This is a genomic window from Kribbella sp. NPDC054772, from assembly GCF_053611945.1.
The window spans coordinates 115,855-172,161 of record NZ_JBSHBJ010000013.1 but is presented as its reverse complement, the minus strand read 5'-3'; the positions used below and the strand labels follow the sequence as shown (position 1 = coordinate 172,161).

54 protein-coding genes (1 of these 54 only partly in view) are annotated in these 56,307 nt (G+C 69.0%); 29 read left to right on the top strand and 25 right to left on the bottom strand.

What is annotated here, in order from left to right:
* Positions 1-50, bottom strand: the start of a protein-coding gene (locus ACWGID_RS21870; RefSeq protein WP_452199220.1) for a TIGR03084 family metal-binding protein. Its footprint begins 739 nt before the window's first position; 50 of the gene's 789 nt are visible here — the first part of the coding sequence; the start codon lies at positions 48-50; its stop codon lies off the left edge, out of view.
* A gap of 78 nt (positions 51-128) precedes the next feature.
* A complete protein-coding gene (locus ACWGID_RS21865; RefSeq protein ID WP_452199218.1) occupies positions 129-1,232 on the bottom strand; it encodes an FAD-dependent monooxygenase in 1,104 nt (367 codons plus the stop codon).
* 123 nt (positions 1,233-1,355) lie between these two features.
* On the opposite strand from ACWGID_RS21865, the gene ACWGID_RS21860 reads away from it, so the two are divergent.
* Positions 1,356-2,099: a GntR family transcriptional regulator gene (locus tag ACWGID_RS21860; protein ID WP_452199216.1), complete on the top strand. Its 744-nt coding sequence runs from the start codon at positions 1,356-1,358 to the stop codon at positions 2,097-2,099.
* 5 nt (positions 2,100-2,104) lie between these two features.
* Here ACWGID_RS21860 and ACWGID_RS21855 read toward each other — a convergent pair whose 3' ends face one another.
* Positions 2,105-3,301: a YncE family protein gene (locus ACWGID_RS21855; protein WP_452199214.1), complete on the bottom strand. Its 1,197-nt coding sequence runs from the start codon at positions 3,299-3,301 to the stop codon at positions 2,105-2,107.
* Positions 3,298-4,110: a polysaccharide deacetylase family protein gene (locus ACWGID_RS21850; protein ID WP_452199212.1), complete on the bottom strand. Its 813-nt coding sequence runs from the start codon at positions 4,108-4,110 to the stop codon at positions 3,298-3,300. Before ACWGID_RS21850 ends, ACWGID_RS21855 begins: the two co-directional genes overlap by 4 nt.
* Before the next feature lie 103 nt (positions 4,111-4,213).
* On the opposite strand from ACWGID_RS21850, the gene ACWGID_RS21845 reads away from it, so the two are divergent.
* From ACWGID_RS21845 to ACWGID_RS21805, 9 genes are all read left to right on the top strand, one after another.
* The gene (locus tag ACWGID_RS21845) at positions 4,214-4,849 is read left to right on the top strand and encodes a hypothetical protein (protein ID WP_452199210.1); all 636 of its coding nucleotides are present in this window, start codon (positions 4,214-4,216) and stop codon (positions 4,847-4,849) included.
* A 44-nt stretch (positions 4,850-4,893) separates the two neighbouring features.
* The gene (locus tag ACWGID_RS21840; protein WP_452199208.1) at positions 4,894-5,784 is read left to right on the top strand and encodes an acetamidase/formamidase family protein; all 891 of its coding nucleotides are present in this window, start codon (positions 4,894-4,896) and stop codon (positions 5,782-5,784) included.
* A gap of 65 nt (positions 5,785-5,849) precedes the next feature.
* Complete coding sequence (locus ACWGID_RS21835) at positions 5,850-8,552, top strand: hypothetical protein (protein ID WP_452199207.1); 2,703 nt, start codon at positions 5,850-5,852, stop codon at positions 8,550-8,552.
* Entirely contained in the window at positions 8,549-9,436 is an 888-nt protein-coding gene (locus ACWGID_RS21830; RefSeq protein ID WP_452199205.1) for an N-acetylglucosamine kinase, read from the top strand. Before ACWGID_RS21835 ends, ACWGID_RS21830 begins: the two co-directional genes overlap by 4 nt.
* Positions 9,433-10,101 (top strand): N-acetylmannosamine-6-phosphate 2-epimerase, encoded by a 669-nt coding sequence (locus ACWGID_RS21825; protein WP_452199203.1) that lies wholly within the window; start codon positions 9,433-9,435, stop codon positions 10,099-10,101. The genes ACWGID_RS21830 and ACWGID_RS21825 overlap by 4 nt, the downstream gene beginning before the upstream one ends.
* 122 nt (positions 10,102-10,223) lie before the next feature.
* Positions 10,224-11,591 (top strand): N-acetylglucosamine/diacetylchitobiose ABC transporter substrate-binding protein, encoded by a 1,368-nt coding sequence (gene ngcE, locus ACWGID_RS21820; protein WP_452199201.1) that lies wholly within the window; start codon positions 10,224-10,226, stop codon positions 11,589-11,591.
* Positions 11,591-12,481, top strand: coding sequence for a carbohydrate ABC transporter permease (locus ACWGID_RS21815; RefSeq protein WP_452199199.1), 891 nt, complete (start codon positions 11,591-11,593; stop codon positions 12,479-12,481). Before ngcE ends, ACWGID_RS21815 begins: the two co-directional genes overlap by 1 nt.
* A 10-nt stretch (positions 12,482-12,491) precedes the next feature.
* The gene (locus ACWGID_RS21810) at positions 12,492-13,382 is read left to right on the top strand and encodes a carbohydrate ABC transporter permease (protein ID WP_452199197.1); all 891 of its coding nucleotides are present in this window, start codon (positions 12,492-12,494) and stop codon (positions 13,380-13,382) included.
* On the top strand, positions 13,379-14,623 hold the full coding sequence (locus ACWGID_RS21805) for a hypothetical protein (RefSeq protein ID WP_452199195.1): 1,245 nt from the start codon (positions 13,379-13,381) through the stop codon (positions 14,621-14,623). Before ACWGID_RS21810 ends, ACWGID_RS21805 begins: the two co-directional genes overlap by 4 nt.
* Positions 14,624-14,682: 59 nt before the next feature.
* Here the strand turns inward: ACWGID_RS21805 and ACWGID_RS21800 are convergent, their stop codons facing one another.
* The 3 genes from ACWGID_RS21800 to ACWGID_RS21790 form a co-directional block, all read right to left on the bottom strand.
* Complete coding sequence (locus ACWGID_RS21800) at positions 14,683-16,077, bottom strand: ricin-type beta-trefoil lectin domain protein (RefSeq protein WP_452199193.1); 1,395 nt, start codon at positions 16,075-16,077, stop codon at positions 14,683-14,685.
* 87 nt (positions 16,078-16,164) lie between these two features.
* A complete protein-coding gene (locus ACWGID_RS21795) occupies positions 16,165-18,228 on the bottom strand; it encodes a YhgE/Pip family protein (protein ID WP_452199191.1) in 2,064 nt (687 codons plus the stop codon).
* Positions 18,225-18,944: a hypothetical protein gene (locus ACWGID_RS21790; protein WP_452199190.1), complete on the bottom strand. Its 720-nt coding sequence runs from the start codon at positions 18,942-18,944 to the stop codon at positions 18,225-18,227. The genes ACWGID_RS21795 and ACWGID_RS21790 overlap by 4 nt, the downstream gene beginning before the upstream one ends.
* Positions 18,945-19,000: 56 nt before the next feature.
* On the opposite strand from ACWGID_RS21790, the gene ACWGID_RS21785 reads away from it, so the two are divergent.
* Complete coding sequence (locus ACWGID_RS21785; protein ID WP_452199188.1) at positions 19,001-19,612, top strand: TetR/AcrR family transcriptional regulator; 612 nt, start codon at positions 19,001-19,003, stop codon at positions 19,610-19,612.
* Between the two features lie 6 nt (positions 19,613-19,618).
* Here ACWGID_RS21785 and ACWGID_RS21780 read toward each other — a convergent pair whose 3' ends face one another.
* Both ACWGID_RS21780 and ACWGID_RS21775 read right to left on the bottom strand, forming a co-directional pair.
* Positions 19,619-21,166 carry a molybdopterin-dependent oxidoreductase gene (locus ACWGID_RS21780; protein ID WP_452199186.1) on the bottom strand — a complete coding sequence of 516 codons (1,548 nt, stop codon included), beginning with the start codon at positions 21,164-21,166 and terminating at the stop codon, positions 19,619-19,621.
* Positions 21,167-21,286: 120 nt separating this feature from the next.
* Positions 21,287-21,838, bottom strand: a complete 552-nt coding sequence (locus ACWGID_RS21775; RefSeq protein ID WP_387768092.1) for a MarR family winged helix-turn-helix transcriptional regulator — start codon at positions 21,836-21,838, stop codon at positions 21,287-21,289.
* Positions 21,839-22,035: 197 nt separating this feature from the next.
* Between ACWGID_RS21775 and ACWGID_RS21770 the strand changes: the two genes are divergently transcribed.
* The 6 genes from ACWGID_RS21770 (at position 22,036) to ACWGID_RS21745 (ending at position 27,708) form a co-directional block, all read left to right on the top strand.
* Positions 22,036-23,052 (top strand): ABC transporter ATP-binding protein, encoded by a 1,017-nt coding sequence (locus ACWGID_RS21770; protein ID WP_452199184.1) that lies wholly within the window; start codon positions 22,036-22,038, stop codon positions 23,050-23,052.
* Positions 23,049-23,855: an ABC transporter permease gene (locus ACWGID_RS21765; RefSeq protein ID WP_452199182.1), complete on the top strand. Its 807-nt coding sequence runs from the start codon at positions 23,049-23,051 to the stop codon at positions 23,853-23,855. The genes ACWGID_RS21770 and ACWGID_RS21765 overlap by 4 nt, the downstream gene beginning before the upstream one ends.
* Complete coding sequence (locus ACWGID_RS21760; RefSeq protein WP_452199180.1) at positions 23,848-24,657, top strand: ABC transporter permease; 810 nt, start codon at positions 23,848-23,850, stop codon at positions 24,655-24,657. The genes ACWGID_RS21765 and ACWGID_RS21760 overlap by 8 nt, the downstream gene beginning before the upstream one ends.
* Positions 24,658-24,751: 94 nt before the next feature.
* On the top strand, positions 24,752-25,552 hold the full coding sequence (locus ACWGID_RS21755; protein ID WP_452199178.1) for a hypothetical protein: 801 nt from the start codon (positions 24,752-24,754) through the stop codon (positions 25,550-25,552).
* Positions 25,553-25,563: 11 nt separating this feature from the next.
* Complete coding sequence (locus ACWGID_RS21750) at positions 25,564-26,940, top strand: hypothetical protein (RefSeq protein ID WP_452199177.1); 1,377 nt, start codon at positions 25,564-25,566, stop codon at positions 26,938-26,940.
* Positions 26,941-26,997: 57 nt separating this feature from the next.
* Positions 26,998-27,708 carry a metallophosphoesterase family protein gene (locus ACWGID_RS21745; protein WP_452199175.1) on the top strand — a complete coding sequence of 237 codons (711 nt, stop codon included), beginning with the start codon at positions 26,998-27,000 and terminating at the stop codon, positions 27,706-27,708.
* A 132-nt stretch (positions 27,709-27,840) separates the two neighbouring features.
* On the opposite strand, the gene ACWGID_RS21740 is transcribed toward ACWGID_RS21745, so the two are convergent.
* Entirely contained in the window at positions 27,841-28,485 is a 645-nt protein-coding gene (locus ACWGID_RS21740) for a GNAT family N-acetyltransferase (RefSeq protein WP_452199173.1), read from the bottom strand.
* Between the two features lie 62 nt (positions 28,486-28,547).
* On the opposite strand from ACWGID_RS21740, the gene ACWGID_RS21735 reads away from it, so the two are divergent.
* On the top strand, positions 28,548-29,474 hold the full coding sequence (locus tag ACWGID_RS21735) for a hydroxymethylglutaryl-CoA lyase (protein ID WP_452199171.1): 927 nt from the start codon (positions 28,548-28,550) through the stop codon (positions 29,472-29,474).
* A gap of 32 nt (positions 29,475-29,506) precedes the next feature.
* On the top strand, positions 29,507-30,346 hold the full coding sequence (locus ACWGID_RS21730) for a helix-turn-helix transcriptional regulator (protein WP_452199170.1): 840 nt from the start codon (positions 29,507-29,509) through the stop codon (positions 30,344-30,346).
* Positions 30,347-30,354: 8 nt separating this feature from the next.
* Here ACWGID_RS21730 and ACWGID_RS21725 read toward each other — a convergent pair whose 3' ends face one another.
* Positions 30,355-31,050: an EcsC family protein gene (locus tag ACWGID_RS21725; RefSeq protein ID WP_452199168.1), complete on the bottom strand. Its 696-nt coding sequence runs from the start codon at positions 31,048-31,050 to the stop codon at positions 30,355-30,357.
* A gap of 223 nt (positions 31,051-31,273) precedes the next feature.
* Here ACWGID_RS21725 and aat point away from each other — a divergent pair, with 223 nt between their 5' ends.
* Positions 31,274-31,939, top strand: coding sequence for a leucyl/phenylalanyl-tRNA--protein transferase (aat, locus tag ACWGID_RS21720; RefSeq protein WP_452199166.1), 666 nt, complete (start codon positions 31,274-31,276; stop codon positions 31,937-31,939).
* Here aat and ACWGID_RS21715 read toward each other — a convergent pair.
* Positions 31,932-32,618, bottom strand: coding sequence for a TetR/AcrR family transcriptional regulator (locus ACWGID_RS21715; RefSeq protein WP_452199164.1), 687 nt, complete (start codon positions 32,616-32,618; stop codon positions 31,932-31,934). The two genes, aat and ACWGID_RS21715, sit on opposite strands and share 8 nt — an antisense overlap.
* Before the next feature lie 129 nt (positions 32,619-32,747).
* Between ACWGID_RS21715 and ACWGID_RS21710 the strand changes: the two genes are divergently transcribed.
* Positions 32,748-33,215, top strand: coding sequence for a nitroreductase family deazaflavin-dependent oxidoreductase (locus ACWGID_RS21710; protein WP_452199162.1), 468 nt, complete (start codon positions 32,748-32,750; stop codon positions 33,213-33,215).
* Here the strand turns inward: ACWGID_RS21710 and ACWGID_RS21705 are convergent.
* On the bottom strand, positions 33,212-34,999 hold the full coding sequence (locus ACWGID_RS21705) for an ABC transporter ATP-binding protein (protein ID WP_452199161.1): 1,788 nt from the start codon (positions 34,997-34,999) through the stop codon (positions 33,212-33,214). The two genes, ACWGID_RS21710 and ACWGID_RS21705, sit on opposite strands and share 4 nt — an antisense overlap.
* Positions 34,986-36,788: an ABC transporter ATP-binding protein gene (locus tag ACWGID_RS21700; RefSeq protein ID WP_452199159.1), complete on the bottom strand. Its 1,803-nt coding sequence runs from the start codon at positions 36,786-36,788 to the stop codon at positions 34,986-34,988. The genes ACWGID_RS21705 and ACWGID_RS21700 overlap by 14 nt, the downstream gene beginning before the upstream one ends.
* Before the next feature lie 64 nt (positions 36,789-36,852).
* Between ACWGID_RS21700 and ACWGID_RS21695 the strand changes: the two genes are divergently transcribed.
* Positions 36,853-37,926, top strand: a complete 1,074-nt coding sequence (locus tag ACWGID_RS21695; RefSeq protein ID WP_452199157.1) for an adenosine deaminase — start codon at positions 36,853-36,855, stop codon at positions 37,924-37,926.
* 113 nt (positions 37,927-38,039) lie between these two features.
* Here the strand turns inward: ACWGID_RS21695 and ACWGID_RS21690 are convergent, their stop codons facing one another.
* The 5 genes from ACWGID_RS21690 to ACWGID_RS21670 all read right to left on the bottom strand — a co-directional run bounded on the left by ACWGID_RS21690 (position 38,040) and on the right by ACWGID_RS21670 (position 42,906).
* Positions 38,040-38,807: an ABC transporter permease gene (locus tag ACWGID_RS21690; protein ID WP_452199155.1), complete on the bottom strand. Its 768-nt coding sequence runs from the start codon at positions 38,805-38,807 to the stop codon at positions 38,040-38,042.
* Positions 38,804-39,784 (bottom strand): ATP-binding cassette domain-containing protein, encoded by a 981-nt coding sequence (locus ACWGID_RS21685; RefSeq protein ID WP_452199153.1) that lies wholly within the window; start codon positions 39,782-39,784, stop codon positions 38,804-38,806. The genes ACWGID_RS21690 and ACWGID_RS21685 overlap by 4 nt, the downstream gene beginning before the upstream one ends.
* Before the next feature lie 160 nt (positions 39,785-39,944).
* Positions 39,945-40,643, bottom strand: a complete 699-nt coding sequence (locus ACWGID_RS21680; protein WP_452199151.1) for a PadR family transcriptional regulator — start codon at positions 40,641-40,643, stop codon at positions 39,945-39,947.
* Positions 40,644-40,770: 127 nt separating this feature from the next.
* On the bottom strand, positions 40,771-41,841 hold the full coding sequence (locus ACWGID_RS21675) for an acyltransferase family protein (RefSeq protein WP_452199149.1): 1,071 nt from the start codon (positions 41,839-41,841) through the stop codon (positions 40,771-40,773).
* Positions 41,842-41,952: 111 nt separating this feature from the next.
* Positions 41,953-42,906: a helix-turn-helix domain-containing protein gene (locus ACWGID_RS21670; protein WP_452199147.1), complete on the bottom strand. Its 954-nt coding sequence runs from the start codon at positions 42,904-42,906 to the stop codon at positions 41,953-41,955.
* Positions 42,907-42,988: 82 nt separating this feature from the next.
* Here ACWGID_RS21670 and ACWGID_RS21665 point away from each other — a divergent pair, with 82 nt between their 5' ends.
* Positions 42,989-43,258 carry a hypothetical protein gene (locus ACWGID_RS21665; protein WP_452199145.1) on the top strand — a complete coding sequence of 90 codons (270 nt, stop codon included), beginning with the start codon at positions 42,989-42,991 and terminating at the stop codon, positions 43,256-43,258.
* On the opposite strand, the gene ACWGID_RS21660 is transcribed toward ACWGID_RS21665, so the two are convergent.
* Complete coding sequence (locus ACWGID_RS21660) at positions 43,246-44,424, bottom strand: DUF418 domain-containing protein (protein ID WP_452199143.1); 1,179 nt, start codon at positions 44,422-44,424, stop codon at positions 43,246-43,248. The genes ACWGID_RS21665 and ACWGID_RS21660 overlap by 13 nt on opposite strands.
* 85 nt (positions 44,425-44,509) lie before the next feature.
* Between ACWGID_RS21660 and ACWGID_RS21655 the strand changes: the two genes are divergently transcribed.
* Positions 44,510-45,334 (top strand): class I SAM-dependent methyltransferase, encoded by an 825-nt coding sequence (locus ACWGID_RS21655; protein ID WP_452199141.1) that lies wholly within the window; start codon positions 44,510-44,512, stop codon positions 45,332-45,334.
* Here the strand turns inward: ACWGID_RS21655 and ACWGID_RS21650 are convergent.
* Both ACWGID_RS21650 and ACWGID_RS21645 read right to left on the bottom strand, forming a co-directional pair.
* On the bottom strand, positions 45,328-45,468 hold the full coding sequence (locus ACWGID_RS21650) for a hypothetical protein (protein WP_387768016.1): 141 nt from the start codon (positions 45,466-45,468) through the stop codon (positions 45,328-45,330). The two genes, ACWGID_RS21655 and ACWGID_RS21650, sit on opposite strands and share 7 nt — an antisense overlap.
* Before the next feature lie 79 nt (positions 45,469-45,547).
* Positions 45,548-46,081 (bottom strand): CbrC family protein, encoded by a 534-nt coding sequence (locus ACWGID_RS21645; protein ID WP_452199139.1) that lies wholly within the window; start codon positions 46,079-46,081, stop codon positions 45,548-45,550.
* Positions 46,082-46,156: 75 nt separating this feature from the next.
* Here ACWGID_RS21645 and ACWGID_RS21640 point away from each other — a divergent pair, with 75 nt between their 5' ends.
* Entirely contained in the window at positions 46,157-47,014 is an 858-nt protein-coding gene (locus ACWGID_RS21640) for a DNA-formamidopyrimidine glycosylase family protein (RefSeq protein WP_452199137.1), read from the top strand.
* Between the two features lie 41 nt (positions 47,015-47,055).
* A complete protein-coding gene (locus ACWGID_RS21635; RefSeq protein ID WP_452199135.1) occupies positions 47,056-47,502 on the top strand; it encodes a DUF2871 domain-containing protein in 447 nt (148 codons plus the stop codon).
* A 144-nt stretch (positions 47,503-47,646) separates the two neighbouring features.
* Here ACWGID_RS21635 and ACWGID_RS21630 read toward each other — a convergent pair whose 3' ends face one another.
* Positions 47,647-48,624 (bottom strand): trypsin-like serine peptidase, encoded by a 978-nt coding sequence (locus ACWGID_RS21630; RefSeq protein WP_452199133.1) that lies wholly within the window; start codon positions 48,622-48,624, stop codon positions 47,647-47,649.
* A gap of 72 nt (positions 48,625-48,696) precedes the next feature.
* Positions 48,697-49,533, bottom strand: a complete 837-nt coding sequence (locus tag ACWGID_RS21625) for a hypothetical protein (RefSeq protein WP_452199131.1) — start codon at positions 49,531-49,533, stop codon at positions 48,697-48,699.
* A 126-nt stretch (positions 49,534-49,659) separates the two neighbouring features.
* Between ACWGID_RS21625 and ACWGID_RS21620 the strand changes: the two genes are divergently transcribed.
* The 3 genes from ACWGID_RS21620 to ACWGID_RS21610 all read left to right on the top strand — a co-directional run bounded on the left by ACWGID_RS21620 (position 49,660) and on the right by ACWGID_RS21610 (position 54,421).
* Entirely contained in the window at positions 49,660-49,983 is a 324-nt protein-coding gene (locus tag ACWGID_RS21620) for a rhodanese-like domain-containing protein (protein ID WP_452199129.1), read from the top strand.
* Positions 49,984-50,127: 144 nt separating this feature from the next.
* Positions 50,128-53,499 carry a phosphodiester glycosidase family protein gene (locus tag ACWGID_RS21615; protein WP_452199127.1) on the top strand — a complete coding sequence of 1,124 codons (3,372 nt, stop codon included), beginning with the start codon at positions 50,128-50,130 and terminating at the stop codon, positions 53,497-53,499.
* 10 nt (positions 53,500-53,509) lie between these two features.
* Positions 53,510-54,421, top strand: a complete 912-nt coding sequence (locus ACWGID_RS21610) for a S66 peptidase family protein (protein WP_452199125.1) — start codon at positions 53,510-53,512, stop codon at positions 54,419-54,421.
* Here ACWGID_RS21610 and ACWGID_RS21605 read toward each other — a convergent pair.
* A complete protein-coding gene (locus ACWGID_RS21605) occupies positions 54,393-56,180 on the bottom strand; it encodes an alpha/beta fold hydrolase (protein WP_452199123.1) in 1,788 nt (595 codons plus the stop codon). The two genes, ACWGID_RS21610 and ACWGID_RS21605, sit on opposite strands and share 29 nt — an antisense overlap.
* Between the last annotated feature and the right edge of the window lie 127 nt (positions 56,181-56,307).

Below are 56,307 nucleotides of genomic sequence, written 5' to 3'. Positions count from 1 at the left end.
AGCTCGGCACTCTCGGCCCACAGATCGGCCAGTACTTCGTCCAGTTGCACGCTGCACTCCCTCACCAGGGGATCGTGCAGCCGAGCGTCCCACGCCCCGGAAAAAGAATCAACCGTGCTTGTTTTTCCTCACGGCAGCTTCGGAGGGGTCCAGTCGGCCCACTGCGCGGTCGCCTTGCGCCAGGTCGCCGGTGGGACCAGGCGGGCAGCGGCGAGGAGGGCGAAGTGGCGGAGCGCGTTCGTGTCGGAGTTGCGGGCGACACTGGCACGGGCGGCGGCCGTCATCGGGTGCACGCGGGCGCGCCGTTCCTCGTCGTAGCGCTCCAGGTTGTCAGCGTTCGCGGCCAGTACGACGGCATCCTCGAGGGCCTGGCAGGCGCCTTGCCCGAGGTCCGGCGTCATCGCGTGCGCCGCGTCGCCGAGCAGTACGACGTGATCCTTCACGAACGTCGGCACCGGGTCGATGTCCACCATGTCGTTGTGCAGGACCTGGTCCTCGGGTGTCGCGGTCACTAGCTCCGGGATCGGGTGGTGCCAGTGCCCGAGCTGACGCAGTACCTCGGCGCGATTGTCGGCGTACAGCGTGTTGGGCTGTGGCTCGTTCGCGGTGAGGAACCAGTAGACGCGCTCCTCCGGCAACGGGAGTACGCCGAACTGCAGGCCGCGCCCCATCGTCAGCGACTCCTGGACCGGCCACACCGCGCCGGACGGCGTCACGCCGCGAAAGACGGTCCGGTGCTGGAAGACCGCTTCACCCGACCAGAGCGTCCGGCGGGTCACGCTGTTCACGCCGTCCGCGGCGACCACCAGATCGGCGTGCAGTTCCTCACCCGAGCACTTCACGGTCCCGTCCGTCGATACCGCGGTGACCTCGGCGTCGGTGTGCAACGCCGACTCGGGCAGAGCTTTCCGCAGTACGTCGTGCAGGTCCGCGCGGTGGATCGCGAGTACGCCGACGTCCTCGGGATGGTTCCGCCGCACCCAGCGGCCGCGTGGTGTGCGGATGTTGCCGCGGGAGATCGTCGGCACGCTGCGATCGGTGACATCCAGGCCGAGCGCGGCGAGGGCCTTGACCGCGTTCGGCCAGAGTGTGAGGCCGGCGCCGACCTCGGCGATCACCGGCGCGCGCTCCAGGACGCTGACCGACCAGCCGACCTTGCGCAGCCCGACCGCCGCGGCCAGCCCACCGATGCCGGCCCCGATCACCAACGCACTCCGTTGACCACTAGCCATGCGGCGGAGGGTACTTCTTGCCGGACCGCCGAATGATCCGGGGTGCGAATGGTCTAGCCCTCTTCGCTTCCACCGTGCTGGAAAGGCTTCCGAAGTGGTCCAGTCTGGTGCTACCCAGGACGAATGCATGGTTCGCTGCCGGGGAAGGCCGCCGAGATCCGGGCGCGGTTGCTGAGTCTGATCGACACGTTGCCGGAAGGTGCCGCGCTGCCACCGGAGCGCGAGCTGGCGGCGCGCTGGAACGTCGCGCGGATGACGCTGCGGCGGGCCGTCGACGAGTTGGTGATCGAGGAGTTGCTGGTCCGCCGGCACGGCAGCGGCACGTACACGACCCGGCCGAAGGTGGCGCGCTGGCTCGGGATGATCGGGTTCTCCGAGGACATCCGGCGGCGCGGGATGCGGCCGGGCAGCACGATGCTGGAATTCCGCCACCAGAAAGCCGAGCGGGCCGCGGCGCGCCGGCTGCGGATCCCGGTCGGTGACCCGATCATCGCGTTCACCCGGCTGCGGCTGGCCGACGACCACCCGATGCTGGTCGAGCGCACCACGCTGCCGGCGTCGTACGTCCCCGGCCTGCAGGCGGAGGACCTGAATGGCTCGCTCTACGATCTGCTGACCAGCCGCTACGGCATCGACGTCGTCAGCGGTACGTCGCGACTCGAACCGGTCATGCCCGACGCGAAGACCGCGGGCTGGCTCGACATTCCGGTCACGCAGCCGTGTCTCGCGTTGCACGGCATCAGCTTCGACAGCCGCGATCGCGTCTTCGAGTACACGTCAGCTGTCTACCGCGGCGACCGCTACGCCTTCACGACCGAGCTCCGCACCACCACCCCGAGCGCCCGCGCGAACGCCAAGGGCCTGTAGCCGGCTCAGCGGAAGACGCCGGTGTGGCCGAGCGAGTACCGACCGGGCTGCGGGAAGACGGCCAGGCCGTGCGGTCCCTGGCCGACCGGAATCCGCGCCAGCAGCTTGCCGTCGCTCAGCCGGATCGCGTAGACCACTGCGTTGTAGCGACCGGACACCCACAGCACGGCGCCGTCCGGTGAGACCCCACCCATGTCAGGACTGCCGCCGCCGGGGATCTTGAACTTCTTCACCACCTTGCGGGTCGCGAAGTCGAGCAGCGAGATCGAGCTCTCGCCGCGGTTGGTGATGATCAACCGCCGGGAGTCCCGCGTGACATACAGCCCGTGCGCCCCCATCCCGGTCGGGATGAACGCCCGGATCGCGACCGGATTCGCGGACAGCACCCAGACCCCGTTGCTCATCATGTCCGCGACGTAGTAGAACCGCCCGTCCGGCGAGAGCTTCACGTCCTGCGGCATCGGCGCCGGCATCCGGCGCCTGGTCGGCAAGCGCAGTACCCGCAGGAGTTTCTCCGCCGCGGTGTCGACCACCAGCAGTTGCCCGGAGAACTCGCAGGACACCAGGAAGGTCTTCCCGTCCGCCGCGAAGTCCGCGTGGTTCACGCCCGCGCACGGCACCGGCACCGCCTTCCGCAGCGCCATCGTGTGCGGATCGAGGAAGTCGAGTTGCTTCTCGTTGGACGCCATCACGATCGCTCGCCGACCGTCGGGTGTGAAGTAGAGGTTGTACGGGTCGCGGACGGCGACCGGGCGGCCGGGCAGGCCGGTCACCGGGTTGATCGGCGTCAGGCTGTTGCCGAGGTCGTTGTTGACCCACAGGGTCCGCAGGTCCCACGACGGTACGACGTGCTGTGGCTGGCGCCCGGTGCGGAAGGTCCGGATCACCTTGTAGGTCCGCGGATCGATCTCGGTCACGGTGTCGCTGCCGCTGTTCGGGACGTAGATCCGCACCGGGACCCGGCGTACCGACGCGGCGAACTGTCCTGGCCGGTCCGCGGCCCAGACATCGGTGGCCGACAACGGCGGCGGCATCCCGGGCAGCAGCTTCGGCGTTGTCCGCGCGGCCGGTGGCGCGGTCGTGGGAGTCGGCGGGCGGGGAGTTGGGGTGGCAGCCTGCGGCAAGGCCGGGTCGTGTCCGCTGCCGGAGCAGGCGCTCACCGCGACCAGCAGGACAGCGGTCAGTAAGCACCAAGGCTTCATCGAAGGAGTTCGCTCAAGGTGACCGGTTCGAGTCGCTTGGCGGTCAGAGCGGCCAGGATCCGCGGCAGCGCCGCGATGGTCACCGGGTGCCCGAGGTGCAGGCTCACGATCGAGCCCGGGCGGACGCTGCCCGCGACCGCCTTGATGACCGTGGCCGTGGGTGGATCCTGCCAGTCCAGCCCGTCGACGTCGTACGAAATGCAGCTAGCGTAACCCGCCGCCGCGGCCGCCGACCGGATCACTTTAGTGGTCTGCTGGGTTCCCGAGGCGCGGAACCACCGGCCAGGACTCTTGGTCGTGCGGCGCAGGACGGCGGCGCAGTCGCTGATCTCCTGGTCGGCCTGAGCCGCACTGAGCTTGCGCATCGGCTTGTGGTGCATCGTGTGGTTACCGAGATCGTGCCCACCGTGCAGGATGCGGGTCGCCATCTCCGGATGCGCGACCAGCCAGGTTCCGACCGCGAGCACGCTGATCCGGGCGCCGGCCTGCTCGACCAGGTCGAGCAGTCGGGTGCCGAGGGCCGGATCGCCGTTGCCGTGGAAGGTGAGCGCGACCTTCGGGACGGTCCGCGGTCCGTGCACGATCTCGACTGCCTCGGTCACCGTCGGGGACGAGGTCTTTGGGGAAGGAGTCCCCGAGCCGGCGGTGACCGAGGGCCCGGTCGGCTGCGGGGTCGGCTTCTGCGTCGGATCCGGGGTCGAGCCCGGTCGACCGGTCGCGGCAGGCTTCTCGGTCGAACATCCGGCCGCTCCTGCCGTACCCATCGCCAGGACGGCCGACCTCAGCACGGTCCGCCGATCCACAGCCATGGCTTTGACGGTAAGTGGCGCGGGCTGAGTGGATGCTGAGTCGGGATCGTTGATGGGTCACGGTGATTACCTGACGCGTCCTGATGCTCACTACGGTGGGCCGATGGATCTCAAGAGCCCGATCAGCACGGTGGTGCCGTCGCTCGATGGTCCGGTGCTGCAGGTGCTGGCCGATGCGGAGGAAGGGCTTTCGGGGCGACAGATCCACAAGCTCGCCGGCTCGGGGAGCGTCGCCGGGGTGCGGCTCGTCCTGCAACGGCTCGCGGCCACGGGCCTGGTCCACGTGGACGATCTGGGCAATTCGTTGCTCTATCGCCTCAATCGCAAGCACCTCGTGGCGGGCATCGTCGAGCAGCTCGCGAACCTCCGCCGTACCTTGGTGGACTGCCTCGCCGACGAGATCAGCCGCTGGCGGGTCCTGCCCGTGCATGCCAGCCTGTACGGCGCGATCGCCCGCGACGACGGGGATCTGGACAGCGACGTGGACCTGCTGCTGATCCGGCCGGACCAGCACGAGTTCGAGGACGTCGTGTGGGAAACGCAGGTCACCCAGCTGATGCAGATCGTCGTCGACCTCACCGGCAACGCCGCCCACATCTTCGAACTGAGCCAGACCGAACTCGCAGGCCACCTCGCCACCGAGGACCCCATCCTCAACGACTGGCTCACCCCGACGCTCCACCTGACCGGCGTCCCGCTCGCCGAAGCGGCCCACCAGCTCCTCCCGCTGAGCCACTGAAAACAGCTGAACAACAGCTCGGTCGATGGCCTACCGTCGCGAGGATGAGACTCATCGACGCGCCACCCGTCGACCTCGCCTGCTTCGATCTCCCCGACGCGGCGGTCATCGCGCCCGGTGAGGACGTTCTCGTCCGGACGTGGTCGGCCGCGGAGTATCCGTTCCTCACCGGCCCGCTGCGCGTGGACGGCGTACGACCCGGAGACACCCTCGCGTTTCACCTCGATGATCTGGAGCTGGATCGCTTCGGGCGCTATGGGTTCGCCAGTACGACGAAGGCGTGGGAACCGTGGGGCGGCGTACTGCGGGAGTCGGCCGCGTCGGAGTACGCCGGCCACGCGGAAATCGTCGGCACGGAAGCGATCCTCGACGGACGCCACCGCATCGAGGTACGGCCGATGCTCGGCTGGATCGGTCTGGTGCGCCAGTCGCTCATCGCCGACCCGTGGGACCACGGCGGCAACCTCGACACGTCGGAGCTGCGCCCGGGCTCGACGCTCTATCTGTACGACGACCTGGGCCTCGGTCGTTTCGTGATCGGTGACGCGCACGCCGCGATGGGCGACGGCGAGGTGAGCGGCCAAGGCATCGAGATCGGGGCCCGTTGCCGGCTCCGCGTCGAGATCCACCGCGGTACCGAACCGCATCGCCCGCTGGTCGAGACACAGGAGACTCTGGTTCAGCTGTGCAGCCGTTTCACCGAGAAGGACGCCTACACACAGGCGATCTCCGACGCGGTGCATCACGTCGCGTTCTCGCAGCAGGTCAGCTTCGAGGAGGCGAATGCGCTGGTCAGTCTGATCGGGGAGCTGCGGGTGTCGAGCGTCGTCTCGCACTCGCCGACGTTCAAGATGCTCGTCGCCCGCCGGCACCTCGCGCCGATCGCCGACCTTCTCCACGTCGCGAAGCCGGCGCTGCCCCACACGCCTAGGTAGTCCTTTCCAGGAGTGGTCTACTCAGGGTGCTTTACCGGCCGCGATTCGTCGGCAACAGTGAACCGGTGCCTGCTTCGTCTGTCGTGCTGATCGGCCCACCCGGACCGGCGGCCGCTTTCACCACCGCCCTCGACCAGGCCGGGCTCGCTCATCAGCGGTACGACGAGCCGCCCGCGGACCTCACCGACGCGCGCGCGGTGATCGTGCTCGCCGGGCGATATCCGGAGCCGTCCCGGTTCGACAGTTCAAGCCTGGCCGAGTACGTGCGGGCCGGCGGGTCGGCGTACGTCGAGTTCGCGGTGGACGACGGATTCCTCCCGACCGGTGCGGTGCGGGACGCGCACATCGAGCGGATCTTCACGCGCGAGGCGCTGGACGGGATCGAGCCGCTCAGCATCCTCGACGAGCACCTCTCCCGGGCGCAGGAGGTGATCGCGCCCGAGGGATCGATCGAGCTCCTCACCTACGGCTCGGTCGCCGGCACGCACAAGGCCGTCTTCGGACCACCCGAGCACACCTTCCCTGCGCTCCTCGACATCCCGATCGGCGACGGCCGCCTCCTCTACGCGACGACCGCCCTGAGCCACCACATCCAAGGCAACTACAAGCCGGTACGCCGCTGGCGCCGCCTGATCGAGTTGGTCGCGGCCCGGCTCACCGGCACCGAAGCCCGGCCGGAGCTCGAGCTGTTCACCGAGCCGCGGGTGTGGGTCGCCTCGGGAGAGCCGGTCAAGATCGTGGTCCGCTCGACCACGAAACCGGACGCCGTCGAGGGACCGGTCGCCGTCGACGGAGCCGTCGCCGCCGACGGACTGCTCGCCGCGGGCGAGCTGGTCGAGGTCGCGCCCGGGCGGTTCGAGTCGGAGCCGATGGTCTTGCCCGACGGCGAGCACACGTTCGTGGCCGGCGACCAGACGACCACGCTGACCGTGGGATCGCGAGCAGCGCGGTACCGACGGATGGTCGACCGGGGGATCGCCTGGTTCGACCGCGCCGGGATGTTCTACGACGCGCCGGACGGGTCGCGGGGCGTCGCGGAGGGTTTCTCCAACGAGATCGGGTTCGACGGGAAGCTCCCGTTCCGTCCCGTCCCGCGCGGCGACTGCTACACCCAGACCGCGCACGCCTTCCGGATGTACGCCGACCTCGCCGGTTTCCCACGCGGTCGCACGATCGCCACCAATCTGATGCGGCACGTCGTCGACGAGGAACAACTCACCGACCGCAACCCGCTGTACGGCGCCTTCGAACCGCGCGGGTCCCGGACCGATCTGACCGCGACCAACAACCTGTTCGCCGACGACGGCGGCTGGATCGCCCTGTTCGCGCTGATTTGGGGTGAACTCGAGTCCGGCCTGCGCGGCGTCGAGTCGCTGATCCGCACGGCGAACACCGAACTCGGTCTGCAGGTCGACCCCTGGCGGACCCCGTCGACGCTCATGGTGAAGGGCTGGGACGAGTTCGGCCGGAGCCCGATCGAGGACGGACTGGACCTGACCTCGCACTGGCAGAGTTCCGCGCTCTGCGCGTATCTGTACGCGTACGGGATCACCGGCGAATCGTCGTACCTGGAGATCGCCGAGCGCGGGCTCGACCACATGGCGTCGCACCACCCGCGGGCGCGGCTGGAGACCAGTCGCACCTGCGAGGCCGGACGCTTCCTGCTGCCGCTCGCCGGCGGGTACTTCTACACCCGCAAACCGTTGTACCTCGAGACGATGCTGTCGCTGGCCGATTTCCTCAAGAGCCGCCAGGGACCGGACGGCGGGTTCGCCGAGTCGGACGGGAAGTGCCCGCCGAGCAACGAGGCGTACGGCGTCGACGAGGCGTCGATCTTCCAGGCCAACGGCGATCCCGTCACCGACCAGCTGTACGGCACGCCGTTCGCCGCCTGGGCGCTGCCGATCGTCCACCAGATCACCGGCGAGCCGGTCTTCGAGGAGCTCGCGCACGGTGTCCTCGACTACCTGAGCCGGATCCAGATCGACGACCCGGACGACGAGCAGCTCGACGGCACCTGGCAGCGCGCGTTCGACTTCGACGCCTGGGAGTACTTCGGCTCGAACGCCGACATCGGGTGGGGGCCGTACTGCGTGGAGACGGGTTGGTCGGTCGCGCCGACACTGATCGCCGCAATGCAGTACCTGAAACGCACTCCGTTCTTCCCGACGCCGGGTCGCGACCAGCGTGCGGTCGTCGCGAAGGTCCGCGCCGAGTTCGCCTCGATCGCCGCCGCCGAGCCCGCCGAACCCACCTTCCAACGTCGCGAGGACGGCCGGGTCGTGCGCCACCAGGCCGGCGTACCGGCGGTCGTCGGCGAGCTCGAAGCGGCCGGCGAACCCGTCTGGGCGCGCAACGAACCGTCGAACTCGTACGAGATCTACGTCCGCGGCGCCGACAACCACCTGCACCACACGTACCTCGACGACCGTGTCGGTCAGGGCCGCTGGCACCGGCTCGGCGACCTCGAGCTGGCCGACGATCCGGTGGTCGCGTTCAACCCCGGTGCCGACGCGATCGAGGTGTACGTCCTGGGCGCGGACCGCCGGATCCACCATTGCTCGATGATCGACGTCCGCGGCGGTCACACTCCGTGGGAACCTGTGGGTACGCTGCACTTCACCGGGTCACCCGCGGTGATGTACGACGAGAACCTCGGCACCGTCCGCCTGGTCGCGAACGACACCGCCGGCCAGGACCGCCGTACCCGCAAGGTGAACCGGTGGCACCTTCCCTGGCAGGACTATTCACACTGGATCACGGCATGATGCGCATTGCTATCGACGGCGGTCAGTCCGCTCTTCGTCTTCGGGTTCTCCCGTCCGGGCGGACCGGCGAAGGGCCGGGCTACACGCACGGACCGGATGCACTGGACCGGATGCTCGACTCGATCCGGGTCGCGGCGGCGGAGGTCGACGTCAGCGGGCCGGTCGAGGTCGTCGCGCTCGGACTCACCGGGTACCCACAGGCCCCGGGCGCGGCGGAGGCCTTCGCCGCGGACGTCGCCGCGCTGCTGGACGCCGACGAGGTCCGGCTGACCCAGGACATGGTCACGGCGCACGCCGGCGCACTCCCCGACGGGTACGGCGTGGTCGTTGCCGCCGGCACCGGACTCGTGTGTCTCGCGGTCGATCGCGACGGGACGTGGCGCAAGCTCGACGGCCATGGCTACCTCTTCGGCGACGCCGGCAGTGCGTTCGCGATCGGCCGCGCCGGCCTGGTCGCCGTACAGCGCGCTCGGGACGGCCGCGGCCCGGCCACCAAGCTCGCCGACACCGGGCTCGATCCGGTCTCGCTCTACCGCTCGTCCACGCTCGTCGACGACGTGGCCCGCTTCGCTCCCGAAGTACTGCGGTGTGCGGCCGAAGGTGATCCGGTCGCGCACGAACTCGTGGTCCGCGCGGCGGGTGACATCGCGGAGACGATCGGCGCCGCTGTCGATCAGCTCGCCGGTGAGGGAACGGTCCCGGTCGCGTGCGTCGGCGGCCTGTTCGCGGGCGCCGGCGAACAGCTGCTCACTCCGGTCCGTGACGCCCTCCCTGCCCGCGCCGAGCTGACCGCGGCGGCCGGCAACTCGCTCGACGGCGCCGAACGCCTCGCCACCGGACCAGCCGGAACGTACGCCGACCTGATTGTGACTCACCGTCGATGAGAACCGTTGCCCCCGGCACCTTGGTGGTGTCCTGCCAGGCGGGCCCCGAGAGCCCGCTGCACGGACCGGCCGCGATGGCGCTGATGGCACGAGCCGCCGAGGCCGGTGGCGCCGGGGCGATCCGGGCCAACGGGCCGCGGGACATCGCGGCGATCCGGGCGGTGAGCGACCTGCCGATCATCGGGATCCACAAGATCGGTGACCCGGGCGGCGTCTTCATCACCCCGACGTACGACGCGGCGGCCGGGATCGTCGCGGCTGGAGCGGACCTGGTCGCCCTCGACGCGACGCTGCGGCCTCGTCCCGACGGACAGCAGGTGGCCAGCCAGATCGCCCGGATCCACGACGAACTCGGCGTACCGGTGATGGCCGACGTGGACACCCTGGACGCCGGCCTGGCGGCTCGTGACGCGGGTGCCGACCTCGTCGCGACGACTCTGTCCGGGTATACCAATGGCCGTCCACCGACCGGACCTGATGTCGAACTGGTCCGGCAGCTCGCGGCGAAGCTGGACTGCCCGGTCGTCGCCGAGGGCCGGATCCGGACCCGCGAAGACGTCCGCGCCGTCTGCGATGCGGGCGCGTACGCCGTCGTGGTCGGGCACGCGATCACCAATCCGACCGACATCACCGCGCGACTGGTCGGCGCGATCCCGGTCCACTAGAGCAGGAACAGTGGTCTAGTCGATCTTGTCGACCGGGGTCGAATCCCCTTCCGTGCGGGTGTCCGGCGGGCGTATCCATGACGCAGCCCAGAGCCATCACCGGCCCGAGAGGACTCGTCATCATGATCGAGGTCGACCGCCGTACCCTGCTCCGCGCCGCCCTGGCCGGATCCGCCGTCGCCACGCTCGCCTCCTGCGCGAAGCCGGTGGCCGACAAGATGACCGCGGCGTCCGGGAGCTCCGTGGACGGGAGCAAGCCGCTGGAGTTCTTCAACTTCGACGGCGGCTACGGCAAGGAATGGACCACCATGCCGATGGACCTGTACCGCAAGGAGTTCCCGAACGCGGACGTGAAGCTGACCAGCGGGCAGCAGCTCCAGCAACAGCTGCAGCCGCGGTTCATCCAGGGCAACCCGCCGGACCTGATCGAGAACGTCGGCCTGGACGGCGCCACACTGGCGGCGCAGAAGCAGGTGATGGACATCGGCGCGCTGCTCGACATGGAGTCCTACGACCAGCCGGGTGTGAAGGTGAAGGACACCCTGCTCCCCGGCGTCGCCGAGGCCGGCCGGTACGACGGCGTGAAGTACGAGATGCCGTACGTCTTCGGCGTCGGCGGGATCTGGTACAGCAAGCCTCTGATGGACCAGCACGGCTGGGAGTACCCGAAGCACTGGGACGAGATGCTCGCGCTCTGTGCCGAGATCAAGAAGACGACCGACATCGCGCCGTGGACGTACCAGGGCAAGTTCCCGGGGTACCTGACCAACCCGATGCTGATGACGGCGTACAAGGCGGCCGGTCCGGACCTGAAGAAGAAGGTCGACAACCTGGAGCCGGACGCGTGGCGTGACCCGGCGCTGATCGCGGCCGCCGAGGGGTACCAGGAGCTCGCCGCGAAGGGCTACCTGCTGGAGGGCTCGCAAGCGCTCTCACACACCCAGTCGCAGACCTACTGGGCGCAGGGCAAGGCGGTGTTCATCCCGTGCGGCGGCTGGCTGGAGAACGAGCTCGGTGACATCGCGCCGAAGGACCTCGGGATGACGATGGTCCCGGTGCCGGGGATGTCGAAGGACGACAAGGCGCCGTACGAGACCGTCACCGGTGGGCCTGGCGGCGCGCTGATCGTGCCGGCCAAGGCGAAGAACCCGCAGGGCGGCCTGGAGCTGCTCCGGATCATCGTGTCGAAGAAGTGCATGCAGAACTTCACCAAGGTGACCAAGTCGCTGACCGTGGTGAAGGGCGCCACCGACGGCGTCGAGCTGTCGTCGGCGAACAAGTCGATGCAGGCCGTGATCGAGGCCGCCGGGACCAACATGTTCGCGGACTGGTCGTGGCGGCTTTGGTACAAGAAGCTGCTCGACAACTCGGACAAGGCGATGGCCGCGCTGATGAACCGCGAGCTCACCCCGGACGGGTGGAGCAAGCAGATGCAGAAGTACGCCGACGCCACGGCGAAGGACCCGTCGATCAAGAAGTTCCACGTCTGATGCACCACGGCAAGTACCGGTTCATCGTCGGCCTGCTGGCGGTTCCGCTCGCCGTCTACGCGGTGTTCGTGGTGTCGCCGTACCTGCAGGCCTTCCCGATCGCGTTCACGAACTGGGAAGGGCTGTCCGCGAGCTATCACTACATCGGGTTCGGGAACTTCGCCACGCTGTTCCACGACTCGGTGTTCTGGGTGGCGCTGCGGCACAACCTGTTCCTGCTGGTGTCACTGCCGGTCATCATCGTGACGTTGTCGCTGTTCTTCTCGGCCGCGCTGAACTACCAGGGCGGCGTACCGGGGTCGCGGATCTACAAGGTCGTGTACTTCTTTCCCGGCGTACTGTCGATCGCGATCGTCGGGGTGCTGTGGCAGTTCGTGTTCGAGCCGCGCAACGGGCTGCTGAACGGGTTCCTGCGCGCGATCGGCCTCGACGGGCTGGCGCGGTTGTGGCTCGGCGACGGCAAGACGGCGCTCGGCTCGATCATGGCCGTCGTCGTGTGGGGCGGCGTCGGGTTCTACGTCGTACTGTTCACCGCGGCGATGGCGGCGATCCCACGGGAGCTGTACGAGGCGGCGCTGCTCGACGGCGCCGGCGCTCTGCAGTCGTTCTGGCGGGTGACGCTCCCGCTGATCTGGAACACGGTGCAGACCGCGCTGGCGTTCCTGGTGATCGGGGCGCTGGACATGTTCGCGCTGGTGAAGATCCTCTCGGTCGGCCCCGGTGGACCCGACGACGCGACGCAGGTGATCTCGCTGTACATGTACACGAACGCGTTCACCTACGGGAAATTCGGGTACGCCTCCGCGATCGGCGTCACGCTGTTCGCGATCAACATGATCCTGACCCTGCTGACGTTCCGGCTGACCCGCCGCGAGCGGGTCGAGTACTGAGGGAGATCCGATGGCTACGTTGACCTCTCAGCCCACGTCCGCCGTACGGTCCGCAGAGCCGGCCCGGACGGCGGTCGGCCCGCGGGTGCTCGGTGGGGTGTCGCAGGGGTTCCTGCTGGTGTGGGGCGCGATGGTGGTGTTCCCGCTGCTCTGGGCGGTGCTCAGCTCGTTCAAGTCCGACCAGGACATCTTCACCAGTCCGTGGAGCCTCCCGTCGCACTGGCGTTGGGACAACTTCTCCCGTGCGTGGAACGAGTCACACATCGGCTCGTACTTCTTCAACAGCGTGATCGTCGTCTGCGGCGGCGTCGTCCTGACGTTGCTGCTGTCGTCCGCGGTCGCCTACGTGCTCGCCCGCTTCGAGTTCCCCGGCAGCCGGGCGCTGTACTACGTGTTCGTCGCGGGCATGGTGTTTCCGGGCTTCCTGGCGCTGGTGCCGCTGTTCTTCGTGGTCCAGAACCTCGGGCTGATGAACAGCTACCTAGGACTGATCCTGGTGTACGCCGCGCACGGGATGTCGTTCTCGGTGTTCTTCCTGACGGCTTTCTTCAGGACCCAGTCGAAGGAACTCGCCGAGGCGGCGCTTGTCGACGGGTGTTCTCATTGGGGTGTGCTCTTTCGCATCATGCTGCCGCTGGCCCGTCCCGGACTGGTGAGCATCGGCATCTTCCAGTTCCTCGGGATGTGGAACGAGTACCTGCTGCCGTTGGTCCTCAACACCGACGAGAAGCGCTACCTGGTAACCCAGGGTCTGGCCAACATTGCGGTCACCCAGGGGTACCACAGCGACTTCTCGGGCTTGTTTGCGGGACTGACCATATCCATAATTCCGGTGTTGGCCGTTTATCTCGGCTTCCATCGTCAGATCAGTGCCGGAATGACCGCGGGAGCCCTCAAGTGACCGACCTCCTCTTGGCTGCGACATCCCTGGACGTCACCCCACCGCCCGGCCATCGGCTCGACGGGTACGCCGCACGCACGGGCGTCGCCACCGGGACCGCGGACCCCTTGCACGCGACGCTGATCTGGCTGTCCGGCAAGGACGATCCCGGCGTGCTGTGGCTCACGCTCGACGCGATCGCTGCCGGTGCAGCGCTGTCCGCGGAGTTGGCCGCGGCCGCCGCCGAAGCGGCCGGCATTCCGTCGTCGCACGTCGTCGTGTCCGCCTCGCACACGCACTCGGGCCCGTCGGGATGGACGGGCGAGATCCATCCCGTCATCCCCGCCGACCGCGAACGTTCGCTGGTCGACGCGCTGGTCGGTGCCGTGCGCTCGGTGCACCTGGAGCGGCAGCCGGTGACGGCGACCTGGCACTCGATCGAGGTCGTCGGCGTCGGCACCAACCGGCACCGCAAGAACGGGCCGCACGACAACACCGCGGGCATCCTCGCGCTGCGCTCGTTGTCCGGCTCCCTCGAGGCGGTCCTCCTCGACTTCGCCTGTCACCCGACGACGTACGGCCCGGAGAACATGCGGTACTCCGCCGATTGGCCCGGCGCCGCTCGCGCCGCGCTCGCGCCTGCGGTGGTCGGGTTTCTCCAAGGGGCTGCCGGTGACGTGAGCCCACGGTTCACTCGCCAGGGGCGCGGCGCCGCCGAGGTCACCCGTCTCGGCAGTCTGCTCGCGGCGCGTGTCCGCGAGGCGCTCGCCGAGCCCGGTCTGGAGCTACCGCAGTCGGCGCCAGCGATTCGTCGTACCACTCTCACGTTGCCGGTGCGGGACATCCCGCCGATCGACGAGTCCGAGAGGCTCGTGTCGGCGGGCGAGAGCCGGGTCAACGCCGGCGTCGACGATCCGTCCGATCGCATCTCCCAGACCCGGTTGGAGGGGGCCCGAGGCCAGGCGCTGATGGCCGCCGCGTGCTTGCCGCCGACGCTCGACCTGTCGGTCAGTGCCGTCACGATGGGTGACGTCTGCTGGATCAACCTGCCCGTGGAACTCTTCGCCATCCACGGCGCCTGCCTCCAGTCCGACAGCACCCACCCGATCACCCGGGTCATTGGTTACACCGACGGTTACTACGGCTACGTGGTAGACCCCGCAGCCGCCGAGGCCGGCACCTACGAAGCCCTCATCACCTTCTTCGACCAACCCACCACCAACAAACTAGTCACCGAAACCACAACCTTCGTCAACAGTTGACGGGGAGGCTGGGAAAGAAAGTGTCGTACAGCGACGCTTTCTTTCCCAGCCTCACGCGATCAGGAGCGGGACCACCTTTGATTGTCGGTGGCGGTGCAGGGGGTGGTGGTTACTGCGGCGCCGTTGGTGGGGGCGGTGGCGGTGAGGCATTGGGTGGGGTTGTTGGTGGGGGTGACGGTCTGGTCCGGGTTGAGGGTCCAGGACTGGTTGGGTGCGCCGGTGCAGTTCTCGATGGTGACCGACGTACCGGCGGTCACGCACTTGTTGGCGTAGACCGTGAGCTCCTTGGCGGCCGTGTAGTTCCACGACTGGTTGCCGCCGTTGTTGCAGTCCCACAGGTCGAGCGCGGTGCCGGGAGCAGTCGAGAACCCAGGTACGTCGACACACCGACCGCCGGCGGCGCTACGCAGCGGTTCGCCCGGCGGGGCGGGCGACAGGGTGTTCGTCGGCTCGGTCTTGAGCAGGCCCCAGCCCCACTGCACTTGCGCGAGCCCGCTTGCGCTGTTGACCTGGAGATCCGCCGGGCCGACCTGCGTGGTCATCGAGTACGAGTCGCCGTTGCGCAGCCCGGGCCAGTAGACGATGCCCATCTTGTTCTCGCGGGCGACCTGCGTCAGTGCACCGAGGTACGCCGTGTACACGTTCCCCTCGTGGTTGCCGTAGTTCAGCCCGATCGTCATCGGCGAGCCGGCCTCGTCGATGATCGTCCGCGCGCCGTACGAACCGATCCGCGGCCGCAGGTTCGCCAGCCACGCGGCCTCGGTGGTGTCCGACGCCCAGAACCCGTAGAAGTGCAGCGAGAGCAGCGTTCCGGCCAGCTCCGGCGCCGCCCCGACCCCGGTGACGTTGTCGTTGTACCCGGTCCCGGAGATGACGATCCGACTCCGCGGTACGTCGCTGTGCCGGGCGATCCACGACGACGTCAGCGAGACCCACTCGGGCAACGAGTACCCGAACGGCTCGTTCATCGGCTCGAAGTACACGTGCGGGTTCTTCCCGTAGGCCGCGACGACGGTGTCCCACATCGCCGCGTACGCCGCCGGGTCGTCGACGCGCCCGTCCTTCGCGTTCTCGGCCTCCCAGTAGCTGAGGATGACCTTGAACCCGCGCCCGACCGCGGCGTCGATCGCCCCGCGATAGGAACCCCACCAGTCGGTGCCCACGCTCGACGGGTTGATCGGCAGCCGGACTGTGTTCGCGCGCAACTCCTGGCGGAACTCGCCGACGATCCCATCGGCCTTGCGGTACGTCGTCGCGTAGTCGTCCGCCGTACTGAGTCCGGACGGGACGACCGCGTCGTGGGCGTAGTTGTCGCGCGGATCGGCCCAGTTGACGCCGCGGAAGTCGTTGGTCTGTCCCGGCGGGGCGGCTGAGCTGGCGGGTGCGGTGAGCGCGGTGACGACGGCGGCGGCGGCCAGTGCGGCGGCGGCGATCCGACGGGCTGAGGGCTTCATCTGGCTGATGTTTGCGTAAACATATCCCCTCGTCAATGCCTCGGGACCGCCCGGATGTGGACGGCGCCGAGCCATTGACAGGAGTGCCTAGAGCGCCAGTTCGGGCTGGAGCTTCTTGGCGGGCCAGACGCGTTGTTTGCGCGCGGCCAGGGTCGACGCGGCGAGGGCGACGGCGAACCATGCGGCGAGGGCGAGCAGGTCCCGGCCGAGGGACGTGCCCGGTCCGCCGTACATGAGGTGCCGTACGCCGTCGATCGCGTAGCTCATCGGGAGCGCGTGGTGGAAGAAGTACAGGGGCTGGGGGATGGTCTGCCACGGGAACGTGCCGCCGGCGCTGACGAGCTGGATCACCATCAGGACCAGGCCGAGGAACTTGCCTACGGCACCGAACCAGGCGGACAGGGCGTGCAGGATCGCGACGAAGGTGAACGACGTCAGGATCAGGAACCCGACGGTCAGCCACGGGTGCGCCGCGTGGATGCCCAGGCCGAGAGCGACGGCGACGAAGACCAGCGTCGCCTGGATCGCGCCGAACAGGGCCGGCGGGAGCCAACCGCCGAGCGCGACCCGGAACGGCGACTGCAGTGCCGCGAGCGCACGGGGCGACAGTGGACGAACGAGCAGGAACAGGACATACGCACCGATCCAGCACGCCAGGCAGAGGAAGAACGGAGCCAGACCGGCGCCGTAGCTGTCGGCGGTGGCCTGTGAGACGTTCTGCAGGGTCACGGGTGCACCCAACGTCTCAGCGACCGCCTTGCGCTGGTCAGCGGACGGGTTGGGGATCTGCTTCACGCCGGCTGCCAGACCGGTGTTCAACTGAGTCGCACCGGTCTTGAGCTGACCCACTCCGGTGGCGAGGCTGTTCACACCGGTCAGCAGCTGCCCTTGACCGGTCACCGCCTGCTTCTCACCGGCCGCGAGCTTTGTCGCACCGGTCTGCAGCGTGCCAAGACCGGTCTTCAGCTTCACGGCACCTGTGTTGAGTTGGTGTGCCCCAGTGGCCGCCGTGCTGATGCCGTTCGTCAGTGCGGGTGTCGCCTTGGCCAGCGCGGAGGCGCCGTTCGACACCTTCCGTGCTCCGACGGCGAGCTGGTTGAGCTGCTTGGAGGTGGACTGGATCTTGGTGTTCGCGCGGACGACGGGAGCGCGCAGCTTGGACGTCTCGAGCAGGACCTGCCGGATCTGGTGCTGGCTGAACCCCTGCGCCTTCAACCGCGCCGCCAGCTGGGAGTCGAACGTGGTCAGGTCCTTCACCAGCCCGCTCGACGCGTTGGCGACCTGCTTCCCGACCCCGGCGATCTTCTCGTTGCCGTCGGCAACCTGACCGGCGCCGGTGGCCAGCTGCTTCGACTGCTTGGGCAACGTCGCGGTCTTGTCCTTCAGCGTCCCCAGGCCGCTGTCGAGCTTCGCGGCACCTGTGGCGAGCGAGGAAGCGCCCTGTGAAGCCTGCGTTGCGCCAGTGGCCAGTTGTGACGCACCGGTCGACAGCTGCTTCTGTGCGGAGTTCAGCTGGGTGGCGCCCGTCTGCAGCTTCGTGACACCGGTCGCCGCTGACGTCAGCCCGGTCTGCAGCTGAGCAGCACCAGTGGCCGCGGAGCTGACCTGCTTGTGGATCGTGTTGTACCCGGCAAGCAGCTGCGAGGCAGCCGTCTCACTGACCTGCGACGCGACAGTCTTGGTCACCTGCGCCACGACCTGGTTCGCGATCGTGTGCGCGATGTAGTTGTTCGCGTCGTTCGTCAGCAGCTCCAGCTGCGCCTGCCGCGGCGTGAAGTCCGCACTCGACGCCAGGTCAGACGAGAACGACTTCGGCAGTACGAGCGCGAACTCGTACTTCCCGTCCGACACCCCGGCGGTCGCGTCCGCACGGTCCACCTGGTGCCAGTCGAAGCTCTTCGACTTCACCAGTTCGGAGGCGACCTGCGGTCCGACGTTCAGCTTCTCGCCGGTCGCGAGCGTCGTCCCCGCGTCCTCGACGACGACCGCGGTCGGGATCTTGTTCAGCCGGCCGTACGGGTCATGGTTCGCGTAGAGGTACAGGCCGCCGTACAACACCGGGACCAGCAGTAGAGCGACCACGGCCAGTTTGGGCAGCCGCCCGGCCGTCAGGCGTCGCAACTCACTCAGGGCCATCCGCAGCGCGGTCACGCCTCTGTCTCCTCTAACTCTTCTGCTTGTTCTTGTTCTTCGTCGATCGGGGTCACCGGCTCCACGGGAGCCACCGGAGCGACCTGGATCGGGTCGGGTTGTTCGGTCTCGCCCATCCGGGCGGCCTTGATGTCGAGCAGCCGCGCCGATGCGTCAGCGCAGGTGATGATCACGCCGTACCCGTCGGCCGCCAGCCCGCGCCCCAGCTCGTACCAATCGCGCGGATCACCGCCGTGGCGGTCCGGCATGGTCAGAATCACCACCTGTACGTCGGGACGCGCCACGGTCAGCTCGGTCAGCAGTCTGGTCCGTACGGCGACCGGTAGGTGCTCGAACCGCTTGTCGGCATGCTCAGCGGCGTCATGGTCGTTCAGCCACTCCAGCACGGCCTTGCGGCCCGCCTTGCGTCCGGCGATCGCCAGCTCCTCGCCGACCACCGTCTGAACGGGGAGCGCGTCGTCCGGCTCGGTGATGCCGGGCGCGTCGACCACGGCGATCCGCCGCCGCAGCTGAGCCGGATCCGCCGTGCCGTCGAGCCGGACCGTCCCGGTGTCGGGCTTGAGTCGGCCGGACAGCCCCAGCGCCGCCGCGACGTGCCCAGCGCCTGGGTAGCCGGTCAGCAGCACAACCTGATGGTCGGCGACCGACACGGACGTGGCGTGCAGCATCGGCGCGTGCGGGCCCCGCACGCTGATCCCGCTGGCCTCGAGCTCCATCCTGCAACCCCGTTCAATACGGTTGTGTATTCAATACAGAACTGTATCCTACTCCTATGCAACCGCCCAAGCGCCGCCGCTCCAACACTCGGGCCCGTCTTCTCGAGGGTGCGCTCACCGTGTTCGCCGAGCGCGGGTTCCACGGCGCGTCGGTCGAGGACATCTGCGAGCGCGCCGGGTTCACCCGCGGCGCGTTCTACTCGAACTTCGCCTCCAAGGACGAGCTGGTCCTGGCGCTGTTCCAGGCCACGACCGACCGCCTGCTCGAGCAGATCGAGGCGCTACTCCCCGACCTCGCGAACCAGCCGGGAACGCTGCTGGACGCCGTACTCGGACTGCTCGACGAGACCGCTCCGGACCGCCGCCAATGGCATCTGATCTCGGCTGAGTTCACGCTGCACGCGCTGCGGGACCCGGTCGCCGCGGAGGCGCTGAACAATCAGCGCGCGATGTTCCGCGAGAGCCTGACGCGGCTAGTCGAGCAGATCGCCGAGACCGGCGGACTGACGCTTACCGTGCCGGCCGAGCAGTTCGTCCGGCTGGTGATCGCCGTCCACGAAGGCGCCCGGTCGCAGAGCCTGCTCGAGCCGGAGCAGGTCCCGGCCGGCTCGCTCGAGCACACCTTCCTACCGCTCGTGCTGGAGGCCGTCAGCCGACCGTCACGCTGACGGCGGTCAGCCGACCTTCACGCTGACCGTGTGCAGGCCGGTCGCGCCGTTCGGGGCGGGTGGCGCCGAGGACTCGACCTGTGGATTGCCTTGCGCGTCGAACGCCCGTACCTGCAGGACGTGCTGGCCGCGGGACGCGTTCCAGGTCCAGTGCCACTGCCGCCAGGTGTCGATCGACGGGTCCGTCGCGAGCGTTGCTTGTTGCCAAGGGCCCCCATCGACGCGGACCTCGACCTTCGACACCCCAACATGCTGGTCCCAGGCCACACCGGCCACCGTCACCGCTCCCGGACCGACCTTCTTCCCCAAGGGTGTGTCGATCCGCGACGACAACTTGATCGGTCCGAGCGCCGACCACCCGCGCGGCGTCCAGTACCCCTCGAAGCGGTCGAACCGGGACACCTCGATGTCCACCAGCCACTTCGTCGCCGACACATAGCCGTACAGCCCGGGTACGACGACCCGCACCGGGAACCCGTGCTCGACCGGCAACGGCTGCCCGTTCATCGCGAACGCGAGCATGGCCTGCCGATCGTCGAGCAGCGTCGGCAGCGGCGTACCGGCGGTGAAGCCGTCCTTCGACGTCGACTTGATCGCGTCCGCGTCCGCGGCCGGACCAGCCTCTTGCAGAAGGTCCTTCAGCACGACACCGGACCAGAGCGCGTTCCCGATCAGGTCACCGCCGACCTCGTTGCTCACGCAGGTGAGCGTCACCCACTTGTGCACGACCTGGCGTTTCAGCAGGTCGTCGAAGGTCAGGTTGATCTCGCGATCGACCATCCCGTGGATCCGCAGCTTCCAGTCCGCGGGCACGATCTGCGGCACCGAGAGCGCCGTGTCGATCCGGTAGAAGTCCTCGTTCGCGGTCGCCCACGGTACGGCGCCGTCGGCCTGGACCCCGGGCGGCGGGGCGAGGGTCGGCGGCTGCGGAAGTTTGAGCTGCTTGCGGGCGTCGGCCACCGCGGCCCGGTTCCCGCCGACGACCTTGCCGAGGGCACCGATCGCCGCCGAGCCGAGCGCGACGCCGGCGGAGAGTTGCAGGAACCCGCGCCGGCTGACCGCGTCGTCGGGGGCCTTGAGCAGCGGTTCGAGCCGTCGGCTGAACAGCCGCAGTACGACCAGCGCGGTGACCCCGGCGAACAGCGACGGAAGCGCACCGGTCTGTCCGGCGTCCGCGCGGGTGACGGCCGCGGCGACCGCGACACCGGTCAACGCCACGGTGATCAGGGCGCCGGCCCAATAACGCCGTACGGCGAGAATGCCGCCGACCGCAGCGAGGGCGACGACGACGATCAGGATGCCGGCCCGGAGTGCCGTCTTGTCGTGGGTGCCGAACCAGGAGATCGCGAGATCCTTCAGCCACGGCGGCACCCGGTCGATGAAGGCGGACCCGATCGCGACCACCGGGGTCTGCGGCGTACCGAGGAGGCCGGCAACCACGCTGCCGACCGCCAAGCCGGCGAGTGCCGCGAGGACGCCGCCGACGGCTCCGCGCCACCGGGTTCCGCGCCCGCGGGTTCCGCCGGGAGCCTTGGGGTCAGCCTGTTGCTTCACTTCTCAACAATTGCGCGACGGGGCGCCCGACACCAGTCGAGCGCCCCATCCGTTAGTCGCGGGTAATGCAGTTGTGCGGTTGTGAACCCTTGGCTGGATCTGTTGGGTCAGATCCGGTGGTCAGATCCGGTCGGGCGTGATCGGCCCGAGGCCCGGGCGGCCGTTCGGCCAGCGTCGGGCGTTGTCCCGGACCCGGCGGAGCTTGCCGAGGACAACGTCACGGTCGTCCGCCAACTGGGACATCCAGAGGCTGTCGATCTCGAGCAGGTGGTCCGGCAGGGCTTCTCGCAGCCGGCGCTTCCCCTCCTCGGTCAGGACGGCGAACGAACCGCGGGCGTCGTCGGGGCAAGGCTCCCGGCGTACCAGGCCGAGGTTCTCGGCGCGGTCGACCAGCCGGGTGATGCCGCCGGTGGTGACGGTCAACTCCCGGGCAAGGGAAGTGAGACGCTGCTTCTCCCCGTGGCTGCGGGCCAGCCGCAACAACAGTTCGAACATTGCCATTTGCAGTCCACTGCGCTTCAGGGAATGGCGCATCAGGTGATCCAGCTCTGCTGCTGCTTCTCGCAGCAGGCCATAGGCCGTCAGCACGTCGCTTTCCCAGGGTTCCGCGGCGCGAGTGGGTTCTGCATCGGCGAGCGCTAGGGGCGAGCAAAGCGAAGGCGCGATGGTCATGGGCGGACTCTATTAGTTGACCAGTTCACTTCGCTACACGGGGTGACCTTTCGGCTACAGATCGACCCAGAACTGCAAGAACCCTGAGCGTAACGGACCCGCTTCAGCATTATTGGTCTAGCGCGGCGGGTTTTTCACCTGCGGCGCGCGGGGAATGGTGGAACGATGTCGGTTCGCGCTCGCTGGGGAGGGTCCGGATGGCAGTGATCGAGGCGGCCGACCTGGTCAAGGAGTTCAGCCGGCCGGCCGTGCAGCCGGGGCGGTTGCCGCGGCTGCGGGCCCTGTTCAGCACCAAGCGGGACGTCACCCAGGCGGTGAACGGGGTGAACTTCGAGGTCGAGCCGGGCGAACTGGTCGGGTACCTCGGCCCGAACGGCGCCGGCAAGTCGACCACGATCAAGATGCTCACCGGGATCCTGACCCCGACCTCCGGGGTCTGCCGGGTGGCCGGTCTGGAGCCGTCCCGGGACCGCGCCCGGAACGCCCGCAACATCGGCGTCGTGTTCGGTCAGCGCACCCAGCTCTGGTACGACCTCCCGCTCCGCGACTCGTTCGAGGTCCTCGGGGATCTCTACAACCTCGACCGGACGACGTACCGCAAGCGCGTCGGCCTGTTCACCGAACTGCTCGACCTGTCGGACTTCCTGGACACGCCGGTCCGCTCGCTGTCGCTCGGGCAGCGGATGCGGGGCGATCTGGTCGCGGCGATGCTGCACGAGCCGTCGATCCTGTTCCTCGACGAGCCGACGGTCGGCCTGGACGTGGTCGCGAAGGCGCGGCTGACCGAGTTCATCGCCGAGACCAACCGGACGTCCGGGACGACGGTCGTGCTGACCACGCACGACATGGACGACGTCGAACGGCTCTGCCAACGGATCATCGTGATCGACTCCGGCACGGTCCTGTACGACGGGGACCTCGCGAAGCTGAAGGCGCGGTTCATGCCGTACCGCTTCCTCGTGCTGACCCTCGCCGAGCGCAGCGTGCGACAGGTCGCGGACCTCCCGTTCGCGACCGAGGTGGAGACCAGCGCGGTCGGTGCGGTGCTGCCGTACCCGGAGCGCAGCGTCGTACTGCGTTACGACCCCCAGGAGATCGCGACGCCGGCGCTGATCGCGCGTGCGTCGCAGGTGTACCAGGTCGACGAGCTGTCGATCGTCGATCCGCGGCTGACGGATGTGATCGCCCAGCTGTACGACGGACTGCTGACGTGACCGCGGCCGAACAGGTGCGCGCGTTCCGTGGGATGACGCGCGCCGGGACGCGGTCCGTGCTCGCCTATCGCGGTGACTTGGTCACCGGCGCGATCACGCTCGTCATCCAGGTCGTGCTCGCGATCGCCGTCTGGCGGACGGTGTACTCCGGCCGCGCGCCGGTGAACGGCGTGGACGCCCGTACGGCGGTCGCGTACGCGGCGATCGCGGCGTGTCTGCAGTCGGTCCTGCTGCCGTGGCAGTTCTCGACGCTGCCGATGCGGATCCGCACCGGGCAGATCGCGACGGACCTGACCCGGCCGCTCGGTCTGATGTGGCAGGTCTTCGGGCAGAACCTCGGCGTACTGCTGGCTCGGTTGCCGCTCGGGCTGATCGGGCTCGCGGCGGCCGGTGTCCTCGGGGCCCTGGTCGCGCCGTCGGGGTGGGCCGCAGCGGTGCTCGCGGCGGTGGCGACGGTCGGCGGCGCGCTGATCGCGATGCTGTGCAACCTGATCGTGTCGATGGTGACGTTCTGGACCTTCGAGGTGAGCGGTCCGCTGATCGTGTACCGGTTCGGCAGTGCGTTCCTGTCGGGGTCGCTGATTCCGCTGTGGTTCATGCCGGAGTGGCTCCGGGCGACGGTCGAGTGGCTGCCGTTCCAGGCGCAGGTCTACACGCCGGTGTCGATCTATCTCGGCCAGACGACTGGCGGCGAGGCCGTCGGGCTGGTCGCGGTGCAGCTGGTGTGGCTGGTGGTGCTGACACTGCTGCTCGAGCTGGTCTGGCGGCGGGCCCGGCACAAGGTGGTGGTCCAGGGTGGCTGAGCAGACCTGGGTCCGGCAGTACGTCGTCCTGCAGCGCGCCGCGTTGCGCGCACAGTTGCAGTACCGCGTGAACTTCTGGACCACGCTGATGGGCGGAGTCGCCTATCAGGGCACCCAGCTGCTGTTCCTCGGCGTACTCCTGGGCAAGTTCGGACTGATCGCTGGGTGGGGTTTCCCGGAGATCGCGTTCGTGTTCGCGATGCGGCTGGCCTCCCACGCCCTGTACGTCGTGCCGTTCGGGTCGCTGCGGATGACGGATCTGCTCGTCCGCGACGGCGAGTTCGATCGTGTCCTGCTGCGACCGGTGAACCCGTTCCTGCAGCTGATCACGCGGGAGTTCCCGCTGATGGCACTCGGCGACGCGCTCCTCGGCGTCGGAGCGCTGGTGATCTTCAGCCTGCACGCCCCGGTCGACTGGAGCGCGCTCAAGATCGTCTACCTGCTGCTCGCGGTGATCGGCGGCGGGCTGGTCGAGACCGGCATCCAGACCTTCTTCTGCGGCCTGTCCTTCGTCGCCACCTCGACCTTCTCGTTGCGGATCTTCGCCGACACCTCGATCACCCAGTTCTCCGGTTACCCGCTGACGATGTTCGGCCGGGGCGTGTTCTACGGCTTCTGCACCGTGTTCCCGATGGCGTTCATCGCGTTCCTCCCCGCGACGGTGCTGCTCGGCAAGACTTCCGACGTACCGCTCCCGCTGGGGCTGGTCGTCGCCTCACCGCTGGCCGGTCCGGTCGTCCTCGCGCTCGGCTACGCCTTCTTCATGCGCATGCTCCCGACGTACACCAGCCCGGGAAGCTGACCCCACAAGGGGCCTGTGGATAACTTCCGCGGCCGGATCGCGATTTTTGCCACCCTTGATCCACGAGGTTGTCACCACCGGATCGGGGAGCCAGATGAGCCAGGACACAGACCACAAATCGCCCTTCGGGCCCGGCTTCATCGGCGCCTGCATCATCATCGGCGCGGTGCTGATCTGCGGACTGCTGATCCTGATCGCGGGGTCGGACTCCTCCGGAAAGGCGACCGCGAGCGCCCAGCAGCCGGCGGCCCCCGCGGCCCCCGCGGCCGCTGCGGCTGAGCCTGCGAACACGCCGACTCAGCCGGCCACTCCGGCCGGAGAGGTCTCGACCCCCGCCACCTCGTCTGGTCAGCCGACCGGTGCGTGCGACGTTCCCGCCGGTGACCAGTCGATTCCCGCGCAGGCGCCGACGGTCGACAGCTGGGAGGTCAGCCGGCGGATCGTCGTACCGCGCGCCGCGGCGTACGGACCGGGGACGACCGATGCCGACGGTTTCCGGCGGTGCTTCGCGCACTCGCCGACCGGCGCGGTGTACGCGGCGTACAGCGCGATCGCGGCCATCGCGGACCAGACCAAGGTCGTGCCGACCGCCAAGAAGCTGATGGTTCCCGGGGCCGCGACCGACAGCTTGATCAAGGAGCTCGGCACGGAGGGGTCCTCGTCCGACTCCTCCTCGATCCAGCCGATCGGCTACCGCGTCGTGGACGCCGGACGGGAACGCGTGACCGTCATGATCGCCTTCCCCGTCGAGTCGGTCTACATGAGCGCCACCTTGACCCTCGTCTGGTACCAGGACGACTGGCGGGTCCAGCCGCCGACGCCCGGCGACGCCGTCGGAGCGCCGTTCGCACAGCACCGTGACCTGGCCGACTTCGTGAAGTGGAGTGGTATCTGATGTGCACACCGATGGACATGAAATGCCACGTCGTGGAGGGCGTCGAGTCGGCCGCGAACGGCTGGATCGCGGAGGCCAACCGGATCACCGCGGACTTCTTCTCGACCGTCCTGAACTCACTGTCGACCTTCTGGGTCGACCCGAAGACTCCGATCAAGCTCGCCAGCACGACCGACGGGCAGACCTGGACGAACAGTCAGACGGTCCAGTTCGTGCACAACAACACCCTTCCGCTCACGCTGACGATCTTCGCGCTCGCGATCATCGCCGCCGGTCTGCGGATGGCCTGGGAGCAACGCGCCAAGCCGCTGCAGGAGCTGTTGAAGGCGATGCTGATCTTCGTCGTCGTCTGCGGCGCCGGCACCGCGATGGTGCAGGTCCTGGTCGAGTGGTCGGACGACTTCTCGGTGCACCTCGTCAAGTCAGCGATCGGCGGTGAGTCCTTCTCGTCGGCGATCTCGAACCTGGTGTCGGGTCCGGACACCAGAGCCGGGAACGCCGGGATCAACTCGATCTTCCTGGTGATCCTGATCGGCCAGCTGGCGACCTGGGCGTCGCTGATCCAGATCGTGCTGATGCTGATCCGGTCGGCCATGCTGGTCCTGCTGGGTGCGACCTTGCCGCTCGCGGCCGCGGCGACCAACACCGAGATCGGCAAGACCTGGTTCAAGAAGTACTGCGCCTGGACGCTCGGCTTCATCGCGTACAAGCCCGCGGCGGCCCTGATCTACGCGGCGGCGATCAAGCTGAAGGACGAGAACATGCTCGGCCAGGACAACGGCCTGACGCAGGCGCTGACCGCGTTGATGATGATGATGCTCGCGATCCTCGCGCTGCCGGCGCTGCTGCGCTTCGCGGTGCCGGTGACCGCGGCCGTCGCCGGCGGCTCGGCCGGGATGGGGAGCTCGCCCGACTTCGGCGGGATGGCGACGGGCGCGCTCAACGTCGGCGGTGGGTTCGGCGGCGGGGGCAGCCGGAGCGGTGCCGCAAGTGGTGGCGGGTCGGTCGGCGGTGGCGGAGGCGGCGCGGCGGGCGCGGCAGGTGGAGGCGGCGGTGCCACGGGTGCGAAACTCGCGGGCAGCGCCGGAGGGGCGGCGCTCGGCCCGGCCGGGATCGCCGCGACCGCGGCTCGCAAGGCCGCCGGAGCGTTCGCGGGGGCCGCGGCACACTCGGCCGGCGAAGCCGGTGGCGGAGGCGGCTCCGGGTCGTCGCGCCCGAGCGGCGCCGGGCCGATGGGTGGGCGGTCGGGCGGCAGCCGATCGGGTGGCGGCGCGGGCGGCGGGCGCTCCATGCCCACCGGACGAGCCGCATCATCCACAGGCTCCGGCGGCAAAACACCAGCCGGAGCCGGCGTCGGCGGGAACTCGGGCCCCAGCGGCAACTGGTAACCACCCTCGAGCAGCAAGTCCGCCGTGTAGTCCGGCCCGACCTGCGGGAATGGGAGCATGGCGGCCATGTCTCTGGACCGGATTGCTCTGATCTCCGATGTGCACGGGAACCTGACGGCGTTGGAGGCGGTGCTGGCGGATATCTCCGGGCGCGGGATCGAGCGGATCTTCAACCTCGGGGACTACGTCGGGAAGGGGCCGCGGGGCCAGGCCGTGGTCGACCGGTGCCGCGACATGTGCGAGGTCAACCTGCTCGGCAACTGGGACGACGCGCTGCCGGACCCCGAGCGGACCAACGACAGCGAGGCATTCCGGTGGTGGAAGAAGGAACTGCGGGAAGAGCAGTGGGGATGGCTGCGCGGGCTGCCGTTTTGTCATGACTTCGTGCTGAGTGGGCGGCAGGTGCGGTTGTTCCACGCGTCCTCGACGAGTGTTCATCGACGCGTCCGGTTCGATCACAGCGAAGCGGAGTACCTGGGCATGTTCGAGAACACGCCGGCGACCGGTGATGGGCCGGTGCCGACGATCGTGGGGTACGGGGACACGCATGACCCGTACTTCGAAGAGGATCTCGGGCGGACGCTGTTCAACACGGGGTCGGTGGGGAACAGCCTCGGGGACCCGACGCCGGTGTACGTCATCCTGGAAGGGGTTCTGGACTCGACCGCGGCGGCGCCGTTCTCGGTGCAGTTCGTCCGGGTGCCGTACGACGCCCACGTCGAGCTGGCGGGCCCGCGAGCTAGGGATGCCGGAGCTCGAAGCGTATGAGTCCGAGATCATCCACGGGCTGTACCGGAGGAACTTCTACAGCGGTACGCCGGACGGGTATCACCGGTAATCCCCAGGGTTTTCCACAGGCTGGGGATTGTAGCTGTTGGCAACGTGTTGTTCACCTGTTCGTCAGGTGCTGAGTAAAGTTTCGGAACCGATCGGCTGGTATCCGGCCGCCAGGAACGCGCGCAGCGACGCCGCGTTGCCCGGCGTGATCTGCGCCCAGATCGACGCATCCGCTGGGATCAGCGCCCGAGCCGCCCGCGCGAGCCGGCGCCCGTGGCCACGTCCCCGGATGTCGTCGGGGAGCTCGATCGCGCACTCCAGACGGTCCGCGAGACCACGCCCGGTGATGACCACCGCGCCGTACTCGTCGCCGTACACCTGGACGTCGTCGCGGTACTCCAAGGCCCGCTCGACCCGCGGATGGTCGTGGTCGTCGAGGGCTGTCAGTCCCTCGATCGCAGTGGTTCGCGAGGCCGGGTCGGTGATCGCCGGCGAGAGGAGCATCGCGTCGGTGGCCCCGGCGCGGCGGCCGGTCCGCTCGGCGAGCGCCTGCAGGAAGGCCGGGCTGGCCGGCGCGCCCAGATCGCCCTCCGGGACCCGCTCGGCGACCCACTCCGCGCTGACATCGGCCGCGATCACGGTGTGCCCGGTGAAGGCGACCACCGCGGAGTCCCGCTCCGACGGCGCCGGTACGACGGTCAACCCGAGATCCGGGGCCGGGAGGACGCCGGCTTCGACGGCACGCAGAATGGCAGCGAGAGTAGTCATCACGAGCATTCTCACGGAGATCCCGTGGCACGCTCGATGACACCCGCCGAGGAGGCAGCAGGATGCGGAAACCGCAGCTGGTGAGGGCCGAGGGACTGCCCGACCGGGTGACGATCTACGAGGTCGGACCGCGGGACGGGTTGCAGAACGAATCGGCGGTCGTCGACGTCGCGGTCAAGGCCGAGTTCATCCGGCGGTTGCTCGACGCGGGGCTGACGACGGTCGAGACGACGAGTTTCGTGCACCCGAAGTGGGTCCCCCAGCTGGCCGACGCCGCCGAGCTGCTCGAGCAGCTGGAGCTCCCGGACGGCGTCCGCGCGCCGGTTCTGGTCCCGAACGAGCGTGGTCTGGACCGCGCGCTCGCGGCCGGGGTCGCCGAGATCGCGATCTTCGCCAGCGCGACCGAGACGTTCGCGGCGAAGAACCTGAACTCCACGCTGGACGACCAGTTCGCGATGTTCACGCCGACCGTGCAGCGGGCGTTGGCCGAGGGACTGGCGGTCCGCGGGTACGTCTCGATGTGTTACGGCGACCCGTGGGAGGGTGACGTACCGATCGATCAGGTGGTCAAGGTCGGGGCGCGGCTGGTCGAGCTCGGGTGCCACGAGTTGTCGCTGGGTGACACGATCGGGGTCGCGACTCCGGGCCAGGTGAGTGCGCTGATCGCCGCGTTCGGCGCGGCCGGGGTCGGCGTCGACAAGCTGGCGGTGCACTTCCACGACACGTACGGCCAGGCGCTCGCCAACACGCTGACCGCGTTGCGGGAGGGCGTCACTACGGTCGACAGCTCGGCCGGCGGCCTCGGCGGATGCCCGTACGCCGAGAGCGCGACCGGCAACCTCGCCACCGAGGACCTCGCCTGGCAGCTCGACGGCCTCGGCGTCGAAACGGGCGTTGCCCTGGAGAAACTCGTCACCACCAGCGTGTGGATGGCCGAACAACTCGGCAAACCGTCCCCCAGCCGTGTCGTCCAGGCACTTGCCGGCTGAAAACTGTCGGTGGGCCTCGTCAGACTGGTTCGGTGAGTGCGCAGCGGGCTGAGCTCGGGGAGTTCCTGAAGGCGCGCCGCGCCCGGGTGGCCCCTGAGGACGTGGGTCTGCCGGGCGGCGGCCGACGGCGTACGCCGGGATTGCGGCGCGAGGAGCTGGCGCAGCTCGCCGGTGTGGGCGTGACCTGGTACACGTGGCTCGAGCAGGGCCGCCCGATCAACGCGAGCGGCCAGGTGCTGGATGCGGTCGCCACGACGCTCCAGCTCACCCCTGTCGAGCGCGAGCACCTCTACCGGCTCGCCGAGGCCACGCCGATGCGCCTACCGCGGACGACGGACTGCGCGAGCGAAGCCGTGTTCGTCGAGATCGTGGACGCGCTGGACCCGTTGCCCGCCGTGATCACGAACACGCGGTACGACATCATCCGGGCGAACGGCGCGTACCACGACCTGTTCCACGACTGGCACCAACTGCCCTGCATCCACAAGAACCTGCTGTGGTGCATCATCACCGAGCCGTCGGCCCGCGCGCAGCTGCTGAACTACGACACCGAGGTCCCGTACCTAATCGGTCGCCTGCGCTCGGCGTACGCCGAACACATCGGCGACCCGGACTGGGAGACCGACCTGGAGCGGCTGGGGTCGATCAGCCCCGAGTTCGCGCAGCTCTGGTCCCGCCACGAGGTCGCCGCCTGTACGCCGCGCGTCCGTCGGATCATGAATCCGGCGGCCGGCGAGCTGCACTTCACCGTCACCGAGCTGGCGGTCCCGGCGCACCCGGAGCTGGTCCTGTTCGTCGAGACGCCGGCGAACGACGACACGCGCGGCAAACTCCCGCTCACTCGCAGGCAGCCGGCCGAACAGTCAGCGTGACCGATCGGTCACGGTTCGATCGGGCGACGGATCCGGCGGACCAGACTCTTGTCGGCGAACTGACCCACCCGGTACGTCGACCAGCCGTCGACCGTCGCGCCCACCGCACCGCCGAGGAACGGGACCCGGCGGGTGACCGTCAGTGCCATCCGCTTGCCGCTGATCCGCGCGATCAGCTCCGCGACGACCTCACCGGAGACCTGGCGGTCGAGCTCGGGGTCGAAGACCGGCGCCGTCGCGATCGCCAGCGGTGACGTGACCAGGCTCGCCTTCCGCAGCCGGTCGGCGACGCCTTCCTCACCGAGGAGGCAGGTGATGACCGCCGTCCGGACCCGTGGGTCGTCGAGGTCGTAGCCGCGCAGGTGCGCGATCGCCGCGACCATCCGCGCTTGCACGACCGCGAGACCGGTCAGGTTGGCCGGCAATGCGACGGGCAGCGTGACGAGACCGCCGATGCTGGTGGCGAACCCCTGCACGCCGGCGAGCCGGATGTGCTGGTCGATCACCGCTTCGATGGCGAGAGCGACGTCGCCCTCGCACCGCTCGAGCTTGGCGTCCGCGATCCGCTCCGCGCCGGGGAACCGCTGGTACCCGTCGATCGCGATCTCGAGGATCTGGCGCAACGCGCCGCCCGCTGCCGTCGGGGCGAACCGCTGGGCGGCGGGCGCAAGACTGCTGGCGACGAACCTGGCTACTCCGGCCACGGTGCTCCTTCCCGCCCGGCCCCACGCGTCAGAACCCGGACGTGCTTCAACTGTACGTGGCTCCCAGACCCTCGCCACTCGGGAAGAACCCTTGGTGTCCCCTAGCGGACCGCCAGGCCATCACAATCGTGCGCGTGCCGCGCCCTGCCGCGTGGGCCCGGCGTGGACGGTGGATTGTGATGGCCTGGCGGTCCGCGCCCTCGGCATGGTTCAGGATGGTCACGTGCCTGTTGAGCCTGCTGCGTCTGTTTGGGAGTTCCCGCCGGTTGGTGTGGCGGGGGCGAGTGACGTGGTGGCGGGTGGGGCCGATCTGGCGCCGGGGACGCTGCTGGCGGCGTACCGGCGGGGGTTGTTCCCGATGCCGGACCACCGGGGCTCGGTGCTGTGGTGGTCGCCGGTCGACCGGGGCGTGATCGACGTCGCCGGTTACGAACCGTCGCGATCGCTGCGCCGGGCCCGGGCGAAGTTCGAGATCCGGGTGAACACGGCCTTCGACCAGGTGATCCGCGCGTGTGCGGACCCGCGCCGGCCCGGCTCGTGGATCGACCGCGACATCATCGCGTCGTACACCGAACTGCACCGGCTCGGCTGGGTGCACTCGGTCGAGGCCTGGGACGGCGACGTGCTGGCCGGTGGCCTGTACGGCGTCGCGATCGGCGGGCTGTTCGCCGGGGAGTCGATGTTCCATCACCGGACCGACGGCTCGAAGGCGGCCGTCGCGGGCACGATCGAGCTGCTGAACGACGAGTACGCCGCCGACCGGGTCTTCGACATCCAGTGGGTCACCGACCACCTCGCGACCCTCGGCGCCGTCTCGATCCCCCGCGAGACCTATGTACGCCGGATCGCGCGCGCCCTCGACGTACCGCTGCCGAAGGCCTTCACCTGAGCCCGACGAACGCGGCCATCTGCCGGGTCGTCGACGCGAAGAACTCGTCCGCCGGGTCCATCGAACCGACCAGCTGACCGAACAGCTCGAAGCTGATCATCCCGAACAGCTGCGTCCACACGATCATCGTCCGGAGCAGGATGGCCGGCGGCACGTCCGGCGCCAGCGCGACCAGTACGTGCGTCTGCTCGGCCAGCACTCCGGACGGCGCCGGCGCGTCGTCGGGCACCACCAGCCGGCCCGAGGCCTGTGCCTTCTGCAGCAGCCCGAGCAGCAGCAACGGCACCCGGATCGCCGGTTCGACGGTCGTCTGCGGCGCCTGGTACCCACTGATCGGCGACCCGTAGATCAGCGCGTACTCGTGCCGGTTCGCGCGCGCCCAGTCCCGGACCGCGGCGCAAATCGTCGTCCACTCCTCGACCGTGTCGCCGCCGGTGGCCGCCGCCTCGGCCGCCGCGCCCATCGCGTCGTACGCGTCGATGATCAGGGCGGTCAGCAGTTCGTCGCGGTTCGCGAAGTACCGGTACAGCGCGGACGACACCATGCCGAGCTCGCGGCAGATCGCGCGCAGCGACAGCGCCTCCGCGCCGACGGTCGTCAGCTGCAGTCGGGCAGCGGCCTTGATCTCCTCGGTCAGCTCGGCCCGGGCGCGTTCACGGGCAGTACGTCCGGCGTTCATGGAGCCAGTGTGCCACAAAACCGAGAGCAGTGCTCTTGACAGTGATCAGCGATCTGATGTTCACTGATCACAACAGAGAGCACCGCTCTCGCAAACCGGCTCTCGCCACAGCAGAAAGAGATCCCCGCCATGACCGAGTACAAGCAGACCTACGACAGCAAGCGCGTGATCACCGCGTCCGAGGGCAGCATGCGGGTGTTCAACAGGATCGTCGCCCGGCTGACGAAGCTCGGTCTGAGCCTGATGGGCAGCCGGGTGCTCTCGGTCCAGGGCCGGAAGTCCGGCGAGTGGCGCAGTACGCCGGTGAACCTGCTGGTGGTCGACGGGCAGCGCTACCTGGTCGCGCCGCGCGGCCACACCCAGTGGGTGAAGAACCTGCGCGCCAGCGGCACCGGCCGGTTGCAGCTCGGCGGCAAGGTCGAGACCTTCCACGCCGAGGAGCTCGCCGACGCCGACAAGCTGCCGGCGCTCCGGATGTACCTGAAGAAGTGGGCTTGGGAGGTCGGCACCTTCTTCGGCGGCGACGTGTCCAAGAACTCCCCCGACGAGGTCCTGCACCACATCGCCCCCGGCGTCCCGGTCTTCAAGATCAGCTAGTGGTACGCCGCGGCTTGAATCCGGTAGAGCTCGGCGTAGTGCCCGTCGCGCGCCATCAACTCCTCGTGCGTCCCGGTCTCGACGACGTGGGCGCCGTCCAGCACGACGATCAGGTCGGCCATCCGCACGGTGGAGAACCGGTGTGACACCAGGATCGTGATCCGCCCGTCCACGCTGTCCTTGGCCGCCGCGGCGTACCGCTCGAACAGTGCGTGCTCGGTCTCGGCGTCCAGCGCGGCGGTCGGCTCGTCGAGCACCAGCAACAACGGGCGGTCCCGCATGAAGCCGCGGGCGAGCGCCAGCTTCTGCCACTGCCCGAAGCTGACCTCCGCACCGTCCGGCCAGGTCGACCCGAGCTGGGTGTCCAACCCGGAGCCGAGCCGCTCCAGAACGTCCTCCGCCCCGGCCCGCCCGACAGCGGTCGTCACCGCCGGTACGTCGTCCAGTCGCGGCAGGTCCCCGAGCCCGACACTATGCCCGGCCCGGAACTCGAACCGGAAGAAGTCCTGGAACGCGCCGGCGATCCGGGACCGCCACGCCTCGGCCGCGATCCGGTCCAACGGCCGATCGTCCAGCAACACCCGCCCACCGGTCGGCTCGTACAGCTTGCAGATCAGCTTCACCAGCGTGGACTTGCCGGCACCGTTCTCCCCGACCACCGCGACCACCTTGCCGGCCGGCAGAGACAGATTGACGTCGTCGAGCGCGGGCCGGTCCGAACCGGCGTACGTGAAGGACACGTGCTCCAGCCGGATGCCGTCGTCGAGCCGCTCGGGCGCCGGCAGATCGGCCGTACTGTCGAACGAGGCCGCATAGTTCTCCAGCCACACCAGCCGCCGCGATCCGTCCAGCCAGATCCCCCGCAGGAACCCGATCTCGCCCACGGTCGCCCCGATGTACGACGACAGTCGCGCACCGGCCGCGAGGATCAGCAACACGTCACCCACCGAACCGTTCAGTACCGAGGCGACGTACAGCACCGCACCGACGTATGCGAGGCCGAACACCGCCCACGCGGCGGCGTGCCAGACCGCGCTGGTCCGTCGGGTCGCGGCGATCGGCCGGTACCACTGCTCCCACTCGCGCCGCCGGCCCGTGACGAGGTCCGGACCGAGCCCGATGACGCGGACTTCCTTGCCCGGAGCTGCGGTGGTCGCCGTCTTGAACAAGTGATCGGCCAGCCGGCTGTGCGCGGCGTACTGCTCCTCGACCTGGCGTTCGACACCTGGCCGCCAACTCGAGCTGACAACGGTCGGCAACGCGAAAACCAGCAGCAGCGCGAGCGCCGGATCAATCGACATCAACAGGGCGACCGTCACCCCGAGGCGCAGGATCCAGCCACAGGTGGAGAACAGCGACATGTACATGTGGTCGAGCACGAACACCTGTTTGCGCAGTACGGACAGGCGATCCAGGTAGTCGCGACGCTCGTGGTGCTCGACCGTGGCGACGGACGCCTGCAGTTGCGCGACGTGCGCCTCGAGCATGATCGTCACCCGGTCCCGGAAGCGGCGCGAGATCCGCGTCGACAGCGTGCGCAGGAACCAGGTCGCCGTCACGGACAACGCCAGACCGGTCGCGGCGAGTACGACGGCGCGCTTGTCGCTGTCGAGGACTCCGTCGGCGAGGACCTTGAGCCACAACGCGAGCAGGGCATCGGGCAAGGCGGCGAGCAGCGTCATCACGAAGGCGGCGACCAGCAGCCCGGGCTCGTGCTGATAGCCCAGCTTGCAGAGCCGCCACATCGCGGGCAGCGCCTTGGGCAGGTCGTCAGAGCGTGTCATAGCTCAGCCCTTCCTCGTCGACCTCGGCCGCGAAGCGCTGCGCCTGCAGGTCGAACATCGTCCGGTACCGCCCGCCGAGCGCCATCAGCTCGTCGTGGCTGCCGAGCTCGACGACCCGGCCGTGCTCCAGGACGCAGATCCGGTCGGCGTGCCGGACCGTCGAGAACCGGTGCGAGATGAGGATCGTGGTGACGTCGCGGGTCGCGGTCAGGATCCGGTCGAAGATCGCCGCCTCGCCGCGTACGTCCAGCTGGGCGGTCGGTTCGTCGAGCAGGACCAGTCCGGCGCCCTGCCGTACGGCGCACAGCGCTCGCGCGAGGGCGACGCGCTGCCATTGACCGCCGGAGAGGTCGGTGCCATCGCCGTACCCGGTGGCCAGGCGGGTGTCCAGGTCGGCCAGGTCCGCGGCGCCGGCGTCGGCGAGCGCCGCGCGGATGTCCGCTTCGGGGGCGCCGGCCGGCGCGACGTTGTCCCGCAGGGGGAGCTCGAGTTTGAGGAAGTCCTGGAAGACGGCCGCGACCCGGGTCCGCCAGGTGTCGACGTCGAGGTCCCGCAGGTCGTCGCCGTCGATCCGGATCGTCCCGGACTCCGGGTCGTACAGCCGGCACAACAGCTTGGCCAGCGTGGTCTTCCCGGCGCCGTTCTGACCGACGACAGCCAGCGACGAGCCGGCCGGGATCGTCAGGTCGAGCCCGTCGAACACCATTCGCTCGGCCTGTGGATAACGGAAGCTCAGACCGCGGAGTTCGATCGCGACCGCGCCGTGGCGCGCGGTGGACAGGCCGCGACCGGGCGACAGCGCACCGGCCGGGGCCATCGCGGGCTCGAGCCGGTTGACGGCGGCGACCGGGGCGGCGGCGCCGTCCAGGGCCCAGTTCAGGCCGCCGAACGCGATCATGCCGACGCCGATCGCGACCTGCGCGAACACCACCAGCCGATCGAGCGGCAGGCTCCCGTCGATCGCCGCCGCACCGAGCGCCCAGAACACCAGACCGTTGGCCACCACCACGATCAGCAGGCTCCAGATCATGGGGCGTTCCCGCAATCGCGTCGCGGCGTACTGCAGCTCGAAGAGTCGCCGACGGCGCTCGGTGAAGCGTCGTACCGTCCAGTCGGCGAGGCCGAACAGGCGCAGTTCCTTCGCAGCGTCCGGCGCGACCGCCAACACGTACGCGTAGTTCGCGTGCCGCTGCGCCGCGCGGACCTCGGCGGTGTTCCGGTCCCGCCAGACACCGCTCTCGCGGAGCAGCCAATGCGTCGCCGTCCACGCGGCGAGGAGCAGCAGCGGCGCCCACCAGGTGAACCCGAAGAGCACCACCGCGGACGCGATCCCGCCGATCAGCTCGACCAGGCTGCCCGCGACGAAGTCGACGTTCAGGTACATCGGCGGACCGGTCTGCCCGCGGTCGAACTCGCGAGCCACCGTCAGATCCTCGCTGAGCTCCGGATCCTCCAGATGCCCGATCCCCGGCGGCCCGACACACGCCCTCGCGAGTTCGTCGTTCAGGTACGCCGACACTCGGCTACCGAGGTTGGCGCTGACCGCCTGATGTACGGGCGTCAACACCTGCAGCAGAACGAACGTCGTACCCATGAACGCCAACGGACCCGCCAGCGCGGAACCGTGCTGCACCGCGCCGACCATCTGCCCCATCGCGATCGCGAACACCGCCGGCAACGCCCCCCGCGCCAGCACCAACCCCCACCAGGCCGCGGCCAACCCACGATCCGCCCGCGGCAACACCCCGAAGAACTCCCACTCCGGGCGCCCACGCAACCGCCTCACCATCTCCCCACGATGACACCCCCACCACCACAAGTCTTGAACGTTTGCCGGATGGCACTATGGCCAGATGATCAGTCCGGAGGAGTTGGGTGCGGCGCCGAAGGTGCTTTTGCATGATCACCTGGATGGGGGGCTGCGGCCGGAGACGGTGCTGGAATTGGCGCGGGAGATCGGGCATCCGTTGCCGCGGGCGGATGCGGCCGAGTTGGGTGCGTGGTTCGTCGAGTCGGCGGACTCGGGGTCGCTGGAGCGGTACCTCGCGACGTTCGACCACACCGTCGCGGTGATGCAGACCGCCGAGGCGATCAAGCGGGTTGCGAGCGAGTGCGTGCAGGACCTCGCCGCGGACGGGGTCGTGTACGCCGAGGTTCGGTACGCCCCCGAGCAGCACCTGAACAGCGGCCTCACCCTCGAGCAGGTCGTGGACGCGGTCCGGGAAGGGTTCGAGCACGGGATGGCGGTCGCCGAGCGGCCGATCGTCGCGCGCCAGCTGCTGACCGCGATGCGGCACAAGGCCCGGTCGCGGGAGATCGCCGAGCTCGCGGTCGCCTACCGGGACGCCGGCGTGGTCGGCTTCGATATCGCCGGAGCCGAGGCGGGCTTCCCGCCCACCCGGCACCTGGACGCGTTCGAGTACCTGCAGCGCGAGAACGCGCACTTCACGATCCACGCCGGTGAGGCGTTCGGGCTGCCGTCGATCTGGCAGGCGATCCAGTGGTGCGGCGCCGACCGGCTCGGTCACGGCGTCCGGATCATCGACGACATCAGCTACGACGGCACCGGCGAGAAGGCCGAGCTCGGGCGACTCGCGGCGTACGTCCGGGACCGCCGGATCCCGCTGGAGATGTGCCCGAGCTCGAACCTGCAGACCGGCGCCGCCGAGTCGATCGCCGACCACCCGATCGGCCTGCTCGCCAAACTCCGCTTCCGGGTCACGGTGAACACCGACAACCGCCTGATGAGCGGTACGTCGATGAGCCGCGAACTCGCGCTGCTCGCCGAGGCCTTCGACTACGGTCTCGCGGACTTCCGCTGGTTCGCGATCAACGCGATGAAGTCCGCGTTCATCCCGTTCAACGAACGCCTCGCGATCATCGACGGCGTCATCAAGCCCTGGTACGCCGCCGCCCTCGCTCGGTGAGGCGGACCCGCACCACTCACCAACCGCCGCCGGCGCCTTGATCCGGGCGGCGGATGAGCCTGCCGTGAACAGCGCGCGGGAGGTTAGTGAGTGGCGCAGGTCCGGGTCGCGCCTCAGACCGAGCGCTGGTACGTGCGGAAGGCGCGCGTCGAGAGCCAGCCGACGATCAGGGTGAAGGCCAGGAGGTAGCCGCAGTGCCGCCAGACCGACGACCAATCGGGGTCGGCGGTCAGCGCGCCGCGGGCGGCGACCGTGGCCCAGTCGACCGGGTTGTAGCGAGCTGCCACGTTCACCCAGTGCGGCGCCACCTCCGGGTCGATCATGATCGACGACATGAACGTCAGCGGCAGCGAGACGAACTGCGAGATCCCGATCAGCGCCTCCTGCTGCCGGGTGAGCAGCGCGACCGCGTTCGACAGTGAACCGAACGCGAGCCCGACCAGCACCGACGCGAGGATCGTGACCAGGTAGCCGCCGATCCCACCGTCGTACCGCGCACCGGCGGCGAACCCGATCGCGAACACCAGCACGGTCTGGATGAACGTGGTCGTCGCGTTGCTGAGCAGCTGCCCCGTCATCAGCCCGCCGCGGCTGACCGGCGACGCCAGCATCCGGTCCATCACGCCGCGCTCCATGTCCTGCACGAACGACGTACCGCTCCAGCCACTCGTCATCAGCGCGGTCATCATCACGATCCCCGGGGTCAGGAAGGCGATGTACGACGAGTCGCCGAAGCCCGGGATCCGCACGACCCCCTGGAACAGCTGCCCGAACAGCAGCAGCCAGATCGCGGGTTGCACCAACGTGAACGCGATCAACGCCGGCTGCCGGTACGACGCCCGCGTCCAGCGCCCGAGGATGAGTCCGGTGTGCGCGATCATGCCGCCTCCTCCGCGATCTTGAAGGACCGGCCGGTATACTGCAGGTACACATCGTCCAGCGATGGCCGCGACATCGTGACCGCGATCACCGGAACCGCCTTGTCCTCCAGCACTCCGAGCACCGCGGGTACGGCGGTGGCGCCGCGATCGACCCGAGCTCGCAAAGTGTTGCCCTCGACAACGATCTCGCCGACCCCGGGCAACTGGGCGAGCAGGGTCCGGACGTCGCCGTCGGTGTCCGGGTCGACGAGTTCGACCTGCACCGAGTCGCCGCGCAGCGCGGACTTCAGCGCGTCCGGGGTGCCCTCGGCAACGATCTTGCCGTGGTCGACGATCGCGAGCTGACCGGCGAGCCGATCCGCCTCTTCCAGGTAGTGCGTGGTGAGCAGGACCGTCAGGCCTTCCTGCCCCGACAGCCGCAGTACTTCGTTCCACAGGTCGGCGCGTGCTTCCGGGTCGAGACCTGTGGTGGGCTCGTCGAGGAACAGCACCTTGGGGCGATGCACCAGTCCGAGCGCGACGTCGAGTTTGCGCTGCATGCCGCCGGAGTACGTCCGCGCCGGCCGATCGGCATGCTCGGCCAGGCCGAACCGCTCCAGAAGTTCGCGAGCGCGTTGCACCGCCTGCGACCGGGACAGGCCGAAGATCCGGCCGCTGAGTACGAGGTTCTCCAGGCCGGTGGCCATCGGGTCGGAGCTGGATTTCTGCGGAACGTAGCCGATCGCGTGCCGGACGCGGTCCTGTTCGCGAATCACGTCGTACCCGGCGACCTTGGCGCTGCCGGAGTCGGCGCGGGACAGTGTGGTGAGGATCTTGACGGTGGTGGACTTGCCGGCACCGTTCGGCCCGAGCAGGCCGAGGACGACGCCGTCGGCCACGCTGACGGTCAGGCCGTCGAGCGCGCGGAGCGGTGGATTCTTGCGGCCGGCCGGGTACGTCTTGACCAGGTCGGTCGCCTCGATGGCATGCGTGGACATCAGTGGACTCCCTTTGCGCGGGAGCCGGTCGGAAGGCTGGCCTATCCTGATGGTTGCGCCTTGGGTGCCAGGTCTTCGGACCGACTCGAGGAACTGCGGCCCTTGGCCCTGGTGTTGCCGCACCGTGGGTCGAGGGCCGTCTTTCTCTTACTGTGCTTTCTTACTGGGCTTCCGGCGGAATCGCCTGCATCCAGGTGAACTCCTGCCCGAAGTACTTCAGTGGATCCTTCAGCTGCTCGGCCGGGCTGATGCCCTCGGTCAGGTAGACGTTCCAGGCCTTGCGCCAGAACTCGGCGCCGCCGAGCGTGTCCGTCCGGATCTCCTCCACGAGTTGATGGACGTACGCCGACTCCGCCCGCAGCAACGCCAGCCGGAACTCGGACTCGATCCAGAAGATCCGCGGGAACTCCGTCGCGGCCATCTGATCGTGTACCGCGGTCGTCTCCGCGATCTCCGCGTCGACGACCTTGAGCCGCTCGTCGAGGAGCTCGACGGCACGGTCGGGGTGCAGACCGGGGAGGTACGCGAGCCCGGCCTCCAACGGGTGGAACTCGCGCGACGGCGTACCGACCAGCTCGGCGAGCCAGTCGTTGAACTCGGCGTGCCCGGTCTCGGTGATCCGGTAGACGGTCCGCTCCGGCCGGTTGCCCTCGCGGACCGTCTCGAGCGCCTCGATGAAGCCGTGCTTCTGCAGCGCTGCGACGACCGAGTACAGCGAGCCGTAGTTGACCTTGATGCTCTGGTCCTTGCCGCGGGCCCGGAGCGTCGTGGAGATCTCGTAGGGGTGCATCGGCCGCTCACTCAGACTCCCGAGCACCGCGAACGCCAGCGGATTGCCGACCTTGCGCCTAGAGGGCATCTGAGGACTCTCCGCCTACTGTGCGGCGCTGCTCGCTACGGCGCAGAGTCCTCAGATGCCCTCTAGCCATGACCCCTCCTCGATTTCGATTACTCGAAATCGAGTATTAGTTCACGGGTATCCGATGTCAAGTATTCAGCCAGGCGAACGCCCGGGCCGGGAGGCTGCGGACCCGGAGCGAGGCGAGCGCGCGGTACGCCGGCTCCTCGACGTACTTCGTCAGCAGCCAGGCCAGCCCGATCACGCCGACCACCGCGCCGGTGATCTGCACGAACCGGTCCGCGCCGAGCTGCATCAGCCGGTACGCGATCAGGTAGCCGATCACCTGGTTCAGCAGGTACAGCCCGAACGAGATCCGGGCGAGGAAGTGGATCGGCCGCCGGAACCGGGCGAACACCGTCCAGTCCGGGCCGCGCGCGGCCAGCGCGACGATCACCAGCAGCGCGCCGATACCGAGCGACGACGGTAGGTCCGAGGTGTGCGCGTGCTGCGCGAAGACGGTCGCGACGATCAGGGCGCCGAGATGGACGACACCGATCCGGCGCTGCGACCACAGCCAGATCGCGATGCCGACCGCGAACAGCTGCAGCCGGTGCAGGCCGAGACCGTTCCAGGTCTGGATCACCCAGATCGGGCTGTGGCCGATCCGGTCGTGCCACTGCAGTGCGACCGGCGCGAGGATCATGATCCAGAGCAGCGTGGTGATCCGCTGGCCGAGGCCGCGGGGCCAGAGCAGCGCCGCGGCGGCGAACGCCATCAGCTGCAGCGGGAGCGTCCAGTACGAGCCGTCGATGAGCTGCACGGTCGGGTCGAACGAGGCGGCCAGTGTCAGGTTGCCCCAGAGGTCATGCCGGGTCGGCAGGATCCAGTTGCTCGGGCCGAAGCGCACCAGGACGAGGTACGTGAACATGACCGCGATCAGGTACGGCGGGAGCACCCGGCAGACCCGTCGCCACAACCAGCGGTGCGTCGAGCCTCTCCGGATCGTCACGCAGACGAAGTACGCGCTGATCACGAGCAGGATGCTGGCGCCGACCTGGAACGGGTACTTGCCGAGCGGCGCCCCGAGCTCTGGGTGCAGGAACGGACCCATGTACGTCGTGTGGGTGAACATCACCGCGAGTACGGCGACTACTCGCACCACGTCCCAGCTCAGCCTGCGGGCGGGTTTCTCCGGGCGGGAGTCCGGCGTCGTCAAACTCACTCCATCTACGCATCGCTCGCCGATCGTCTCGGCCGTTACCCCCTCGTGACCTTAGGCAGAGCAGGGGGTGGCGATGCAAATCCGCCAGGTGATGTCTTGATCACATCAGCCGGCAGTTTGGAACGTCCGGCGGTAGTCCTGCGGCGGTACGCCGACCACGCGGCGGAAGTGGTGCCGCAGCAGCGCGGCGGTGCCGAACCCGGACTCGGAGGCGATCTGCTCGATCCCCATCCGGGTCTGCTCGAGCAGCGTCCGGGCGCGCAGGACGCGCTGGGTGGTGACCCATTTGAGCGGCGTCGTACCGGTCTCGGCGACGAAGCGGCGGGCGAAGGTGCGCTCGGACATCTGGGCGCGCCGGGCCAGCGCAGGCACCGTGTGCTCGATGGCCAGGTTGTCGACCATCCAGTCCAGGACCGGCTGCAGGCTCTCACTGGACGACTCGGGCACCGGCACCTCGACGTACTGCCGTTGGCCGCCGTCGCGCTGGGGCGGGACGACCATCCGGCGGGCGATCCGGGTCGCGACCGCGCTGCCGAGCTCGCGGCGGACCAGGTGCAGGCAGGCGTCGATCCCGGCCGCGGTACCGGCGCTGGTGATGATGTCGCCGTCGTCGACGAACAGCACGTCCGGGTCGAGTTTCACGGTCGGGAACTGCTGGGTGAACTTGTCGGCGTACCGCCAGTGGGTGGTGCAGCAGCGCCCGTCGAGCAGGCCGGCGGCGCCGAGCACGAAGGCGCCGGAGCAGACCGTGAGCAGGATCGCGCCGCGGGCGTTCGCCTTCCGGAGCGCGTCCAGGACCTGCTCGTCGTACTCGTGTCGCCAGGTGGTGGCCGGGATGCCGATCAGGTCGGCATCCTCGAGCTCCTCCAGCCCGTACGGCGCGATCACCTGGGAGTGCGTGCTGGTCTCCATCGGGACGCCAGGCGTGGTCGAGCACACCTTGAAGTCGAACGGCGGCACACCGTCGTCGGTGCGGTCCAGCCCGAAGACCTCGGCCAGCACCCCGAACTCGAACAGGGCGACGTCCTCCATCAGGACGACAGCGATCTTCTGGAGCATCTGATCAGTATGGCAGGAATTTGTGCATGTATGTCAATAGTGCCACTGGTGGCAGAATATGATTGGTAGAAGTATTACTGCCATGACCGGATATATTCTTCTCGTAGTCATCGCGCTGGCCGTGATCGCGGCCCTGGAGATCAGCAACAGGCGCCACTCGACCGGTCCGGCCGCCGGACCGCGCGGCACCTGGGCGGACGACGACCGCGATCTGGCCCGGACCAAGCTCGACCTGCTCGCCCTCGGCGGTGCGGCCAAGCCCTTCAACCACAAGCCCGCTTCGACGACCGGGACCGTGCACGCCATCCGCACCGCCCGGCTGTTCACCGACCACGGCCGTCACGCGGCCTGATCGAGTGTTCTGCGCCAACTGGGGGCGGTCGCGTTCGTGACCGCCCGCAGCGCGCCTTCCACCGGGCCGTAGCGGAAGCTGTTCAGCCAGATGTGGCTCAGGATCAGTTGGACGACGAAGATCCCGACCGCGAGGCCCAGCGTCTCCAGTGGAGACACCTGACCCACCAGTCCGAATCCGACGCCGGTGAAGATCAGTACGGTCGCCACCGACTGGCCGATGTAGTTCGACAGCGCCATCCGGCCGGCGGGGGCGAGCAGGCGGCGGATGTCTTCCCCTCGGTCGGTGTGCATGAACCTCAGCAGCGTCGCGCCGTACGCGGCCGCGAGGAACGGCGCTGTCATCACACTCATCAGCACCGACCTGGTGTCGCCGTTGCCGCCGGACGCGTAGACGATGCCGCCGGTGATACCGATCGCGAAGCCGACCAGTTGGATGAGTCGCAGCATCGCGTCGGAGCCGTCGACGTACTGCAGCAGCCGCCGTCGGCCGGCGACCATGCCGACCAGGAACGCGGCCAGCGTCGTCGGTCCCTGGACAGTCAGCAGCGAGAGTCCGTACGTCGGGAGCGCGCGAACGTGCTCGCCGATCACATCGCTGAACGAGCCCGCCAGATTCGCCGTCGTCTCCTGCGCCGCGGCGACGGCCGTCGGCGGGTCCAGGATCGCGGCCGAATCCACGAACAGCGCTGCGATCCCGAGGGTGACGAAGAGGTACGCGTAGATCAGGCCGGCCACGATGAGCGCCGTACGGTCCTTCACCCGGCGCATGCCCAGCAGGACCAGGCCGATGATGGCGTAGACGCTGAGGATGTCGCCGGTGATCAGGAAGACGCCGTGCAGGGCACCGAGCACGAACAGGCCGCCGAGCCGCCGCAGCATCCGCGGCTTGAACGCGGCACCGGCACGCTGCGCCGCCTGCATCTGCAGCTGGAAGCTGTACCCGAACAGGAACGAGAACAGCAGATAGAACTTCATGTCCACGAAGGCCGACGAGACCCAGTGCACCGAGTGGTCGAGCCAGGAGTCGTACGCCGGATCCTGCGCGACGTGGATCGGGAAACCCGAGGCGGCGAAGGTGATGTTGACGATCAAGATGCCCAGCAGGGCGAAACCACGCAGCGCGTCGATGTCCTGAATACGCGTCCGATCCAGTACCTGGCCCATGCGCTCCAGCACATCAGCGCAGCGCTCCGCGCACAGTCGTAAAAACCCCTCCAGATGGGGTGGAGTTTCATCTACCCTCTGGGCTGTGGGTGACTATTTGGATGTCAATCGGGCCAACTGGGACGAGCGGGTACCGGCGCATGTCGCGTCACCGGATTACCACGTCGACGAGTTCCTGAGCGACCCGTCGTACCTCAGTGGGGTGGTGCGGTTCGACCGGCCGCGGCTCGGGGACATCACCGGGTTGCGCGGTGTGCATCTGCAGTGCCACATCGGCACCGACTCCGTGTCGCTGGCGCGGCTCGGGGCGCGGATGAGTGCGCTGGACTTCTCGGCGCCGGCGATCGAGCAGGCCCGGTCGCTCGCGGAACGGCTCGGGTTGTCGATGGACTTCCACGTCGCCGACGCGTACGACGCGGTGGAGGTGCTGGGCGCGGCGTCGTACGACTTCGTCTACACCGGGATCGGGGCGCTGTGCTGGCTGCCGGACATCCAGCGGTGGGCCGACGTGGTCGCCGGGTTGCTGAAGCCGGGCGGGCGGCTGTTCGTCCGCGAGGGGCACCCGATGCTGTGGGCGCTCGACGCGGGTGACGAGGTCGCCGAGGTGCGGTACTCGTACTTCGAGACCGCTGAGCCGCTCGTGTACGACGAAGGTGGCACGTACGTCGACACGGACATCGAGTTCGAGGCGACCACGACGCACGAGTGGAACCACGGGCTCGGCGAGATCATCACGGCCCTCCAGAAGTCAGGCTTTGTGTTCGACTCCCTCACCGAGCACGACAGTGCCCCGTGGAACGCCCTCCCCGGTCTGATGACCGAGGACGCCGAGGGTGAGTGGCGCCTGACCGAGAAGCCCAGTCGCCTGGCCGCCACCTACACCCTGCAGGCGCACAAACCAGCTCAGTGAGCCCGGCGCTGCTGCACCTTCTGCACCGCCTGCTTGATCTTCTGCTGGTTCTCCGGCTTGCTCAGCTCCCGCTGCGCAACCTGCACCAACTTGGCGACCACGGCGCCTTTCACCAACGTCTTGACAAACCCCATCAGGGCCTCCTCAGCTCTTGCCCAAAAACCTACCCGCCCCCACAACCACCCACCATGGGTAATCCACCGGACCGTCCCCTCAGGCCATATCCGAGTACGCCAGGTATCTCCCGCACCCCAAACACCTGAACAGGTACCCGGTCGCCTCTCCGTCGGCGGTCAGCTGACGCACGTACTCCTCACACCTCTCCACTGACCAATACGCCCGGTTCTCGTCAACCAACATCTCCACCGCCTCCGGGTGCCGCTTAAGCACGTCGTACCCAACCCGCCCGAGATACGCCGCCGCGTCGGCGCAGTGGTAGAGCCAGCGCTCCTGCTGCCAGCCGTGGAACCCGGGCGTCCGCGTCGTCACCTCGTCGACGACAGCGCCCGGCACATCCCGCGGTACGCCGTAGTCGTCGGTGAAGTGCGCCTCGAAGCGCGCGGCCGCTGAGCCGTCGGCGATGCACCACGGGCACAGCTCGTCGACGACCCGTTCCTTCGCGAAGACCGGGCCGACGTACAAGTAGCCGCGGGCCTGCCCGCAGGCCCGGCATTGACCCTCGCTCGGGGTGATCTCGCCGGTCGCGAGGGGGTCGGGGTGATAGCGGAAGGTGGGTAGGGCCGGCACGGTGTGACGGTGGGGGATGGGGGCGGATTTGGCAAGAGAGGGGAAAGCGTCGGCGGTGTCGGGCACACTGGGGTGGTGCCTGAGTTGCCTGAGGTGGAGTCGCTGGCTGCGTTCCTGCGGGAGCGGGCGGTGGGGCATGCGTTCGTGCGGGCCGACATCACCGCGATCAGCGCGTTGAAGACGTACGACCCGCCGATCTCGGCGATGGTCGGGTTGTTGATCGACGACGTGGCGCGGCACGGGAAGTTTCTGGACATCTCGGCGCAGGGCGTGCACCTGGTGATCCACCTGGCGCGGGCCGGCTGGCTGCGCTGGAAAGAGGAGCAGAACACCGGCCTGGTGCGCCCGGGGAAGGGCCCGATCGCGCTCCGGACGGTGCTCGACGACGGCTCCGGGTTCGACCTGACCGAGGCCGGCACCCAGAAGAAGCTCGCGGTGTACGTCGTCCGCGACGTCAACGAGGTGCCCGGCATCGCCCGCCTCGGCCCCAACCCGTTCACTCTCTCGCTCGACGACTTCGGCGCAATCCTGCAGAAAGCCGGCCGGGTCCAGCTCAAGGGCGTCCTGCGGAACCAGTCGGTGATCGCCGGGATCGGCAACGCCTACTCCGACGAGATCCTGCACGTCGCCAAGATGAGCCCGTTCAAGCCCGCGTCGAACCTCTCGGACGACGAGCTGAAGATCCTGTACGACGCGATGCGCGAAACCCTCCAGGACGCCGTCGACCGGTCCGCCGGCCTCGCGGTCCAGGACCTGAAGGGGGAGAAGAAGTCGGGCCTGCGGGTGCACGGCAGGAAGGGCCAGAAGTGCCCGATCTGCGGTGACATCGTCCGCGAGGTCAGCTTCGCCGACTCCTCCCTGCAGTACTGCGCGACCTGCCAGACCGGCGGCAAGCCGCTGGCCGACCGCAGGATGTCGAAGCTGCTCAAGTAATCGAAGGATGCCGAGGCTGTTCAAGTAGTAGGTTCCCGCCCATGCGGAAGATCTACGTGGCAGCACACGTCTACATGATTCTCGGGCTGATCAGCGGGCTGTACTACCGCGAGCTCACCAAACTCAACGATTTCACCGGCGACTCCCAGCTCGGCGTCGTCCACACCCACATCCTGGCGTTGGGGATGCTCTTCTTCCTGATCGTGCTCGCGCTGGAGAAGCTGTTCACCCTGACCGCGGGCAAGCTGTTCGACGCGTTCTTCTGGGTCTACAACGCCGGCCTCGCGCTCACGGTCGGGATGATGCTGCTCCGCGGCACGATGACCGTGCTGGGCCACCAGGCCGGGCCCGCGCTGGACGGGATCTCCGGTCTGGGGCACATCACGATCACCCTCGGCCTGATCTTCTTCTTCATCAACCTCGGCAAGTGCCTGCCCGCCAAGGACACGATCGAGCCGAAGGCCGAGGAGCAGGTCGAGACGAGCTAGTACTCCGTCGGGGTGAAGGTTTCGGCAGCTCGACAGGAAGTGTCGGTGGTCGGGGGTCGGCGTGAGGCGTGCGTGAGCGGGGCCGTGGCCGGCAGTGGACGTATACGTACTGTCGAGCTGCCGATGTCGGTTCCTCGAAGCCGCCTAGGTCGTCATCTGGTCGAACATGGTCTTCACGTCGGGCGTGTTCGGTGTCGACAGCAACGTCGGCGTACCGCTCGTGGTCCGGCGTGAGGTCACGGCGAACACGTACCCGAGGTTGGCGTCGATGCGGTCCTTCAGCCAGGGGCCGCCGCTCGCCCCGCCGTTCATCGAGCAGGTCAGCGCCGCGTCCGAACCGCTCCACGCGTACGTGGTGCCGTCGCAGTAGTACGGCACCTCACCGTTGTACGGCGGTTCGGCCGGCCAGCCCCAGATCCGGGTGCCCGCTTGGCTGGTCGAGTTGCCCCAGACGAGCCCGTTGCCGCCGACCGCGTCGATCAGGTTCGCGCCGTCGCGCTGCTGGAGCGTGACGAACGCCTGGTCGTGGCTGAAGTCGCTGCTGTTGATCCAGGAGTTGAACGCGCGCGCCTGGCTCCAGTTCCACAGGCCGTAGCCCGACTGGCCGTTGTAGTACGCCGGCGCGAACACGATGTTCGAGTGCCAGGCGCCGCCTTGCCCGCTGTGGACGCAGTGCCCGGCGGTGATGATCAGGTTCTTGTAGCCGTTGTTGATGGTGGACGCCGAGCACACGTAGTCCAGCCCGTTGTCGGTGAAGAACAGCTTCCCGGCCGTACTCGGGACCGCCTCGTTGGCGGCCTTGTTCCTGAGCGGTGCGACCGGCTTCGACGCGATCCCACTGGAAGTCCCTTGTTTCAAAGGCGTTCCGGCGGTTCCGGACGGCAGGTCGGCCGGGATGGCGGTCCGCAGCTTCTCAGCGGTCCAATACCCTGTCGCGTCCAGCGCACCGGCGCGGGCCTTCGCCGGCAGCGCAGGCGCCCGTACGGCGGTGGTCGCAGCGGGACCGGTAGCGGCGGCGGGGGCGGCTGTGGCTGGAGCGGCTGCTGCTGGAGTGACTACGGCTCCGGTGACCAGCAGGATTCCGGCGGCGAGCAGACGGGTGGCGGCGGTGGTTCTGCGCATGCGTGACTCCTCGATCGGGGCGGGAGATCGATCACTGCCAGTAGAGGTGAAGCGCTCTCAGAATGCAAGCGGTCACAGGTGAACGACGTACGGTGATGACGCCGAGCGGCGTCCCGCCTCCAACCGGACCCGCAGTTCGTGATCGCCGTCCGGACCGGCGACCCGCGTGACCCATCCGACGGACCGCCCGGGCTCGAGATCGTCGAACGTCCAGTACTGCTCGGTCGCGGACCATGCGGTCGGCAACGGGAGTTCGACCTCGCCGCGGACCGGCGTACGGCCGAAGTTGGTCACCACCACGGTGATCTCGTCGCGGCCCGGGTGGATCGACGCCAGCACTGTCCCGACGGGTGCGACGAGCACTCGCCGTACTCCGGTCGGGACGGGCAACGGGACGACCCGGTCGGCCGGCATCGGGAACGGTCCGACCGTGGTCCGGGTGAGTTGCTGACCGGTCACGCCGTACCGGCGGCCGGCCAGGCGGATGTGGTGCCGGCTGTCCGGCTCCACCATGCCGACGAATCGGATGGCGACATCAGCGGCGCGGCGGGCAATGAGATGCGCCGTCGTACCTGCCGGGGTGACGTCCCAGACGCCGTCCGCGTTCGCGGTGACCGTGTCCGGCGGGACGATCCGGAGCTTGCCCTGCAGCGCGACGCGGACGACCGGCGGATCGCCGGAGTCGGGCAGTCGGACGACCAGGTCGGCACCGTCTCGACGCCAGGTCAGCGCCCGGCCGGTGTGGTCTTCGACAACATGCAGCGGCATGGTGACCAGGCCGGGCAGGCGTACTTCGTCATCCGCCGGCCGATGGGCGATCCGGAGCAGCAGGAGCTTGTGACTCCGCAGAATCGCCTCTCCCCAGGGTTGCGGCTCGAATTCCCCCGGGATCCCCTGAATCAGTGCCACCGCAGCCTCCTCCGAGCCACCATCCGAAATCCGCCCGCCCCCGTCAATCGGTTATCCCGTCCGCAGGGCAACCGCCTTCCGAAACCGGCCAAGCGATCGTTGGACGGGTCTGCCATGCTTGGCGGCATGTTCCGGAACCAGGAGATTCCTTCCGTAGTGGTGGCCGAGCTCGACGACGACCTGCTGGCGGAGGCGTTCGTGCTCGACGTCCGCGAGCCGGACGAGTGGGACCGCGGGCACATCGACGGCGCCAACCACATCCCGCTCGGTGAGTTGCAGGAGCGCGTCGGCGAGGTGCCGGTGGACCAGAAGGTGCTCTGCGTCTGCGCGGTCGGCGGCCGCTCCGGGATGGCCACCCAGTTCCTGAACCAGCTCGGCCGGGAGGCGATCAACCTCGACGGCGGCATGCACGCCTGGCAGACCTCGGGTCGTCCGGTCAGCACGAACTGACGGAATGAGAAGAAAACCTTCCACACAGTGATCGCAGGGGTTACTTTGTCACCGGTCGGTTGACCGGCGTACACCTTCGCCTCACACGGCGGTAGCGCGCGCGGCGTCGGATAACCGCGTCCGTCCACCGTTGGGGAGGCTTTTGTGTCGCTCATCCGTCCCTTGACCACAGCGCTCGGCGTTGGTGGTCTGTTGGCCGGCGTCCTCGTCAATCCAGCGCTCGCCCGGCCCGGTACGCCGGGCATTCCGGACGCCGCGATCGCCGAGGACGGCGTACTGACGTCGCGCGTCGACGGACCGGTCGCGCCTGGCGTGAACTACACGTCCTTCGAGCGTCTTGACCCGAAGGGCTGGCAGCGCGGCGACATCCTGGACACCGACCTGGACAAGCACGGTGTGACGGTCGACCTGGTCACCAACGGCGGCAAGGTGTCCGGCGGCCAGCCACTCAGCCAGCAGCTCGCCCGCAAGGGTGCGATCGCCGGTGTGAACGGTGACTTCTTCGACATCAACGACACCACCGCCCCGCTCGGCGTCGGCGTCGAGCAGAGCGGCAAGCTGCTGAACGCCCCGGCGGCCGGCCACAACGACACCGCGGTGATCGGCAAGGACGGCCTCGGCAAGATCGCCCAGCTCTTCCTGCAGGGTACGGCGGCCGACGGCGCCACGAAGCTCGCACTGACCAACCTCAACTCGCCGGCCGTCAACAGTGGCGGCATCGGCCTCTACACCCCGGAGTGGGGCGACGCGGCCCGGACCCGGACCGTCGACGGCCTGCCGACCGTGCGCGAGGTGATCCTTCGCGACGGAGTGGTCGTCAGCTCGGCCACCACTCCGGCCACCACCCCGTTGGCCGCCGGCGAGCAGGCGCTGATCGGACGCGAGGCGGGCGCCGACGCGCTGGCCGCGTTCGCGATCGGCGACAAGGTCGACGTCGAGTACGGCCTGCGCCCGGACGCCGCCGACGTCGCGACCGCAGTCAGCGGCAACTACCAGCTCGCGAAGGACGGCAAGGTCCCGGCCACGGTGCCGGACGCCGACCTCGCGCCGCGGACCGCGATCGGGTTCGACGCCGACGGCAGCCGGATGTTCCTGCTCACCGTCGACGGCCGGGCCACCGGATCCCGCGGCCTGTCGCTGAAGGAGATGGGCGAGCTGATGATCAGCCTCGGCGCCGACGACGCCCTGAACCTGGACGGCGGCGGCTCCTCGACGATGCTCGCCCGGACGCCGGGCCAGGCCGCGCCGAAGGTCGTCAACGACCCGTCGGACGGCGGCGAGCGGCTGATCCCGAACGGTCTCGGCCTGCTGCCGGTCAAGGGTTCCGGCAAGCTCACCGGCTACCGCGTCGAGTCCACCGGTACCGCCGAGGCCGACCAGGACGCCGACCTCTCCCGCAGCTCGCGCGTCCTCACCGGACTCACCCGGGTCCTCAAGGCCACCGGGTACGACGAGACCTACGCCCCCGCCTCGGGTACGCCGCTCTGGTACGCCGGAAGTAACGTCCGCGTCGATCAGAACGGTGTGGTCACCGGCCGCAAGGCAGGCGACGCGATCGTCACCGCCACGCGCGGTGCGGCGAACGGAAGGTTCCCGATGACAGTGCTCGGTACGCCGGCCCGCCTCGCCCCGTCGAGCCGCCAGGTGTCGCTCGCGGACACGGCCGCCAAGGGCTTCTTCGAGATCGACGGGTACGCCGCCGACGGCTTCTCGACCTGGATCGAGCCGCGCGACGTGAAACTCAGCTACGACGCGACGAAGGTCAAGATCGTTGCGAAGGGCAATGGGTTCGAAGCCAGTGCCCTGAGCAACGAAGCGGTGGCGACCGTGGTGACCGCGACCGTCGGCGGGCTGAGCACGCAGCTCAGCGTCACGGCCGGTCTGGCGAGCACGGTGGTCGACGAGCTCGACGATGTCACCAAGTGGGCGGCGAACGCCGTACCGGTCGGTGCGGCGACGGCGTCGCGGTCCGCCGCGGAGGGGCATGACGGTGGTCAGGCGATCGCGCTCGACTACTCGCTGACGGGCAGCACTGCCACGCGGGCGGCGTACCTGTCGCAGACCCCGCAGCAGACGATTCCGGGGCAGCCGCAGAAGCTCGGCGCCTGGGTGTACGGCGACGGCAAGGGCGCGTGGCTGCGCGCGAACGCGTACGACGCGGCCGGTGGTACGGCGCAGACGCTGAACCTCGCCGCGACGATCGACTGGACCGGCTGGAAGTACGTCGAGGCGGACATCCCGGCCGGACTCGCGATGCCGCTGCGGTTCTGGCGGATCTACGTCGTGGAAACCTCGCCGACCCGCCAGTACTCCGGACGGATCGTGATCGACGACCTGACCGTGCGCAGCGCGCCGCCGGTGACGATGGACCCGCCGGCGAAGGTGATCGACCCGATGGTGGTCACCGACGGGACCGTCCAGACCAGCGGCCGCTGGCGGTTCGCGGTGATGTCGGACGCGCAGTTCACCTCCGACGACCCGAACTCGGACTACGTGAAGCAGGCGCGCCGGACGATCCGCGAGGCCCTCGCGCAGAACCCCGACTTCCTGGTGATCAACGGCGACTTCGTCGACCGGGCGTTCGGGCCGGACATCGCGCTGGCCAAGCAGATCATCGACGAGGAAGTGGCCGGCAAGGTGCCGGTGCACTACGTGCCGGGCAACCACGAGACGTACGGGCCGGGCGACCTGTCCGAGTGGAAGAAGGTCTTCGGCGCCGCGAGCAGCACGTTCGATCACAAGGGCACCCGGTTCATCCTGCGCGACTCGTCGCTGGGGTCGCTGCGGGCCGGTGGGTTCGACCAGATCCTCGACCTGCGCAAGCAGCTCGACTCGGCCGCCACGGACAAGTCGATCAAGAACGTCGTGGTGATGGCGCATCACCCGATCGACGACCCGTCGCCGACGCAGAACTCGCAGCTCGGTGACCGCAAGGAAGCCGCGATGATCGTGAAGTGGCTCGCGGATTTCCGGGCCTCGACCGGCAAGGGTGCGGCGTACATGGCGGGGCACGCCGGGACGTTCGCGGCGACCCGCACGGACGGCGTACTGCTGCCGCTGACCGGCAACTCGGGGAAGTCGCCGGCTGCCGCTCCGGACGCGGGTGGCTTCACCGGGTGGGCGCTCGTCGGGATCGATCCGAAGGTGCCCGCGGCGGCCGCGGGCGAGCGGAACTGGTCGGCGCCGGAGCGGTCCTGGTTCCAGGTCGAGCTGCGGCCGCACGTCGATTCGCTCGAGCTGTCCGCCCCGGCGACGCTGCGCCGCGGCCAGTCCGGTCCGGCGGCGGCGACCGTCGTCCAGGAGGGCCGCCGGGTTCCGGTGGCGTTCCCGGTGTCGTCCGACTGGTTCGGTTCGCAGCAGCTGTACGTCGGTCCGGCGAAGACCGCTCCCTTCTGGGCGGTCGCGTCGTACGACCCGGCGACCGGTCAGGTCACCGCGCTGCGTCCTGGCACCGCAGAGCTGGGCGTGACCGTGAACGGGGTCTCGAAGAGCACGACGATCACGGTCAATTGGTAGGTTCAGCCGGGTGACAGACGTAGTGGTGCCGCAGCGGCTGCGGAGTGGTGATCGGGTTGCCGTTGTGGCGCCTTCCGGGCGAGTGGACGTGGCGCGGCTCGCGATCGGGCAGCGGCACCTCGAGTCCTGGGGGCTCGAGGTGGTCGTGCTGCCGGCGGTGCTCGCCGGGCACGACCGGTTCCGGTACCTGGCCGCCGACGACAAGGCACGCGCCGACGATCTGCGGAACGCCTGGCTGGACCCGCAGTTCGCCGCGGTGTTCTGCGCGCGCGGCGGGTACGGCGTCCAGCGGATGCTCGAGTACGTCGACCTCGACGAGCTGGTCGCCGTACCGAAGTGGTTTGTCGGGTTCAGCGACATCACGGCGCTGCACGAGCCGCTGAACGCGCGGGGGCTGGTGACGGTCCACGGCCCGATGGCGGCCGCGGTGGAGCAGTTGGAGAACGCCGAGGGGCGTGAGCGGCTGCGGGCGTTGCTGTTCGAGCCGGAGAGTGTCACCGACCTGCTCGCACCGGTGGGTGCGCGCACCGTGGTCGACGGGGTCGCCGAGGGGCCGTTGCGCGGCGGCAACCTGGCGATGCTCGCGTCCAGCGTCGGTACGCCGACCTACGCGCCGCCGGCGGGTGTCGTCGTCCTCGAGGACGTCAACGAGGAGTCGTACCGAGCCGACCGGTTGCTGACGCAGCTGCTGCGGGCGGGGTGGTTCGAGCAGGCCACCGGTGTGGTGATCGGTGACTTCAGTGATGCCGACGACGGCGTCGACGACCTCATCCGCGAGCGGCTGGAGCCACTCGGTGTACCGATGGTGGAGGGTGCGGCGATCGGACATGACGCGTTGAACCTCGCCGTACCGCTCGGACTGCCGGTACGGCTCGACGCGACCGCCGGCACCCTTACCCCAGGTGGTCACGCAGGAAGGTGAAGGCCTGCGGGTAGGCGTCGAGGCGGTTCGTGAGCTTGGCGAGGCCGTGGCCTTCGTCGGGGTACACGAGCAGCTCGCACGGTACGCCGCGCTTCGTCAGCGCGGCCGTGATCTGCTCCGCCTCGGACAGTGGGACGCGCGGGTCGTTGGCGCCGTGGATGACGAACAACGGCGCCCGGATGTCGTCGACCCGGCTGATCGGGCTCGCCGACGCCAGGAACTCGCGGTCGGTCGCCAGGTAGCCGTACTCACGCTCACGCATCGAACGCCGGTACGCCGAGGTGTTCTCCAGGAACGTCACCAGTGAGGCGATCCCGACGATGTCCACCCCGGCCGCCCACAGCTCGGGCTGGAACGCGACACCGGCCAGCACCATGTAACCGCCGTACGAACCGCCCCACAGCGCGGCCCGCTTCGGGTCGGCACCGATCGTCGGCAGCCAGGCGTTGATCGCGGCCAGGTCCTTGACCGAGTCGAGCCGCAACGCGCGGTCGTCGAGGGAGTACCAGCGCTTCCCGTAGCCGGCCGAGCCGCGGACGTTCGGTACGACGACCGTGTGTCCCTCGCCCGCCAGCGCGGAGATGATCGGGCTCCAGATCCGCAGCGCGGCACCCTCCGGACCACCGTGCACGTGGACCACGGTCGACCCCAGGTCCGCACCGGTCGGCCGGAACACGAACACCGGCACCTGCTCGCCGTCGAACGACGGCACCCGCAGACTCTCCGGATGCCGCAGCTCAGCCGGTACGTCGGGCTGGTCGGCCGGCCGGACCGCGGTCAGCTCACCGCCCGGAACGAAACGGAACACCGTCGGCGGCGTCACCGGCGAGTTGTAGGTGATCGCCGCGAACGAGCCGTCGGCCGACCAGATCGGATCCGGCGTGGCCATCGACAGCGCGGCAGTACCACCAGCGGGCAGGTCGAGCGACGCGATCGCCGACCCGTCCTCCAGCCGATGCAGCGCCAGCGTCACCTCCCCGTCCTCCAGTACGCCGACCAACAGGTGCTCGCCGTTCGGTGAGGGCCACCCGGCCACGTCGCGGGCGTCGTCCACCAGCAGGTCGCTCCAGGTGCCGTTCGCCACGTCGTACCGGCGCAGGGCCATCCGGTCGCGATCGGCGTTGGTGGACACCAGGAACGCGGACGAGTCCGGCAGCCAGGCGACCGACCCCTGGTCGTTGTGTGCGTCTTCCGCGGTGAGCTCAGTGACCGCACGGCTCGAGGTCTCGACCAGCAGGAGCTGCATCGAGTTGGCCGGGGTGCTGGCCTTCGTGAGCACGACCCACTTGTCGTCGGGTGACGGGTCGACGGCCATCACCCAGCCGCCCTCGTCGTACAGGACGTTCTCGCGGCCGGTGGCCAGCTCGTGCGCGACCAGGTCGAAGTCGACACCGTTGCGGCGGTTCGTCGTGTAGAGAACCCGTCCGGCGCGCGCAGCGACCAGATGGTGGATGTACTGCGTGTCGTGCACCAGTGGGGACAGTGCGGGCAGGCCGGAGTCGGTCAGGTCCAGCAAGGAGAGCTGGCCGCGTTCGTCGCCGCCGGTGTCGTGCTCGACGACCACCTGGCTGCTGCCCGGGATGAAGCGGGCGCCGCGGCAGGTGTCACCGAGGTCGGTGAGTGCACGCCACGTCCCGTCGGGTGCGACCTCGTTGACCTGGCGGGTGCCGGTGCCGTCGTACAGCACCAGCAGCCGGCCCTCGTCGTCGACGTCGAGGGCCATGGTGGTGGGCAAGGAGAACAGCGTCGTCAGCAGCACGCTTTCATCCTCACACGGCCGGGGGGGGTTTAGGCGGGGGTTGGCCCCCCCCCCCGATGCGGGGGGGGCGCGGGGGCGCGGGGGCGCGGGGCAGAGGGGGGGGGCGCGCCCCCCCGCCCCCCCCCCC

What these genes read in the sequence shown, in the direction of transcription:
- ACWGID_RS21865 (WP_452199218.1), bottom strand. Translation starts at nt 1,232, where the DNA reads ATGGCTAGTGGTCAACGGAGTGCGTTGGTGATCGGGGCCGGCATCGGT.
- ACWGID_RS21860 (WP_452199216.1), top strand. Translation starts at nt 1,356, where the DNA reads ATGCATGGTTCGCTGCCGGGGAAGGCCGCCGAGATCCGGGCGCGGTTG.
- ACWGID_RS21855 (WP_452199214.1), bottom strand. Translation starts at nt 3,301, where the DNA reads ATGAAGCCTTGGTGCTTACTGACCGCTGTCCTGCTGGTCGCGGTGAGC.
- ACWGID_RS21850 (WP_452199212.1), bottom strand. Translation starts at nt 4,110, where the DNA reads ATGGCTGTGGATCGGCGGACCGTGCTGAGGTCGGCCGTCCTGGCGATG.
- ACWGID_RS21845 (WP_452199210.1), top strand. Translation starts at nt 4,214, where the DNA reads ATGGATCTCAAGAGCCCGATCAGCACGGTGGTGCCGTCGCTCGATGGT.
- ACWGID_RS21840 (WP_452199208.1), top strand. Translation starts at nt 4,894, where the DNA reads ATGAGACTCATCGACGCGCCACCCGTCGACCTCGCCTGCTTCGATCTC.
- ACWGID_RS21830 (WP_452199205.1), top strand. Translation starts at nt 8,549, where the DNA reads ATGATGCGCATTGCTATCGACGGCGGTCAGTCCGCTCTTCGTCTTCGG.
- ACWGID_RS21825 (WP_452199203.1), top strand. Translation starts at nt 9,433, where the DNA reads ATGAGAACCGTTGCCCCCGGCACCTTGGTGGTGTCCTGCCAGGCGGGC.
- ngcE (WP_452199201.1), top strand. Translation starts at nt 10,224, where the DNA reads ATGATCGAGGTCGACCGCCGTACCCTGCTCCGCGCCGCCCTGGCCGGA.
- ACWGID_RS21815 (WP_452199199.1), top strand. Translation starts at nt 11,591, where the DNA reads ATGCACCACGGCAAGTACCGGTTCATCGTCGGCCTGCTGGCGGTTCCG.
- ACWGID_RS21810 (WP_452199197.1), top strand. Translation starts at nt 12,492, where the DNA reads ATGGCTACGTTGACCTCTCAGCCCACGTCCGCCGTACGGTCCGCAGAG.
- ACWGID_RS21800 (WP_452199193.1), bottom strand. Translation starts at nt 16,077, where the DNA reads ATGAAGCCCTCAGCCCGTCGGATCGCCGCCGCCGCACTGGCCGCCGCC.
- ACWGID_RS21790 (WP_452199190.1), bottom strand. Translation starts at nt 18,944, where the DNA reads ATGGAGCTCGAGGCCAGCGGGATCAGCGTGCGGGGCCCGCACGCGCCG.
- ACWGID_RS21785 (WP_452199188.1), top strand. Translation starts at nt 19,001, where the DNA reads ATGCAACCGCCCAAGCGCCGCCGCTCCAACACTCGGGCCCGTCTTCTC.
- ACWGID_RS21775 (WP_387768092.1), bottom strand. Translation starts at nt 21,838, where the DNA reads ATGACCATCGCGCCTTCGCTTTGCTCGCCCCTAGCGCTCGCCGATGCA.
- ACWGID_RS21770 (WP_452199184.1), top strand. Translation starts at nt 22,036, where the DNA reads ATGGCAGTGATCGAGGCGGCCGACCTGGTCAAGGAGTTCAGCCGGCCG.
- ACWGID_RS21755 (WP_452199178.1), top strand. Translation starts at nt 24,752, where the DNA reads ATGAGCCAGGACACAGACCACAAATCGCCCTTCGGGCCCGGCTTCATC.
- ACWGID_RS21750 (WP_452199177.1), top strand. Translation starts at nt 25,564, where the DNA reads ATGGACATGAAATGCCACGTCGTGGAGGGCGTCGAGTCGGCCGCGAAC.
- ACWGID_RS21745 (WP_452199175.1), top strand. Translation starts at nt 26,998, where the DNA reads ATGGCGGCCATGTCTCTGGACCGGATTGCTCTGATCTCCGATGTGCAC.
- ACWGID_RS21740 (WP_452199173.1), bottom strand. Translation starts at nt 28,485, where the DNA reads ATGACTACTCTCGCTGCCATTCTGCGTGCCGTCGAAGCCGGCGTCCTC.
- ACWGID_RS21735 (WP_452199171.1), top strand. Translation starts at nt 28,548, where the DNA reads ATGCGGAAACCGCAGCTGGTGAGGGCCGAGGGACTGCCCGACCGGGTG.
- ACWGID_RS21715 (WP_452199164.1), bottom strand. Translation starts at nt 32,618, where the DNA reads ATGAACGCCGGACGTACTGCCCGTGAACGCGCCCGGGCCGAGCTGACC.
- ACWGID_RS21710 (WP_452199162.1), top strand. Translation starts at nt 32,748, where the DNA reads ATGACCGAGTACAAGCAGACCTACGACAGCAAGCGCGTGATCACCGCG.
- ACWGID_RS21705 (WP_452199161.1), bottom strand. Translation starts at nt 34,999, where the DNA reads ATGACACGCTCTGACGACCTGCCCAAGGCGCTGCCCGCGATGTGGCGG.
- ACWGID_RS21700 (WP_452199159.1), bottom strand. Translation starts at nt 36,788, where the DNA reads ATGGTGAGGCGGTTGCGTGGGCGCCCGGAGTGGGAGTTCTTCGGGGTG.
- ACWGID_RS21695 (WP_452199157.1), top strand. Translation starts at nt 36,853, where the DNA reads ATGATCAGTCCGGAGGAGTTGGGTGCGGCGCCGAAGGTGCTTTTGCAT.
- ACWGID_RS21690 (WP_452199155.1), bottom strand. Translation starts at nt 38,807, where the DNA reads ATGATCGCGCACACCGGACTCATCCTCGGGCGCTGGACGCGGGCGTCG.
- ACWGID_RS21685 (WP_452199153.1), bottom strand. Translation starts at nt 39,784, where the DNA reads ATGTCCACGCATGCCATCGAGGCGACCGACCTGGTCAAGACGTACCCG.
- ACWGID_RS21680 (WP_452199151.1), bottom strand. Translation starts at nt 40,643, where the DNA reads ATGCCCTCTAGGCGCAAGGTCGGCAATCCGCTGGCGTTCGCGGTGCTC.
- ACWGID_RS21670 (WP_452199147.1), bottom strand. Translation starts at nt 42,906, where the DNA reads ATGCTCCAGAAGATCGCTGTCGTCCTGATGGAGGACGTCGCCCTGTTC.
- ACWGID_RS21665 (WP_452199145.1), top strand. Translation starts at nt 42,989, where the DNA reads ATGACCGGATATATTCTTCTCGTAGTCATCGCGCTGGCCGTGATCGCG.
- ACWGID_RS21660 (WP_452199143.1), bottom strand. Translation starts at nt 44,424, where the DNA reads ATGGGCCAGGTACTGGATCGGACGCGTATTCAGGACATCGACGCGCTG.
- ACWGID_RS21650 (WP_387768016.1), bottom strand. Translation starts at nt 45,468, where the DNA reads ATGGGGTTTGTCAAGACGTTGGTGAAAGGCGCCGTGGTCGCCAAGTTG.
- ACWGID_RS21635 (WP_452199135.1), top strand. Translation starts at nt 47,056, where the DNA reads ATGCGGAAGATCTACGTGGCAGCACACGTCTACATGATTCTCGGGCTG.
- ACWGID_RS21630 (WP_452199133.1), bottom strand. Translation starts at nt 48,624, where the DNA reads ATGCGCAGAACCACCGCCGCCACCCGTCTGCTCGCCGCCGGAATCCTG.
- ACWGID_RS21620 (WP_452199129.1), top strand. Translation starts at nt 49,660, where the DNA reads ATGTTCCGGAACCAGGAGATTCCTTCCGTAGTGGTGGCCGAGCTCGAC.